Genomic DNA, 56,399 nt, shown 5'->3' on the forward strand with positions numbered 1-56,399 from the left:
GTGCTCAGCGGTGGCGAGGCGCGGGAGACCGGCGTCGATCTGCCGGGCGCACCGCAGGCGTCCCCGGTGGTCGTGGCGCCGACGGCCTTCCACCGGCTGGCGCACCGGGCCGGCGAGCGGGCGACGGCGCGGGCCGCCGCGGCCGAGGGCGCCGTGCTGGTGACGGGAACGGCGGCCACCGTCGCGGTGTCCGATGTCGTCGCGGCGGCGCGCGAAGCGGCCCCGGACCCGGCCGTGTGGTTCCAGCTCTATCTGCATCCCCGCCCGGAGGTGACCGGGGCGCTCGTCCGGCGTGCCGAGGACGCCGGCTGCGCGGCCCTCGTGGTGACCGTCGACTCGCCGGTGTTCGGCCGGCACACCCGGGATCTGCGCAACGGGTTCACCGACCTGCCGCCCGGCTACGCCGCGGAGAACATGCGGGACCTGCCCGGAGCCGGACCCGGCGAGCTCACCGCCATCCCGATGTCCGCCGCGCTCCGCTGGCCCGACTTCGCCGAGGCCGTGCGCGGCACCTCGCTCCCCGTACTGGTCAAGGGGGTCCTCCATCCGGACGACGCGCGCCTCGCCGTCGAGCACGGCGCGGCCGGGGTGATCGTCTCCAACCACGGCGGCCGCCAGTGCGACGCGGTCCCGGCGGCCGTGGACTGCCTGCCGGCGGCCGTCGAGGCGGTCGCGGGCCGGGTCCCGGTCCTCCTGGACGGCGGGGTGCGCCGCGGCAGCGACGTCGCGGTGGCCCTCGCGCTCGGTGCGAGGGCCGTCGGCGTCGGGCGTCCCGTGGTGTGGGGCCTGGCCGCCGACGGGGAGGCGGGCGTGCGGCGGGTCCTCGCGACACTTCGCGACGAGTACGACCACACCCTCGCCCTGTGCGGTGGACGCCGGAACACCGATCTGGGGCCCGGCATGGTGGTCCGGAAGGGCGGGACGTGGTGAGGGCCCGGACGGGAACGGACCCGTGGTGGCTGCCGCGCGCCGTGGTGGCGCTGCGTGTCCGCATCTTCGAGAAGGTCAACGGGGACGGGGCGGTGACCCTCCCGAACGCCATGCACGGTCCGGAGGTGTTCGAGCGGGTCTACGCCCACCCGCACGCGAACGGCCGGAGTGAGGGTGCGGGTCTCTCCGACCTGTTCTGGTACTGGCTGGCGCCGGGGCCCGAGGTGCACCAGGAGCACCTGGAGCCCGGTGCGCGCTACCAGGACGTGGCCGCGACGACGCGGCGCATCGTCGCCGGCAACTCGGCGGATCTCACGGCGGCCGCGGCCCGCGCCGTCGCGGAGGCGCTGGACGCGGTGCCGGACACGCGGATCAGTCTCGTACGGCTGCGGGATCTGGTGATGCCCGCCTGGGCCGCGTTCTGCTACGAGCTGGTCTTCCGGGAGCCGTGCCCGCCACTGGCGCGGAAACTGATCACCGCGCACGCCGATGACGTGATATCCGCGCTGAAATGTACCGGTCTGCGCCATCCGCGCCGCCGGGCCCGGCTCACCGGCTACCTGCGGGACCGGGTCGCGGCCGGCCACGTACCGCACCGGCTGCCGCCCTCCTTGTCGGTGCCGGAGCAGGTGCACTACCTGCAGGGGACCTTCTTCAACACGGCGGTCGTGCAGCTGTCCGAGGCGACCGCGCACGTCCTGCTCGCCGTCGCCCGCCACCCGGAGGTGCAGCGGCGGCTGCGCGCCGATCCGGAGGACGACGGGTATCTGACGCGGGTGCTCGACGAGACGATGCGCCTGTATCCGCTGTTCGGCATCGCCCACCGCATCACCACCGGCGACATAGCCCTGGACGCGGAGACGGTGCTGCCGACCGGTTCGGTGGTGTGCTTCAGCTATCCCGGCTACCACGCCACCGGTTACGAACGGCCCGACGAGTTCGATCCGGACCGCTGGGCGGACCTGGCCGTCAAGGATGCCCACCACATCCCGTACGGCGTGGCGGCCAACCGCCCCTGCCCGGCCTGGCGGCTGTCGCCGCTCGCGCTTCGTGCCGCGGTACGGGAGGTCCTGCACCGGTTCCGGCTGGACTCGACGGCCTCCCACACGCGCTCCATCCCGCACCGGGCACCGTGTCTGCTGATCCCGCACGGGCTGCCGCCGCGACCGCGCCGTCTGGGGGTGCTCCGCGGGTTCGTCCGGCTGCGGGACGGGGTGGAGGACGTCACTCGGGGGGTCCGCCAGCTGGTCCTCGGGACGGTCATGGTCCTGCACGCCCGCAGGCAGCGCCTGGCCACCCGGTATTTCGAAGAGCGGCGGGCCGGAGGGTGCCCTGTCGCCCAGGTGGAGGGAGGAAACGGATGACGCACCGTGAACCGTGCCGGTCCTCGCCCGGCCGGCCACCCTCGCTGATCGCCCGGCCGCTGATGTTCTGGGCGGGGGTGGCCCTCACCTGTGCGGGCGTCGGCCAGCACGTGTGGATGTTCGTGGACTCCCGGTCGATGGGCTTTCACATGGCGATGATGGGGATGTCCGGCGTGATGTGGGCCGCGATGGCCGCCATCGTCGCGGGCGTGGTGATCTCCGGATGCGCGGTCGTGCAGAGCCCCGGTCCGGCTCCGGCCGGGACCTCCGCTGCGGACGGGACACCGCGGGCACACCGGCGCCGTCTCATCGGCGTACTGAGCTTCGCGCTGCTGGTGGACCAGATGAAGCCCGCCACTCTGGCCTTCATCCAGCCGGGCATGCGCGAGGAGTTCCAGCTCAGCGCCGCCGAGATCTCCTGGCTGCCGACCGTAGCGCTGAGCGGCACCGTAGTGGGCTCACTCCTCGGGGGCCGCTCGGCCGACCGGATCGGGCGCAGGGCCACCATCCTCATCGCGTCCCTGCTCTTCCTCGGGACCACGGTGTGCGGGGCGATGCCGACCTTCGGCGGCATCCTGGTGATGTGCGCGCTGATGGGGATGGCGGCCGGAGGCATGCTGCCCGTCGTGTACGCCCTGATGACCGAGAGTCTGCCGCCCGGACGGCGCGCCGCCGTCATGGTGCTGCAGGCCGGGCTCACGACCACCGGCGGTTACATGGCCGCCGCCGGACTGGCCTCGTTGCTGATCCCGTTGACGGGGTGGCGCGTCCTGTGGTTCGCGCAGCTCCCGCTGGTGCTGATCCTCATCGCGCTGAACCGCTGGATTCCCGAGTCGGCGGCCTTCACCACCCAGCGGGCCCGGCGCGAGCAGGTCCGCGCTTCCGCCCTGTTCAAACACCCTCACACGACCAGCACACTGGTCGTCAGCGGTTACGCCCTCGCCTGGGGCCTCGTCTACTGGGGCTTCATCACGTTCCTGCCCAGTCAGCTGGAGGCGTCGAGCGAGGGAGGGATGTCCGCCGCCACCTTGCTGTTCCTGTCCTCGCTGCTGTCCGTCCCGACCTGTGTGGTGGCGGCATGGCTCTACAGGCGCTGGTCGGCGAAGGGCACCATGGTCATCTACGCGGCCCTCACCGTCGCGGCGCTGCTGGTCCTCGCGGCAGTGGGGATGGACGGCAGCGAGCCGGTTCTCCTGACCGCCGTGATATTGCTCTTCGCCGGCACCGCCGGGGTCATCGCGCTCATCGGCCCCTACACGGCGGAGATCTTTCCGCTGGCCATCCGGGGAACCGCCGGCGGTTGGGCGGCGGCCGTCGGCAAGTCCGGCGGCGCCTTCGGGCCCCCGCTGATCGCTCTGGTGCTGTCGGCGCCGGGGGGCATGCGCACCGCCGCGCTGCTCGTCGCGCTGCCGACGGCCGTGGCGGGCGGTGCCGTGGCGCTGCGCGGCAGCAACCCGCGTACGGATGAGGGCTCGCCGGAAGAGGGCGCTCGGCTGGAGGCCGAACTCGACGCGTTGGTGCGCGATGAGGCCGCGGCCGTCGAGCGGGGTGATCCGACGGGGCCCCAAGGGGCCGGCACGGGGGCGCGTCCCCCTGAGTGATGATGGCGGCGCCGGGCCCCGTCCTCGTGGCGAGGGCGGGGCCCGGTCCGTCATCTCCCTTGCGCGAGCCGCCGTTTGTCCGGCTTGCCGGCGGCCGTGAGCGGTACCTCTTCGATGACGGTGAACCGGGCCGGAGCGCATTCCCCGCCCACCCCCGCCGCCACCAGCGCCCGCAGTTCGGCGGGGTCCGGGGTGTGGCCGGACGCGGGCACGACGAACGCGTGGACGGCCTCGCCCGTACGGTCGTCCGGTACGGCCACGACGTATGCCTCGGCCACCGAGGGGTGGCTGGAGAGCAGCCGCTCGACGGGCCCGGCGTAGTACACGTTGGCGTTGACGATGATCACGTCCCGGGTACGTCCCGTGAGCCACAGCCGGCCTGACGCGTCGAGGTGGCCGAGGTCGCGGGTGCGCACCCATCCGTCCGAGAACACCTCGGCGGTCAGGGCGGGTTCCTGCCAGTAGCCATGGCTCTGGGCCGGGGTACGCGCGAAGATCTCGCCGTCGGTGCCGGGGCGGACCGGGTGGCCCGAGGCGTCGCGGATCTCCAGTTCCACGGGCGGCGTCCCGACAGAGCCCGGCGGCTCCTGCGGCGTGGCCATCGAGATCATGCCGGTCTCGGTCTGGCCGTAACCGTGGAAGACGACCGGGCCGAGCACTTCGGCGGCCTCCCGCATGCGCCCCGGTTCCAGCGGCGACCCCGAAACCATCAGGGCGCGCAGCGCACCGAGGTCCACCGGCGCCGCACGCTGCGCCGCCACGAGCCTCGTCAGCCGGGCGACCGTGATCACGCTGGCGGTCGCCCGGTGACGCACCAGGGCGTCCGGGAAGTCCGGAGGGTCGGCGGTGACGAGGGTGCCGCCGGCCGCGAGCGCCAGCAGCCCGTACTCCATCATCACTTGGCTGGCCAGGGTGCCGAACACCAGGAACCGGCCGAGGCGCCCGGCGAGTTCACGAACGGCCGGCGGCCAGGCTTCGGGCCGGTGCGCCCAGCCCGCGGTCATCGCCGCGTACGTCTGGGCGCACGCCTTGGGGAGGCCGGTGCTGCCGCTGGTGTGCAGGAGCCGGGCGGTGTCGCCGGGCCGGGCCAGGACTCGCGGCCGGACGCCGTCGTCCGTCGCCGCCAGCAGGTCGTCGAGCGCGAGGACCAGGCCGTTGCCGTGGTCACCGGCTCCGTGGGGCCGGTCGGTGACGGTCACTTCGACGTCCCGCACGAGGTGTTTGCGCTGCTCCTCGGTCAGGCCGGGCCGCACGCCGACGACCCGTGCGCCGACGACGTGGGCGGCGATGATCGCGGCGAACGCGTCGGGGCCGACGCCCAGGAGCATGGCCACGCCGTCGCCGGGTCCGATGCCGTGGCCGCGCAGGCCGTTCACCGCGCGCCGCACGGTGCCCAGGAGCCGGGTACCGGAGATCTCCGCGCCGGCATGCTCGAACACCGGCCGGTCGCCCGCCGCGTCGAGGATGTCCAGCACGGCGCCGGGAAACTGCTCAGTCAAGGCACTCCTTCACGAATTCGGTGAGCGGCCGGCGGTGGACCTCCGGCAGGTTCCAGTCGTTCTCCAGGTTCTCCGCCAGGTGGTGGGTACCGGCGAGCTGACCGTCCCGGTAGTGGCGGACGACGGGATGGAGGTACGTGGAGTCCATCGCGTGGTCCACGTCGTTCTCGACGACGCGCGGCACGCCCACGTCGAACGGGTCGGTCAGGTCGTGTTCGGCTCCGTACTCGAGGTCGACGACGAACCGGTGCGGGGCGGGTCCCAGACCTCCGTCGGTGACGTAGTCCAGCGGGACCTCCGCCTGGTACACCGCCCGGTCGCCGTCCACACCGACCACATCGCCGAGGAAGCCGAACTGCTGCCAGAGCGCGGACGAGCGGTTGACGCGGTCGATGACGGCGTCCGCGATCGCGTCCGGCGTCGCGGCGAGCGTCCGGGCCGGCCAGGGGGTGTCGAGGTGGCGGGCACGGAGAATGCGGTGCAGTGCTCTCACCGCGTAGCGGAAACCGTGGATGAAGCCGTTGGTGGACTTCTTGAAGTCCCGCTGCTGCATCAGCGTGCCAGCGAAGTAGAGGTCCGGCACGTTGACCGACTCGAATGACGAGGTCTGCTCGGGGAACCGGCCGTTGATGACGAGCGCCGGGCGGCAGGTCTCGTCGAAGACGGACGCGTCGAAGCGGAAGCCGGTGCAGAGGATGATCCGGTCGTAATGGAGCTCGCGCAACGGCTCGACGGTCCGTGCGTAGCGCAGCATGACCCGATAGCCACCGCTCTCCGTCTTCTCGATGCTCTCGACGGTGCCGTCGAGCACCGCGTTCTGCGACTTGAGCTGGTAGGTGTCCAGGAAGTTGTTGTTCACCGCGCGCAGGTGCCCGAGGTAGTGGGTCTTCCAGGCGAGCTTGACCGAGTGCGGACCGGCGACATGGATGACCGCCGCCTTCTCGATGAGGCCGTCGGCGGTTTCGAACGCGGAGTTCCCCTTGCCGATGATCAGCACGCGCTGGTTGGTGAAGGAGGCCGGGTCCGGGTCGAAGGTGTCGTAACGCTCGGCGAGTTCGGCTCCCGGGATGGGCGGCTCGTAGAGCCGGGAGATGCCCGTCGCCATGACGAGCCTCTTGGCCTGCCAGGTCCGTCCGTCACCGCCGCGCACGGTGAAGACGCCCTCCGCCCGGGTGACCCGGACGGCTTCCGCCCCGTACTCGACGCGCACGCCGGTACGGGCCGCGAAGTCGGCCAGGTAGCGCACCAGGTCGTCCGCCGGCGGGAAGTAGCGCTCGCTGTACCGGGTGAAGCGCAGCTCCGGGTCGTCGCTGAGCAGCGAGTTCCAGTCCATGCGCAGGTTGAGCTCCGGGTCGGTGAAGCCCGTGTTCACCTTGTTGGTGGATATCAGCTGGCGATGGCGGGGGTACCGGGTGAAGAAGGTCCCCGGTCCGCTCCCCCGCTCCAGGACGAGGTAGTCGCGCCCGTCGCGTTCGAGCAGAGCGGCGAGCTGAAGTCCGGCCGGTCCGGCCCCGATGATGAGATAGTCGCGCACCATGGGCCGGACGGTAGTGCTGCGAAATCAGAAGGCTCTGAGATTCGGTGGCTTTCTCCGGCGGTGGGGTGAGCCGCCCTCCTACCCGGGCTGCGCGGTGCGGCGGCAACGGGAACATCCGGGGTCGGGAGCTGCTGGTAAGGGTGCCGTCCAAGCCCTCGATGGGGCCGCGGCGGCACTCCTGCGCCGGTTCGCGGCTGTGAGTCGACTGCATCCGGACAGTCGCTCACGCGCCCGTCTGCGGCATCTGAGAAGCGGTGCTGACCTGGTGTTTTCCTGAGATCCATCTAGCCTGGGAGGTTCTGACCGACCTCATCGGAGGGGACGTCGTGAGTGAGGAAGACACCGGGTACGACGCCAGCCACATCCAGGTGTTGCAGGGGTGGGAAGCTGTCCGGCAGCGGCCGGGGATGTACATCGGCTCGACCAGTGAACTCGGCCTGCGGCAGATGGTGTTCGAGGCCGTGGGCCGGGCGGTGGACGAGGTTCTGGCCGGCCCTGCCGCCTCCGTCGACATCACCCTGACACCCGACGGCGGCGTGTGCGTCGCCGACGGCGGGACGGGCGTTCCCGTCTACGAGACGGAGGGCGCCGACGGTCCCGGGCTCGAAGCCCTGCTCACCCACGTGCAGGCCGGAGTGAGCACCAGAAGCCGCCACGAAGTCACGATCGGCTTCTGTAGCGTGGGGCTCGCCGTCGTCAATGCCCTGTCGCGCCGGATGACGGCCGAGGTGCGGCGCGAGGGAGTCCGATGGGTCCAGGAGATCTCGTTCCATGGACTGGAGGAGCGCTTCAGAGAACTGGCCTACCTGAACCGGGGCCTGGAAATCACGCTGACCGACCTGCGCCGCCCGGACGAGTCCCATTCCGTGCGGCTCCACTCCCCGGGCGGGACGCGGGACTTCGTCGACTTCCTCGACGGTCACACAGCGGCGCGCGCACCCGTGGAGACCATCGCCTTCGAACGAGACGACCCTCGGATGGCGGGGGAGATGGACATCGCCTTCCGCTGGTGCAGCTGCCCTGACGAGCGGGTTCGGAGCTTCGCCAACAGCCGGCCCACCATCGGCGGTACGCACATGGCGGGTTTCCGCAACGGGACGGCGGCCGCGGTCACCGCGTACGCGCGGGCGCAGGGGCTGCTGACGCCTACGGACCCCGACATCGGCGCCGATCGGATCGGCGCGGGCCTGACGGCGGTCGTGTCGGTGAAACTGGACCGCCCCGAGTTCGAGGGCGCCACGCGCGGCGTGCTGGGCAACTCCGAAGTGCGCGACCGTGTCGAGCGAGCCGTCCGGGATCACCTCGGCAGGTGGCTGAAGGAGGACCCGGAGCGGGCCGCAGCCGTCATCGACCGGATCGTCCGGGGTGCCCGCCGGGACTGACCGGCAACGAACCGCCCTGCTGGTTCATGAAGACGGGACCGGCAGGGCGTCAACCGCTGTGCCTGTTGCCCAAGGCCGATATCGGCGCAGAGCCTCCCGCCCTCCCGGAACGAAGGGCCATGCATCAGCGACCTGAAGCAGTGCGTCCACCGCCATCCAGTCGAGCCACCCGATCTCACCCGGGTCCGGCACCAGATCCTGTGGCAGAACGGCCTCGTGCACGCCGAACCAGACGGGACCGATCCCCGCCCGGCAGAGGAACTTGAACAGGAACCGCACCGGCACACGAACGCCCAGCTCTTCCGTCAGTTCGCGGACCGCTGCCTGCTCATACGACTCACCCACGTTTACGGCGCCACCGACCATCACGTCGTAGTAGCCGGGAAACCGGGACATCGTCTCGGCCCGTCGCAGCACCAGGATCCGCCCCTCACGATCACGGCAAATCGTCGTGGCAATGCGATGCGGCCGGTTCTCACGCACGGCGTCATCCCGGTCGACGACTCCCAACACGCGGTCGTACTCGTCGACATGCTCAACCATTTCACCCATGGAAGCAGCGTGCCAGGCCAGGCCTCGCTGAGGGGCGCATACGGCTCCGCGCCGCGGGTACCGGTCGGCGGCGCCCTCAGAAAGATGGACCGTCGGCCCCCGGACGGGCCGTCGGCGCGGGCGGTGGCGGGGGGTTTGTGTGCAGGAGGAGGGCCACGGCCTCGTCGACGCGGCCGAGGTCGATGAGGTGGCCGGCGAGTACGTGGCTGTTCCTGCGAGCGTGTCGCTGGAGGACGGCAACGGCTTCCTCTGTGCGCCCGGAATCGGCGAGGAGGCGGGCGATGTGCTCCGCCGCGTACCAGGTGTCGCCTTCCGGGTGGGCCAGCGCCTGTCGAACGGCCTCATCGACGCCGTCGCAGGCGGCGATCAGCGGCAGACGCATCCAGTACACGTCCCAATCCCTCTCGCCCCCGCGCCGGGCGTCGAGAGCGTCGAGATGGGCCAGCCCGTCGGCGGGGCGGCCCTGGTCGAGGTACAGCTCGGAGAGGGCGTGGAGGATCCAGTCGTCGCCGGGGTGGGCATCCGCCTGGCCGCGCATCACGGCGATCGCCTCCGTGCCCCGTCCGTGCCGGGCCAAGAGCCGCGCGAGCTCGTAAGCGGAGTTCGGGTCGTGGGCCGCGGGGCCGTCGGCCTGCCCGTAGACCGCGATCGCGCCCTCCAGCTCACCACCCTCCTCCAGCAGCTCCGCCAGCCGCCGCACGGCCTCTTCGTGTCCGTCCAGCGCGGCGTAGGCGCGCAGTTCCCCGACCCGGTCGTGCCGGGCCAGCAGGTCGGCGAGCTGGTCACGGTTGTTGACCGAGGTGATCTGTCGGCGGCGGAGGAGAGCGATGGCCTCGTCGGTGCGGCCCTGGCGCTCGCGGATCTCAGCGAGCAGGCCCAGCGCCGTATCGGAGTCGAGACCGCGGCAGCACCACGGGCCGTCGCAGCGGTGGCCGGCCCGGACTCGGCCGGCGAGCAGCGCGGCTGTCTCCTCGTCGCGGCCGGCGACAGAGGCGATGTCCACCACGGCAGTGGCGAGCAGCCAGTCGTCCACGTGTGGCACGAGCAGGTCGAACGCCTCGTCGGCGCGGCCGTGCCGGGCGAGCAGCCGTGCGTAGCCCTCCAAAGCGCTCGGGTGTCCGGCTTCCACGCGGGTCCGGGTGATTTCGATTGCCTCGTCGGGGCGACCCCAGCCCTCCAGCAATTCGGCCGTGGCGGCAGCAGCCGTCCACCAGCCCGTCGCCGCGTACGGTGCGAGCACCTGCAGCGCGTCGGCCTGACGTCCCTGGTCACCGAGTGCGCGTGCCCATGCGTGTGCGCAGAACCACTCGCCGCGCGCGGCCTGGTGCTCCACGACGTCGGCATGGCCTCGTTCGAGCAGTCGAGCGGCCAGCTCCGGCGGGATGCAGCCGGACCGCGTCCGGGCCCGATGGTCAAGATCAGCAGCGTCCACGGTCACGCACCATAGCGCCGGCCCTCGGTACGTGAACCGCCGCCCTACGGCCGCTGGTTCCTCCGCCCCCCACCCGTCTCGTCCGGGCCGTTCTCCGGGCGGCGCGTACGGGTGGGGGGTGACGTGCCGGCGGCAGCACGACCGGGCATGCGGCCCGGGCGACCGCGGCTTACCGCGCTCCAGTCCGGCCGGCGCCTGACTCGGTGGAGAGCAAGGCCTGCCGGGGGCGCCCCGGGGACGACCGGCTGCTTGCCCTGGCCGCCTCCGCGGGTCTGCCTCCCGCTCCGCGCGCTCGGCACGCACCGGGGCAGGGGCCGGGCGGCGGGCGGAGAGCCTCGGTCCGGGGCCGCAGGCCGTCGCGGACGCGGTTACGCCCCCTCTGTGAACGCGGTGGCGTGGTCGGCGGCCCACTGACGGAACGTTCGCGGCGCCCTTCCGAGGATGTCGGCCACCGCCGTGGTGACGTACGCGGGCTGTCCGACCGCCGCGCTCCACGCGGCGAGCAGCATGTCGACAACCGAGCCGGGTGCGGTGCCCTCCGACAGCCTTCGGAACTCGCCCGGCGTCGTCTCCTCGAATGTGACCCGGCGCCGGCCCCCCAGGACGTCACCGATGATCTCCACCTGGGCGGCTTGGGTCAGGGACTCGGGACCGGTGAGGACGTAGTCGGATGAGGCGTATCCGTCCTGGTGGAGCGTCCGCGCCGCGACGGCCGCGACGTCCCGGTCGTCGACCGGCGCGGTCTCGGCGGCGCCGTACGGCCACCGGACGGCTTCGGCGGCTCGGATCGCGGGCGCCCACCAGGCCAGCGAGTTCGACGCGAGCATCCCCGGCCGGATGATCGTCGACTCGAGTCCGGCGGCCGTGATGAGTCGCTCGATATCGGCGTGCAGCCCGGCCATGGGATTGGGCTGCTGGAAGAAGGGGTGCGGTGTCCGGTGCGGGGAGGAGAGGAACACGACCCGCCGCACGTGGGCTGCCAGCCGCTCGACGGCTGCCGCGGCGGCCCGGGGCGGGGCGGTCCACACGAGGAATACCGCACCGGCGCCCTTCAGCGCGGGATCGAGCGACTCGGGCACCGTGAGGTCACCGGTGAAGATCTCGACCTTCGACGGCAGTGTCGCCGCCGCTTCGGAACGACGCACGAGGGCCCGCACCGGCACGTCGGCGTCGAGAAGCTGGTCGATGACGAGGCGGCCTATGCGGCCCGTCGCCCCGGTGACGAGCACGGGAGGAATGTTGGTCTGCTGCATGGCACCCATCAAAACGTGACCGGGTTACAAATGCAACCCGGTCACGAATGTTACGCTGGCCGGATGAGCGAGCCGACGGGACTGCGGGCCCGTAAGAAGGAGCGGACGCGCGACGCCATCGGAGCCACGGCCGTCTCCCTGTTCCTGGAACACGGCTTCGACCGGGTTTCCGTCAACGACATCGCCGCGGCAGCCGAGATCTCCAAGCCGACCCTCTTCCGGTATTTCCCCACCAAGGAAGACCTGGTGCTGCACCGGTTCGCGGACCACCAGGGCGAGGCAGCGCGCGTCGTACGCGGCCGTGGGCCCGGCATCGAACCGGTGACGGCGCTGCACCGGCACTTCCGGACCGGCCTCGATCGGTACGACCCCGTCACCGGCCTCAACGACCACCCCGAGGTGGTGGCGTTCCATCGGCTGGTGTTCACCACACCCAGCCTGGCGGGACGGCTCACGCGGTATCAGGTCGAGGATGAGGAGGCGCTGGCGGACGCCCTCGGCGCGGGCATCCGGGCACACCTGCTGGCCGCCCAGGTACTCGCGGTCCAACGGGTACTCGCCCGGGCCAACTGGCAGAAGATCGCCGACGGTCGCACCGCCCATGACGTCCACCCCGAAGCCGTGGCCGATGCCGACCACGCCTACAGCCAACTGCCGTGACGGGCGGCACTGCCGGCCGATGACGAATCGCGCGGCGGCGGCGGCCGAGCGAGCATCGGCCCGCGGCCCGCAATGCCGTCGCGGCCCCAGCGGCCTGTCCCACCACGCACGAAGGGCATCCGAGCATGCGACGGTACGTTCTCACCGGCACACCAGGCGCGGGCAAGACATCGATTCTGCGGTGCCTGGCGGAGCAGGACTACGAGGTTGTCGAGGAAGCCGCCACCGCGGTCATCACACGAGCGCAGGCTCAGGGCGAGGACGAGCCGTGGGCACGGGCGTCCTTCATCGATGAGGTCGTCGATCTGCAGAGGCAACGGCAGTTGGGTGCCGCCACCACCGCCTCTGTCCAGGTGTTCGACCGTTCCCCGATCTGCACACACGCGCTCGCGACCTACCTGGGACGGCCGGTTTCCGATGCGCTGAAGGCAGAGATCCAGCGGATCACCGCCGAGGGGATCTACGAGCGGCAGGTGCTGTTCGTCCGCAATCTGGGGTTCTGTGAGCCCACCGGTGCTCGTCGGATCAGCTTCCGGGAGTCGCTGGAATTCGAGAAGACGCACGAGCAGAGCTACCGCGCCTTCGGCTTCGAACTCATCGACATCCCTGCCGGCGACCTCGCCGCCCGGGTCGCAGCGGTCAGCGCGGTGATCTCTCGGCCCGGCTCGTGAGCCCGGCTAGGGCGCGCGTTGCCGGCCGGAGTCACGTCGCGTAGGCCGTGTGGACGAGAGGCGCCACACGGGCCGGAGCCCGGGCCCAGAGGCCCGGGCTCCCCCGAGCAGCGGGGTGAGGACTCCTTCGAGCCGTTCACGGCTGCGCCCGAGTCATCTCCCTTCGAGTGCGGCCAGCTCCGCACGCAGCTTCTTGATTCCCTCCTCGGCAACCTCGTAGGCGCTCGGCACACCGGGAACCGGCTGATCCTCCTCGGGAATCCAGAATTTCCGCCTCGTCAGCCGCAGCGAATCGAGAAACGCCGGGATGGCGTTGAAGACCTCGATGAGCAGCGGACCCTCGTACGCGGGCAGGACCGGTTCGAGGAACTCCCGCCAGGGAATCCAGCTGTCCGCGACCTCGCCGCGATCGGGCGGGGACACCTGCACGTAGTGCAGGCGCCGCTGGTCGACGGCATCCTTGATGTCGCGCCGGTACGCATTCGGGCCGCTGCTGCCGAGGACTACGTGTGAGCTGTCCACGCACACGCCGATGTGCGGGCTGCTGACGCCGGCGAGGAAGTCCAGTACGTCGCGCACCATGTTCGGCGCCGGGGTCTCCCAGTGGTCGACGGGTTCGATGGCGACCTGGACGCCCCGCTCCGCCGCGTATGCGCCGAGCTGCTCGAAAAGCGGCTGCGCGACCTCGTACCGGGGCCGCAGCCAGTCCTGCAGCGCGTCACTCCACAACGGCTTGCCGTTGAGGGTGGGGAAGACGTTGTACGGGAACAGGACGGGGCCCGCCATGATCCTGCCGCGCAGGGCCGCGGTGATGTCCACCCGTGACTTGAGGTAGACGAGGGCTGCCTCGCGTTCTTCGGCGATCAGCGAGGTGGGGTCGTAGGCCGGCGTGGTGGCGACGTTGGTGGTCAGGCCCACGTCTGCCAGGCCGGCCGCGTCGAGGGCCTCCCTGAGCTTCTTGTAGCGGGGCACGTCCGCTTGGGGATCGCCCGCGTCGTTCGGGAAGACGGGCATGTCGAAGCCCGCGTATCCGAAGCTCTGCAGCTTCTTCATGTGCCGGACGACGACCTTGGTGTACTCGGGGTCGTCCGGGTGCAGGTTGACGGTGAACATGAAGAAGCTGAGGTAGATGTCGCGCGCGCTCATCGCTACCACCCCAGGGTTTCGGTGAGGTAGGCGCGGGCCATCTTGGCGTGCTTCAGCGGGCATGCCTGCGCCGGGTCCTGCTCGGCCTCGACGACCAGCCATCCCTCGAAGCCGGCGTTCCCCAGCGTGGTGAGGATGGGCCTGAAGTCGATCATCCCTTGCGGGTCTCCGGGCACGGTGAAGACGCCCTCCCGGATGCCCTCCTCGAAGGACAGGTTGCCGCTCTTCACCTTCTCGGCCACCGACTGGCGGACGTTCTTGAGGTGGACGTGCTTGATTCGCCCCTTGTGCCTCTCCGCGGTCTCGAGCGGATCATCGCCCGCGAGCTGGAGATGACCGGTGTCGAACAGCAGATGCACGTGCTCCTCGTTGGTACCCGTCATCAACCTGTCGATGTCCTGGGCCGACTGCACACCGGTGCCCATGTGATGGTGGTAGCAGAGCCGCATCCCACCCTCCGCGGCGAGCTTCCCGATTTCGTTGAGCCCGCTGGTCAGGAGATCCCATTCGGCCTCGGTGAAGTGGGGGCGGTGCTTGAAGACGGGGATGGGCTGCAGATGGGAGGACTTCCCGAACTCCGCGACCACGATGTCCTGGCCGCCCACCTCCTTGAGGAACTCCAGCCGCTCCTTGAAATTCGCAATGGTGCGGTCTTTCTCACCGATGGAGAAATAGGTGCTCACCCAGGGCTCGGACACCTTCAGGCCGCGCAGGTCGAGCGCTTCCTTCAGGGCTACGGCACTCTTCGGGTACTTGTGCCCGATGCTGCAGCCCTGGAAGCCCGCGAGCGCCATCTCACTCACGCATTGCTCGAACGGGACTCCGATGTCGATCAGCGGAAAGTCGTCGTTCCACCACAGGGTCGGCGTCACGCCGAGTGAAACCTTGTCGGGGCCCAGGTTCGGGACGGTGCTGGTCATTGCATTTCCTTCGCTCAGTGGTTTTCGAACGTGGGCGGATTGGCCCAGGACCCGTAGCCCGGCGCCTTCGCGCCGGCCGGATGGGCGCCGATCGCCCGCCACAGCAGGCCCTCGGTGTAGGCGTCGGGGGAGACGACGAACAGGGGTGTGCGGTCGTCGCTGTCCCCCGCGCGGACTCCCCCGGCGTTCCGCGGTCCGTTCGCGCCCTGCCGGGGCAGGCTGTCCTCCGGCTGGCTGTCGTCCGGAACGGCGGGCTTCGCTCCGCTCCGTCCCGGCGCCGTCCACGCCGCCACGTCCACGCGTCCCGTCAGTTCCGGGCCGTACCAGACGCCGACGTACCAGAGTTTGATGATGCTCTTCACCACCGGATCGGTGGGGGCGGAGGGATCGGACGAGATCGCTTTCCGGAGCGCCTCCAGCCCTTCTTGATCCACGACCGTTTCGTAGTACGCCTCCGCCTGACCTGTCCCCCACAGGTCGAACTCGCTGAATCCGGTGACAGCGGCAGAGAACTTCACGAATGCGCGCAGTTCCTCTTCTTCGGTCGCTGTTTGCGTCATGATGTTTCCTCCTTCGGCGGTCTAGATCTCGAATGTCGGGCCGGCGTGCACGCCCGGATCGCCGGTGAGTGGGTTGCGGATGAGCCGGTTCATGCTGTCGCGAATACGGAACATCTCCCAGACCGCCTTGAGCAGCAGGTCGGGCTGACCGTTGTACGCCAGGTTGATACTGGTCAGGAAGTTGCCGTAGGAGTGGTTGAATTCCTCGGCCGCCGCCCGGATTTCCGGGTCGCCTGCGAGATCCGCCAGCTTGACGTCCGGCTTCACCGGATAGACGGCACTCCAGTCGACGTTCAGTTCCGGGCCGGTGGGCTCGTCCGGCTCGTCGCCCTTCTGGTAATACCGCCCTTTCTTCAGTTGCTGGAACCTGTAGTAGTGGGCGATTTCGTCCTGACTGTCGTAGATGCCGCCGTGCAGCCCTTCGCCCTGCTCCGCGACGAGGGTGAGCGCCGCGACCGCACTGTCTCGCCCCGTCACCACGACCACGTCCCCGCCACCCGAGTAGAAGTACTCGGGGGTCACCTGACGCGCGGGATCGCCGGTGAAAATGGTGCTCCCCGCCTGACGGGCCTGGTCCTCCAGGTGGTTGATGCCCCGGATGATCTCCTCGTAGAACTCACCGATGCTCAGGAAGCGCTGGGTGGGTTCTCCGGGGACGAGGCCGAGGACCGTGCCGGACTCCTCGAGCTCCGCCAGCCTTTCCGACGACGGCGGCGCGCCGTTGGGGGCGAGTCCGAGGGCGGCCCAGTCCATCGGGACGAACCTCTCGTCCTCCCTGGCCGCCTGGGCGGGCCTCTCGATGTTCAGAAACGTGTCGAGAGCATCGGGTGAGAACGGCAGCAGATGCACCTCGAAGTAGTTGGGACCGCATGGGAGCCGCGTCGGATAGTTCGGCACGAAGCCGGACTTGGTGAGGTCCGGGGTGCCGCCCACCGCGTTCAGAACGTTGGCGACCAGGGTGAGGTGCAGCATCTCCTCGACGGCCACGACCCTGATGACGTGCCAGGCGTCCGAGTTCTTCCCCGGCTGCAACGAGTAGAGGGCGGTCAGGTAGGGCGGGAGCGTCGCGTGCTCCAACTGAAGCCCCTTGTAGAGGTATTCGCGCAGCTCTTCAATGGTCTGGATCTTGGATGTCTGGGACTGTTCCGGTACTGAAACGGACATGTTCCCCCAATCGTGGGCGGTGGCGGGTGGAGAAGGTGGCGCGTTCGGGCCGTCGGCCGGCTAGCTCCGGATGGTGGCCGGCGCCTTGGCGGCGCGGAGGTACCTGGCGATGTGGGTCGAGCTGCGAAAGGCGAGCGCCGCCATGGTCAAGCTGATGTTGGACGTGCCGATCGAGGGCAGGCTGCCCGGCCCGACGAGGTAGAGGTTGTCGTGGTCCCACGACTGCTGGGTGTGGTCCACCACCGAGTTCGCCGGGTCGGTGCCCATGATGTGGGTGCCCGCGAGGTGGTTGCCGCCCACGATGTTGTACCACTGGCCGTCATGTTCGACGGCGCTGTAGCGGTTCTTGTCGTACGCGGTCCGGTCTTCGGCTCCGAGCCTTTCGAAGATGTCGGTCGCGAGCTTCCGGGCGAACGCGGCACCCCGCATGGTGTAGGGCGGGATCTTGAGCGACACGACCGGCTTCAGGTTGCCGATGGCATCCCTGTAACGGTCGTCCACGGTCACCGCGTTGCTCGTGTCGGGCAGCAGGTCGATCATGAAGGCCAGCAGAAGCTGCCGCGAGACCTCGTTGCCGAGCGTCCGTCGCAGGTTGGCCCCGCTGAGGCCGCGCTTGTCGACGAGTTCGACCAGGTCCGTGTACGGGGAGCCGGTCGCCCATCCCCAGCCGTCGTTGTGGATGTCCACACCGAATCCCGCCTGGGTGCTGCGGAACCGTCCGCCGCGCAGGTCGGTGATTCCGCTGGTGCAGGACGTGCCGCGCATCGTGCCGGCGGGCTCGGGCAGCAGACCCCACGTCAGCAGGTACGCGTGGTCCATCAGGTTGCGGCCGATGAGCTTGCTGCGGCTCATCCGCTGCATGTCGGAAGCCAGCATGAGACGGGCGTTCTCGATGGCGTGCGCGCAGAGGACGTAGACGGCGCCCTTCACCGTGTACGTCTCGTAACTGTCCGAGTCGAGTGACTGGTAGTTCTTGATGGTGATCCCGGTCACCCGTTGGTTCGACTCGTTGACCTCGACCTTGGACGCGACCGCTTGCGTCACGATCTTGACGTTGCCCCTCCGCAGCGCCTTGGTCAGCGTCTTGCCCGCGTGGTACTTGGCCTGCACGGGGCAGATCGGGACGCAGTTGGTGTTGCCCTGGCAGCGCTCGCCCTCTTCCACCTGGTTCGTGCTCACCGCGCCGACCGGGACGAACCCCTTGCCACCGTCGTACGCGGCGTTCGGCACGCCGTTGCGGGCCTGAGGGAAGCTCCGCACCTGGAGGGTGTAATCGTCGTCCGCCAGGTTGACCCGCATGCCGTTTACGCCCTGGGCGACCGTCTGGTCGAGGTAGGACGGCGGCATGCGGTGCATCGGGAACACGTATCCCTCGGGGAAATGCATTCCCAGATATGCCTGGTCCTCGACTTCGGCCGCGACACCCAGTTCGGCCTCGGCCTGTCGGTAGTACGGTTCCAGATCGTCGTAGCCGAGCGGCCAGTTCAGCCCCTGGCCGTACTTGGTCCGGAGATCGAAGTCCTCAGGAAGCATGCGCAGCGCTTTTCCCTCCCAATGCATGGAGGTGCCGCCGAGGACTCGGGTAAAGGTGGTGTCCGTGCAGTACTTGTCCTGTTGCACGAGGTAGAAGTCGTCCCGGGGGGTGTCCGGCTGCACCGGCATGGTGTCGGTGCTCCTGGGCATCCGGGCATTCGGGTTGAACGGATACGGTGACTGATTGTCTTTGATCACCGCGCCGTAGAACCGCGACAGGTACGACTCGTACTCGGCGAGGTCCAGGTCCTTGCCCGGGCCGGCTTCGACGATCAGCACCTGGTAGCCCGCCTGGCTCAGCTGCTCGGCAACGATGGAGCCTGCCATACCGCCGCCGACGATCACGGCGTCCCACTCACCTCTCGCGGCCTCTGCGGCGCTGGTCTCCGTCGCCGCACCCGCTGGAAATACCACCGGGCCCCTGTCGTCGAAAGACGTCATCGATATCCCTTGTCGTGTCTGGGGGTGACCTCACCCCGATTTCGGGCCGAACAGCCCGGTGGCACATCCCGCCAGTCGCGTATCTCGCCATACGGGGGAGCCATCCTGCGATTCGCGATGGACCGCACCCGACGCCGCTCGCTGATCCGCCGAGGGCCACGGCAACGGCCTCGGCACGAGGCTTGCATATGACGTCGTCATTCGCTCCACCACGGCTGGGATCTCCCAGGCAAACCCATCGATCGGGCGTAATCAGTGTTTCGAAGACAACTCCGCTGGTTGACAAGTCAGTTGAACCTAAGAGCTCTCAGCCGGGGGCCTTGTGCGCTTGTCCATCCTTCGGCCCGCCCACGAAGGCCGCGTCCGCGCCGCGACGGTGGGAGCGCGCCCCCTCTACATCACCGAAACATTGATGTACCGTCCACTCACATGCGCACCCGACTTGTTCTCGCGTGGGCCTCAGCCGTGACGGCCGCCTTCTCGGCCGCGGTCGCGGCCGGCCCCGTGGCAGCTGCGCCGGCCGGTCGCGCGTCCCTGGCGCCGACGGCCCGCTGCCCGCGGCTCTCCGGCGGACTTCCCTGGTACGGCGACAACCGGGCCCGGCTGCAGCGCGTGATCGACGAGCGCGGCACCTGCCACGGCAGGGGCGGTCCGCGTCCGGTCGCGGCGTTCGACTGGGACAACACCATCACCAAGAACGACGTCACCGATGCCACCATCAGCTGGTCCCTGCGGCACGACAAGATCCTTCGGCCCGCCAGCTGGAAGGACACCAGCAAGTGGCTGACCGGCACCGCGGACAAGGCTCTCACCGATGCCTGCGGCACCGGGGTGGCGGTGGGAGCACCCCTGCCCACGTCCACCAACGCCCGCTGCGCCGACGAGATCCTGCAGATCCGTGAAGACGGCAGGACGATGAGCGGCGAGGCCGCCTTCGCCGGACAGTGGGACCACCGGCGTACCGTGCCCCAGTACGCGTGGGTGCCACAGCTGTTCGCCGGACACACCGTCCCGGAACTCCGCGCCTACACCGAGGCCGCCCGCGCGGAGGCCCTCGCCGCGCCCGTCGGTGCGACCCGAACCGTCGGCACCCATGTGCTGCCCGCCTACGTGCGGTACTACGAACAGCAGCGCGACCTGGTCCGTACGCTCCAGAAGGCCGGGTTCGACGTGTGGATCGTCTCGGCGGGTTCCGAGCCGGTGACCGAGGTGTGGTCGCGCGGCATCGGAATCGACCGCGCGCACACCGTCGCCATCCGGTCCGTACTCGACGGCGAGGGCCGCATCACGACCAGCAACGCGGGCTGCGGCGGCGTGGGCGCCACCCGGGGCGAGGTGATCCCGTACATCGACGGCAAGCGGTGCTGGATCAACCAGGAGATCTACGGAATCAAGGGCCGGGCTGCCTGGGACCGGCAGGCTCCCCCTCGGCGGATCGCGCTCGGCGGGGGTGACGCCGACACCGATGTGACATTCGTCGGCGATGCCACGGGAGCGCATCTGGTGCTCAACCGCAACAAGGGCGAGGTGATGTGCCGCGCCTACGACAACGCCGACGGCCGCTGGGTCGTGAACCCCATGTTCATCGAGCCGCTGCCCCGAAGGACCACGGCCTATCCCTGTGCGACGGCCGCCTACACCGAGCCCGACGGCACCCCCGGCCCCGTGCGGCGCGGCGACGGCGGTGTCGTACCGGACCAGTGGGACACCGTGTACTGACGCGACTCGGAAGTATGCCGCGCGCCGAAAGCCCCGCCGGAGCAGGGTGTTCCCTGCTCCGGCGGGGTCCGGCCGTCCGGGCCGTGCCTCAGCGGCGCTCGGCCGGGACCGGTGCCGTGCGCAACGCCTTGGGGATCAGGCGAAGTTCACGTCGCTGCACCACATGTACGCCTGGTCGAGGTGGGATGCCTGCCAGATCACGAACATGATGTGATGTCCGGAGTATCCGGAGGTCTGAACGGGGAACGTGATGTCCTGCGCCGGCGCGTAGCTGCCGGTCTGCGTGATGAAGTCGAGGTTGCCCCAGCCCAGGGTCTGGGTCTTGGGGTCGAAGCCCTGCTTGCTCACGTAGACCTTGAAGTAGTCGGCACCGTGGGACGCCTGATCGCGCAGGTGGACCGAGAAGTTGTCGCCGACCGTGGTGGTCTTCCACGCCCCCGGCTTGTCCAGGCTGGCGTTCCGGGACAGGTTGTTGCTGCAGAGCGTGCCGTCGGGGGTCTTGGCCTGGAACTGGCCGCCGAGGCCGTCGCGCAGAGCGCTCATCCAGTTCCACATGGTGTCACTGTTGGCCTGCCACGCCTGCCAGCACATGGGGTCCTGCGTCTGCATGGCCGGGTCCATGTGGTGGCTGCCCCAGGTCTGCCAGCACTGGTACGCGCGGCTGGCGGGGTCGACGATCGTGCCGTGCGCCTGGGCGGGGGCCGACCAGGTCAGCGCGCCGGCGACGACGGCGAACAGCATGGCGAGCGTCTGGAGAGGGCGGCGAAGGTACGACCTCGAACGCCCGGTTAACCGAAACTTGTTGGACATGTGGGGGGAACTCCTTCCAGTGGCAAGGCTGTGATGGGAGCGCTCCCAACGGTACGACTTTCGCCGGACATGTCAATGAAACAATCAAGTCGATCACTCGGCACCGCGTCGGTTCGCGCTCTTGCGAATCCGGAGCAGCACGGGAGACTGCCTTCACTGCCCAGCCGTCCGGGCCCCGGTAGCACCACGCCGGACCGGTCGGTGCGGGCCGTATCAGATCGGTCCACCGTCACTCCCCCGAGATGAGGTCTCATGAACCGGAACCGAGCCGCCGTCCGCGCCGTCGCCACGATCGCTTTATCCGCCGGTCTCGTCGCCGGCCCTGTGGCCGCCGCTTCCGCCGCCGCCCCCGCCGTCGAGGCGAAGGCGCGCGTCGGGGCCGACTGGGAGACGCAGTCGATCGTCTTCACGGCCGCTGCGGGGCAGACCAACGACCTCAGCATCTACCCGATGTACACGAGCGACGGAATCCGCCGGATCGGCTTCAGGGACGTGGTCCCGCTGGAACCCGGCGAACACTGCGCGCACGCCGGCGCCGAGGACACCACCGCCGTCGTCTGCGAACTGCCCGCCGACAGCGCGCGGCCCGACAGGATCGACGTCTTCCTCGGCGACGGCGACGACACGATCGCCGCCTTCACGCCCGGAATGAACATCGTCAGCGGCGGCGCGGGCGACGACGAACTGCACGCCCACACCGCCCGCACGGTCCTGGGCGGCACCGGGGACGACATGGTCATGGGGCCCGGCACGCTGCTCGGCGGCGACGGCATGGACCACCTGATGGGTGACGCCGGGAACCAGCGGATGTGGGGCGGCCGGGGCGACGACATGATCGAGGGCTACGGCGGTGACGACACCGTGTACGCCGGCCCCGGCGACGACCATGTCATGGGCGGGGACGGCCGGGACACCCTCCTCGGCGGCTCCGGCGACGACACGGTGCACGGTGAAGGCGGCGACGACTTCGTCTGGGGCGGCACCGGGAAGGACGTCCTCGACGGCGGGGACGGCCGCGACGTCGTCCTTCCGTAACCGCCGCTCCCCTGAAGAGATCAGCTCTCGGAAAAGGGCGCGGGGGCGCATGCCCGCTGGGGAGGGGCGGAACCGGAGTTCCTTCCCCTCCCCAGCGGCTGTTGCGCAACCGATCCGCGGTTCGGCGGAGCGGGCGCGTGCGGCGGTCGGGCCGCCGCCGGCCGATCAGACCTGGAACCCCGTGGCCTTCACGTCCTCGACCTTGCGGACCTTGATCTCCATGCGATTCACCTCCTCGTGGCTGGATGACGTCCCCCGGGCCGGCGGTGCGCCGCGCCGGGGTGGACCGGTACCCGCGGGGTCTCAGCTCCTCGTCGTGAGGCGCCGTGCGCGCTCACGGACCGAGAGGACCGCGGGAAGAACAAAGGGGGCCAGACAGACGGCGGTGCACAGCAGCGCCCACCAGAACTGTCCGGTGGCCGGTCCCGCGGTGAGCCGGTCGGCGGCCCAGCGCAGCACCTCCCAGGCGGAGGGCGCCAGGAACAGCCCCGCCCAGACCAGGGTCAGCGCGGCCCCGAAGAACCGCACCCAGCGGAACCAGCGCCCCGCCCGGACGTCGGCCGGATGCGCGTCGGCCAGCTCGGCCGCCCCCGCGGCGTCCAGGCGGCCGACGGCTCTTCGGAGCATCAGGGTCGACACCCGCCACAGGTTGCGGCAGCCCAGTGCGTTGACCAGCACCGCGTACAGGTCGGTGCGCAGGAACACCATGCACTGCCAGAGCATCGCGGTGAGCTTCACGTAGATCCAGGTGGCGAGGACCGCGTCGAGCTGATCCGGCGCCGCCCACGCTCCGGTGTCGATGAGCAGGCGCGCCGTCAGCGGCACGGCGAGCAGCACCGTGTCAAGGGCGAGACCGGCCAGCAGCGGCCCGTACCGCTTGCGTTTCGGCACGGTCCACAGCTGGGTCAGGTCGGTCTCGAAGACCAGCAGGAACCCCATGCGCCGGTCCATGCCGAACCTGGCCCCCAGGCCGAGGGCGCGGGCGGCGAACCAGTGCCCGAGCTCGTGGATCGCCGTCGCGGCCGTGGCCAGCGGGATGAGGATCAGGCTGCCGAGGCCGATGTCGTCCACGACGAACGCGTCGGTGGCCGGATCGGGGAAGAGGCCGGGCCGGGACGCGAACACGACCAGGGCCAGCACCGCGCACGCGGCGTAGCAGCTCCACGCCACCCGGCCGAAGAAGGGCCGCGCGATCTCCTGGCGGACGCCGTCCAGCCACCGCCCGCCCTGGACCGGCGCCGAGCGGACCGGTGTGCCCTGCTGTCCCTCGTCGAGGAAGCCGAGCTCGCGCAGGGTTTCCACGAAGGACGGCACGTCGACCGGCTGACCGGCGAACTCCTCGGCCTCGGCAGCGGCCTCGGCGATCGTGGCCCCGCGCAGCAGCGCCTCGATGACCACACCGCCGACCTTCGGAATGGCGACGAACTGTCCCGTGCCCGGGTCGCCCACCAGGACCTCGTCCTCCCCCTCGGGCACCAGGCTCAGCGGTCGCAGCCGCACGGTCGTCCGCGGCGATCCGTCCACCCCGGTCATATGGCGGCCACCCGTGCCGGGGCCAGCGCGCACACCGGGCAGTCCGGCACGTCGGGGAACGGCACCCGGCTCGCCGCCAGGCCCTCCCGCAGATCGAGCCGGACCCGGGCGCCGGCGGCCAGCGGCTCCTGGAAGCCGGTGAGATAGCGCAGGCCCTCCAGAGCGATCAGCGAGCCGATCTGCATGGCCACCGGGCCGATGAGCGGGTTCGTCGTCCGCATGCCGTGCACGAGGTCCTCGGCGGCCGCCGCGCCGGTGCCCTCCTCCGGTTGCCGCGCGAACTCGCACGCCAGGCAGGCGCTCTCCCCCGGATCGACGGACATGTACGAGAGCAGTGTGCGGGTCGCGCCGCCGACGACCAGGGGCACACCGGCCCGGACGGCGGCCTCGTTCACCCACAGGCCGGCGTCGGGATGGCCGTCCAGGCCGCCCACGATCAGATCGGTCCCGTCGGTGAGATCGGCGAGGTCGTCGGGGCCCGCGACCCAGCGGTCGACGGTGCGCACCTCGATGTCCGGGTCGTACGCCCGCACCCAGGCGGCGGCCCGCTCGACCTTCGAGCGGCCGATGTCCTCGTGCTTGTACAGGAACTGCCGGGCGAAGTTGCGGGTCTCGACGCGGTCGTGGTCCAGCAGGGTCAGCCGGCCGACGCCGAGACCCGCCAGGCACTGCACCAGCGAGGAACCGCCGCCGCCCACGCCGAGCACCAGGACGTGCGCCTCGCGGACCCGGCGCAGATAGTCGGTGCGGTGCCGGTCGAGGTCCGAGAAGGTGCCGAAGAACGTCAGGTTGGAGAAGTGCCGTTCGTCCACCGCCGGATCGCCGGTGAACCGGCCCTCGGCCCGTTCGACCAGCCCCAGCGCCGCGAGCCCCTTCAGTCCCCCGTCGAGTTCCTGGCCGGTCACCTCGACGCCCCGGGCGCCGAGCGCCGCGCGCAGCGCGCCGACGTCGCGGGGCCCCTCGCGCAGGACGGAGAGAAGTGCCTCGACCTTTCCCTCGGGGTCCTCCAGAGTGATCGACTCACGGGGGTCGAAGACGACGATCAGGTCCTCCCCCACCGTTTGCCAGGAGCACTCCTTGAGCGCGACACGCATCAACCCACTCGCTTTCGGCCTCAGCGGACCCCGGACCCCCCAGGGCATGGCCGCAACTTAACTGTCCGCGGCTGAACTTCCGCTTTGACGGCGCTTTGGGGCATGCCGGAGGCAGGCCCGTACGGCCCGGTGCCGGTGGCTCAGTCCGTCGCCCGGAGCAGCTCGCGCACGGCGTCCGCGTCCGGGTGCTCGAGTTCCTCGAACAGGGCGAGGGAGGACCGCCACGCCTCGCGCGCCCCCGGAAGGTCGCCGACGGTGCGCATGACCTCGCCGAGGCCGCGCAGTGCGACCGCCTCGCCGTACCGGTTGCCGAGCCGGTGGAAGCCCTCCTGGCACCGGCGGTAGCAGTCGAGCGCTTCGGTGTACTGGCCCATGGCGCGGCGGATGACGGCGAAGGTCTCCCAGGTGTACGCCTCACCGAGCGGACTGCCCTCCTCCCGGTGCAGTCGCAGCGCCTCCTCGCAGCAGGCGAGCGCCTTCTCGTGGTCGCCCAGATGGGTGTGGCACCAGCCGATGTTGTTCAGCGCGCCGCCCCAGCCGGCCCGGTTGCCGGCCGCGCGCTCCAGTTCCAGCACCTGCTCGACGCAGCGGAGCGTGGCACGGTAGTCGCCCTGCTGCTCGTAGGACCAGCCGATCGCCCGCAACGTGTGGGCCTGCGCCGGCAGGTCGTGCAGCTCGCGTTGCAGCTCCAGGGCCCGCGACAGCTCGTCCCGGGCCTGCTCGTAACGTCCCAGCCGGATGGCGGCCCGGCCCGACTCGCAGTGGCACAGTGCCGTCCCGGCCCGGTCCTCCTGCCGCCGGGCCGCGGCGATGGCCGTGCGCTGGGTGGCCGCCCAGTCGTGCCAACGACCGCTGAGGTGGAGGAAGTCCCCCATGGCGAGCGGCAGTTGCCAGGCGTGGTCGTCGAAGCCGGCCGGGCCCGCCGCTTCCGTGACGGCGAGCAGCGCGGTGTGCTCCGTCTCGAACCACGCCAACGCCTCCTCGTACCCCTCCGGGTGGTGGGGCACGGAGCCGGGCACCGGCGGCGAGAGCGGCAGTTCGGCGCGGACCGGGGCGAGCCGCCGGCCCGCCGCGTGCGCGGTGTGCAGGAAGTGGTCGAACAGGCGGTGCAGTGCCCGGGTGCGTTCCGCCTCGGAGTCCTCGGTCGCCGCCAGTTCCGCGGCGTAGGTGCGCAGCAGGTCGTGGAAGGAGTACCGGCCGGGGCGGTGCTCGTCGATCAGGTGGACCCGGGCCAGGGCGGTCAGCGCCGCCGCGGCCTGCCGGACGGTCAGCCCGGCCAGCGCCGCCACGGCGGGCGCGGCGGCGTCCCGGCCGGGGTACAGCCCGAGCAGCCGGAAGACCTTGGCCGTGGCGGCGTCGAGCCGGAGGTACGACCAGGAGAACACCGTCCGTACGCTGCTCACTCCCTCGCCCGCGTCCAGGGCGTCCAGCCTCCCTATCGTGTCGCGCAGTTCGGCGGCGACCGCGCTCAGTGCGAAGCCTGGGCGGCCGACGGCGCGGGCGGCGGTCACGGCGAGTGCCAGCGGCAGCCGGGCGCACAGCTCGATCAGCTCGGCCACCGCCTCCGGCTCCGCGGCGACCCGGTCGGCGCCGAGCCGGGCGGCGAGCAGTTCGTGCGCCTCCTCCCGCGACAGCACGTCGAGGGAGACCAGCCGGGCGCCATCGGTGACGGCGAGACCGGCCAGCCGGCCGCGACCGGTGACGACCACGGCGCAACCGGGACCGCCCGGCAGCAGGGGCCGTACCTGGGCGGCGTCGGTGGCGTTGTCGAGGACGAACAGGAGACGGCGGCCGGCGGTCTCGGTGCGCAGCAGCGCCGCTCGCGCCTCCAGCGAATCCGGGATGCGCTCCGGCGGCACCGACAGGGCCTCCAGGAAGCCGCGGATGGCCTCGCCCGGCGGGACGGGCCCGGCCGCGGAGTCGAAGCCGCGCAGATTGACGTACAGCTGGCCGTCCGGAAAGTCCGGTGCCGCGCGGTGGGCCCAGTGCAGCGCGAGCGCCGTCTTCCCGGCGCCCGCCGTGCCGGTGACGGCGCGTACGACCGGGCCGGTGCCGGTGGCCGCGTCACCGGGCGGTCCGTCCAGCAACCGCAGTTCGGCCCGGCGGCCGGCGAACCCACCTACGGCCGCCGGGAGTTGGCGCGGCGGCGCCTCGGCGCGTCCGGGGCGGGCCGGTCCCTTGGGCGGCCGTGGGCCGGGTCCGGCGGTGGCGAGCCGCGGGTCGCCGCGCAGCATGCGCAGTTGCAACTCGCGCAGCGGGGCGGACGGTTCGACGCTCAGCTCGTCGGCCAGCAGCCGGCGCACCTCCCGGTAGGAGTCGAGCGCCTCCGCCTGCCGCCCCGACCGGTACAGCGCCAGCATCAGCTGCTGCCACAGCCCTTCCCGCAGCGGGTGCTCGCGCACGGACTGCCTCAGCTCCGGCACCAGTTCGGCGTGGCGCCCGCAGGCGAGGTCCGCCTCGACACGTGCCTGGAGGACGTCGAGCCGCTGCTCGTCCAGCCGTGCAGCCTCCGCCTCCACCACGGGCCCGGCCGGTACGTCGGCGAGTGCGGGGCCGCGCCAGAGCGCGAGCGCCTGGGCGAGCAGTCTCGCCGCGTGCTCCGCCTCGCCGGCCGCCAGCGCGGCCCGGCCGGATTCGCCGAGCCGGACGAAGGCGGTGGCGTCCAGCCCGTCCTCGCCGTCGGGCACCACCTGGTAGCCCGGTGGCCGGGTGACGATCAGCCGGCCCTGCCGGTCGTCGAGTTCACGGCGCAGCCGCAGCACGTACTGCTGGATGAGATTGGCGGCCGCCCTGGGTTCGCGCTCGCCCCACAGCTCCGTGACCAGCCGGTCCGTCGGTACGGGTGTGTCGCGCCGCACCAGTAAGGCGGCGAGCAGCGCGCGCGGCTTGGCGGCGGAGATCCCCCGCCAGTCGGCTCCGTCGAATATCTCGAGCGGGCCGAGGATACGAAAACGCATCGGCCTCCCCCGTTCTCCGTTGCGTCCGCATGTGATCTTGCCATCGGCCGACGTGATCCGCTACGTCGTGGCCGGCCGCGGGCGGGCAGGCCGCCGTGCCGCGGAACACCCTTGACACCACGCGCCGCTGATCACATAGTTCTCACCGCTGAGCGCAACGCCGTTGCGCTCAGCGCACCAGGAACAGTGAGGAAGGGGACGAGGCCATGAACGAGGTGAACGGCGCGTCCGCCGACGGCGCCGCGCACGAGACCGGCCGGCCCGACGACGCGGAGGCCCTGCCCCCGGCTCAGCCCGGCGTTCTGCAGGGCGCGGACCGCGCCTTGCTCGCCCTGCTGTCGTTCACCGAGCGGCGCCCCGAGTGGGGGGTGAGCGAGATGGCGCGCAGGCACGGCTGGGACAAGGCCGTGGCCCAGCGCATCCTCACGACGCTCGCCTCCCGCTCCTTCCTGACCTGCGACACCACCACCCGCCGCTACCGGCTGGGCCCCGCCGTGTCCCGGCTGGCGCGCGCCGGGGAGCACAGCGGTGTGCTGCCGTCGCTGATCCGGCCGGTCCTCGCTGGGCTGCTGCGGGAGACCGGCGAGAGCGTGGTACTGAATGTGCCGCAGGGCGCCGGATACCGGTGCGCCGCCGCCGTCGACGGCACCGGGCCGGTCCGCTACACGGCGATCGTCGGTGCCGTGATGCCCGGGCACGCCGGCGCCTCCGGTCACGCCATCTTCGCGCACTACTCCGAGGCGGAGATCCGGCGCCTGTTCGGGGCCACCCCGCTCCAGCGCTTCAACGACCACACGGTCACCGGCCTGGACACCCTTCTGGCCCGGTACGCGGACGTGCGCTCCCGGGGGTACAGCGTGAGTCACGGGGAGTACGACGAAGCCGTCGCGGCCGTGGCCGCCCCCGTGTTCCAGGCCGGCAGCATCGCCGCCTCGCTCACCGTCATCGGGCCCGCGCACCGCGTGACGCGCGCCGTCGACCGCATCACCGAGCTCGTTCTGGCCGGAGCCGAGGAGGCCACGGCCGCCTTCGGCTCCTGACCCGCCCGGCCCCGGCGGCGCCGTCCGCCGGGGCCGCACCCCGTACGACTCATCGTGCCGGAGTACGCGGATCACCACCGCCTGCCCGAAAAGTCCCTCCCTGTCCCGGGGCAGGGCCCACCCACCAAGGGGTGTTCCGTGTCGCATCACACCTCGCCGTCGGCCACCGCGCCGCCGCCCTCCGACCCCGGCCCCGCGTCGTCCGGCGCCGGCCACCCCCGCGTACGCGAACCCGTCGTGTTCGTCGTCCTCGCCGTGCTGTCCGTCGTCGGCGCCGTCATCGGCGCGGACCTCGTCGCCAAGCTGGGGATCTCCGCCAACACCTCGGTCGTCGGCGCGCTGATCGCCATGCTCATCGGCCGCATCCCGCTCGCCGGACTGCGCTCGATGCGCTCCGTGCACCGGCAGAACCTCGCCCAGAGCGCCATCTCCGCCGCCACCTTCGCCTCTGCCAACGCGCTGCTCACCTCGATCGCGGTGCCGTACGTCTTCGGACGCGAGGACCTGGTGTGGCCGATGCTGGCCGGTTCCTTCGCGGGCCTGCTCATCGACACCTGGGTGCTCTACCGCTCCTTCGGCTCCCGGCTGCTGCCCGCCGACGCGGCCTGGCCGCCCGGGCAGGCCGCCGCCGAGACGATCAAGGCCGGTGACAAGGGCGGCAAGCGGGCCCTGGTGCTCGGCGCGGGTACGCTCGTCGGGCTCGGCGGCACCCTGTTCAGCCTGCCGCTGTCCGCCGCCGGTGTCGCCTTCCTCGGAAACGTCTGGGCGCTGCTCATGTTCGGCGTGGGGCTCGGGCTGCGCGAGTTCAGCCCCGATCTGTTCCACACCGACCTCGGCGCCGGTTACGTCCCGCACGGCGTCATGGTCGGCGCGGGCGTCGTCGCCCTGGGCCAGGCGGTCGTGCTGCTGGTCCGCCGTCGCTCGGAGCGGCAGCCCGCTGCCGCGGCGACCCTCGCCGGACACGACGAGACGACCTCGTACACCGTGGACGAGCAGGCGCTGCGCCGCTCGCTCGTACGCGGCTACGCCCTCTTCGTCGCCGGAGCCGTGCTGCTCGCCGTCCTCGGTGGCCTGATCGGTGACATGAGTCCGCTGGGCCTGCTCGGCTGGGTGCTGTTCGCCGCGTTCGCCGCGCTCGTGCACGAGCTGATCGTCGGGCTCGCGGCGATGCAGTCCGGCTGGTTCCCGTCGTTCGCCGTCACTCTGATCTTCCTGGTCCTGGGGCTGCTCATCGGCATCCCGTCGGTACCGCTCGCGCTGCTGGTCGGTTACGTCTCGGCCACCGGTCCCGCCTTCGCCGACATGGGCTACGACCTCAAGGCCGGCTGGCTGCTGCGCCGCGAGCACCGCCCCTGGGACCCGTACGAGCGTGAGGGGCGCCGCGAGCAGTTCCGTGCCGCCCTCATCGGCTTCGCCGCGGCCCTCGCCGTGGTGGCCGTCCTGTGGCAGTCGTACTTCAGGCAGGGGCTGATCCCGCCCGTCGCCAAGGTCTACGCCGACACCGTCAAGAACGGTCTGGGCGAGCCCGGTGTCCTGCGCACCCTGCTGCTGTGGGCCATCCCCGGCGCCGTGATCCAGCTGGTCGGCGGCACCAAGCGGCAGATGGGCGTCATGCTCGCCACCGGCCTGCTGATCCTCACCCCGAACGCCTGCTGGATGGTCCTCGCCGCGCTCGCCGTGCGCGTCGGCTACCGCAAGTGGCGCGGTCCCGCCGCCGACGAGGAACTCAACCTGGTCGGCGCCGGGCTCATCGCGGGCAGCTCCCTGGGCGACTCCGCCCAGATCATCAAGGCCAGCTGACCCCGCCCCCCCATACCACCTTCACTCACACGCACCACCGCAAGGAGAAGATCCATGGAGATGTTCAGCCGGCTCGAACCCCGGTCCGAGTACCTGAGCTACGAACTCGCCCTCGCCGCTCGCAAGCTCGTCGAGCAGGTCATGCTCGTCAAGCCCGGCGAGCACGTCGTCCTCACCGGCGACACCAGCAGCGACCGCCGGGTCGTGGACGCCACCGCCCAGGCCGTCGCGGCGGCCGGGGCGCACCCCGTCGTCGTCTGGTACGAGACGCTGCCGAGCTCGTCCATGGAGCCGCCGCGCCCCGTCGCCGGCGCCATAGCCGACGCCGACGTGTGGATCGAGTTCGCGGTCTCGTACGTGATGCACTCCGACGCGTTCCGCCGCGCGATGGCGAACGGCTGCCGTTACACCAACCTCACGGCCATGGACGTGCACATGCTCGTCGCCACGGTCGGCCGCCCCGACTTCGAGGGTGTGATCAAGCTCGGCAAGGCGCTGGTCCGTCTCCTGGAGCAGGCGGACGAGGTGCGCATCACCTCCGCCAACGGCACCGACATCACCGGCCGCAACGGTGACCGCCCGATCAACCTGCGGGGCAAGCCCGCCGAGAATCCCGGCGAGACCGTCATGCTCTCCGGCCAGATCTCCTGGAACCCGCTGGAGGAGACCCAGGACGGCGTCCTCGTCTTCGACGGCGCCCTGTGGCCGCCGGACCAGCTCGGTCTGCTGCGCACCCCGGTCCGCTGCACCGTCGAGAAGGGCGTCGTCACGAAGATCGACGGCGAGGGCCAGGACGCGGAGATCTTCCGCCGCTGGATGGAGTCCTGGGACGACCCGAACATGTTCCGCGTCGCCCACTGGTCCCTGGGGTTCAACCCGGGTGTGCCCGCGCCGACCGGCCGCATCGTCGAGGACGAGCGCGTCTTCGGCTGCGTGGAGCTCGGCATCGGCACCAAGGGCGCCTGGATCGGTGGCGAACCGTGGGTGTCCGCCGCGCACACCGACGGCTCGATCCTCGGCCCCTCGATCTACCTCGACGGCGAGTGCATCGAGAAGGACGGCGTGTACGTGCACCCCGAGCTGGTCGAGATCTGCCGCGAACTGGGCGTCGCCGGCTACTGACCGCCGACCGCGCGCCCGCCCGCCCTCGTTCACCCCGTCCCAGGAGCCGGACTTGACCGACGACCAGATCACGTACCGACACAGCGGCCTCGTCTGCACCGACCACACCCTCGACGTACCGCTCGACCACGCCCGCCCGGACGGGCCGGGCATCTCCGTCTTCGCGCGCGAGGTCGTCGCCGAGGGGATGGAGGGCCGTGAGCTGCCGCGGCTGCTCTGGCTCCAGGGCGGGCCGGGCGGGCGGGCGGAACGTCCGAACGCGGCGGGCGCCTGGCTGCGCCGCGCCCTGAAGGAGTTCCGCGTCGTCCTCCTCGACCAGCGCGGCACCGGCCGGTCCACCCCGGCGGACCGCACCACACTGGCCGGCCGTGCCGATGCCGCGCAGTACCTCACCCACTTCCGGGCCGATTCGATCGTCCGCGACGCGGAGCTGGTGCGCCGCCGGCTGCAGGGCGACCGGCCCTGGACGGTCCTGGGCCAGAGCTTCGGCGGCTTCGCCACCCTCACCTATCTCGGCCTCGCCCCCGAGGGCCTGGACCGGGCCCTGATCACCGGTGGCCTGCCCACCCTCACCGGTCACGCCGACGACGTCTACCGCGCGGCGTACCGGCGTACGCTCGCCGCCAACACCCGGTACTTCGAGCGATACCCCCATGACCGTGCCCTGGCCGAACGTGTCGCCGCCCATCTGGCCGACCACAACGTCCGTATGCCGACGGGCGAGCGCCTGTCGGTACGGCGGTTCCAGACGCTGGGGATCACCTTCGGCACGGCGTCGGCCTTCGACTCCCTGCACTACCTGCTGGAGTGCGCCTTCGTGCCCGGGCGGGGCGGTCCGGTCCTCTCCGACACGTTCCTGCGCGGCGTCGACTCCGTCGTCTCCCTCGCGCCGCGTCCGCTGTACGCGGTCCTGCACGAGGCGATATACGCGCAGGGCGGCCGTCCCACGGCGTGGTCCGCCGACCGGGTGCGGGCGGAGTTCCCGGAGTTCGACGCCTCCTCGGGCGGTCCGCTGCATTTCACGGGCGAGATGATGTACCCCTGGATGTTCGACGAGGACCCGGCCCTCGTCCCCCTGAAGGCGACGGCGGACGCGCTCGCCCACCGCACCGACTGGCCCGCCCTCTACGACCTCGGCCGTCTCGCGGCCAACACGGTGCCGGTCGCCGCGGCGGTGTACCGGCAGGACATGTACGTCGACCACGATCACGCCCTGAACACGGCGTCCCTGGTCCGCGGTCTGCGCCCGTGGGTCTCCGAGACCCATCTGCACGACGGCGTGAAGGCCGACGCCGGGGTGCTGGACCGCCTGCTGTCCCTGTCCTAGGCGGACGCCGGAGGTGAGACGCGCTGTCGACCGTCGGCGTCGAGGCCGGTTATACCCCTGCCCCAGCTCCGTGTCCTTGTCTATCGTGGATGAGGACCACGGGGGCGTGCTGGTCGCGGAGGCCGCCTCAACTCACGGGGGAGGCCGGCGTGAACGAGTCGGGCAACGACGACAGCACAGGCATCCTGATCGTACTCGGCATGACGGTCGGCCTGTCCCTGGTCTGGGCGTTCATCATCAAGGACCAGACGGAGCTGATGACTTGGGGCGCCCTGGTGATGGGCGGAGTTACCGGCCTCGTCGCCGGCAGCCATAGCAACAACAGCCAGTCGGTGGCCGTCACCTGCGCCGTCGCGACGCCGCTGGGCACCTACCTGGGCACGCTCCTGGGCCTCTGTCTCATCGCCGTCGCCCCCTACGGAGGCGATTTCAGCGACGCCTGGGACCTCTTCGCCGGTGACATCGACCGGGCGGCGCACGTGTTCAAAGCGGAGGCCCAGGACCGCGACTGGCTCTTTCTGCTCCTCTCCGCGCCGGTGGGATACGGGGCGGCCATGCTCGACGGCTGACCCTCGGGCGGGCGGCCTTCCGGGCGCGGGGGCAGCCCGCCCGCCCCGAGACGGCCACCGGCCGTGGCGAGCCGGCACGCTCCAGCGGCGACCGGCGCACTCGGCTAGGTGAGCTTGAAGAAGAGGGTGTCCTGGGTGTACCAGTCGATCTTCTTCGTGGCGTACTCCCACTCTTCGTGCTCCGTATCGAGCTTCTCGATCAGCTCCTGCACGTCGTACCGGAAGTCGGCGGGTATCTCGTCGAGGACGGCGCGATACGCCTCGGCCGCGGGCTTGGCCTTGGCGAGCGGCAGATGACCGATGGCGGGACAGCCGTCGACCGAGTGCGGAAGAAGCGGGAAGCCGTCGGGCAGCCCGCCGTAGAGGAAGCCGTGGGGCAGCAGGTCGGCGGGGACGCCGAGGCGCCGCATGCGGTCGTCGACCAGCCCGAAGAACGTCGAGGGTTTTGAGTAGGTGCCCAGGTGCATCGAGTCGGACGCGTTGTGGTCGATGATGTGCTGCAACGCGCTGGTGTAGGCGTTGCCCGCGTACGCGGCGTCCGAGTCGGCGCGTCCGGCGATGAGGTGATCGAGGGCGTGGACGACGGACAAGCCCCAGTCGACGCCTTGGTCGTCGAGGTCGTCCTGGTGGGCCCGCGCGGCCTTGCGTATCGCGTCGAGGCGGCGGCGCCGGTCTGCGTTCAGATCGTCGCCGGCGCCGAGAAAGGCGAGGACGTCGGCCTTGTCGGCAGTGGAATAGGCGATGTTGTGACTCATGACCGCCATCTTGCCAACCGGCACTGACAGTTCCTGGCGCGCAGGTCGCGGGCCGGGCGTTCCGTCAGGGACGAGCACCCGGCCCGCGAGCTCGGCAACGGGTGGTCAGCTGGTCCAGAGGACCGGGCTGTCGCTGTACGCGTCCCCCTCCTCGAACGAGGCGACCGCGATGGGATCGGTCTTCGTGGCGCTGAGCGAGCAGGTCTCGTAGGAGGCGCCCTTGGTGGTGAACTCGCGGGGCGCCGTCTCGCTGTCGCACTTGCCCGGGAGGTCACCGATGAGAATGATGCCCGTGGGGGCGCCGCCCGCCAGCTTGCCGCGCAGCCGCAGCGACGAGTAGGAGAGGTCGGTGCCGCCGACGTTCTCCACCTTCATGCGGATGTAGTAAGGCGTCATGCCCTTCGCCTTGTCACCGAAGGGGGCCATGTCGGCCTCGGTGCCCTTCTCGATCGCCGTGACGGTCACGGCGACCGTGCCCTTCTTTGAAGTCCCGTACGTGAACGGCAGGACCGCCCGGTCACCGACCTTGAACTTCGTGCCCGGTGCGGCGACGTCACCGCTGGGCGCGGTGGAGGCGTCGTCGCTCGGCTCCGCGGACGGGCTGTCGCTGCTCGGGGCGGGCGAGGCCGGGGCGGAGGCCGAGGCCGAGGGCGATTCCTGCCCGACTGCCTCGTCCTCGCCGTCGTTGCAGGCCGTGAGCCCGAGGCCCAGGGTGGTGAGGGCGACTGCGAAGACGATGCGTCCCTTGCGTATCATTTTGACCTAACTCGCGGTAAGGGCTGCGCTGTACGACAGCCGGAACGTTCGACAACTGGACCATGCGGCCGGGCCTGCCCGGCGACATCGGCGACGGCAGTGCGTCCAGGGGGCGCGCCGCGACGCGCCACTCACACTGGTCCAGGAATGACACAGACTCGTCCCAGGGACGGCACAGCCGCGCGACGGCTGTTCACCGTCGACGCGGGCCTTCGTCCCGGCCCGGCGCACACCTGGGCGTGCACTTCCGGGAGCCCGGCGCCGCTCAGGGCCGGCACGTCGTCGTCCTGGAGGACTGAGAGGCGAGTGCCCGGGGGCGCACTCCGCTCACGGACCAGTGGTGGCGGCGCCGGCCGCGAACGCGGCCGGCGTGAGACCGGTGCGGTCGCGGAAGAAGCGGCCGAAGTTCGCGGGATCGGAGAAGCCGAGGTGGGCGGCCACAGCCCGGGCCGGCCACTGGGCGTTTCCCAGCAAGCGCCGGGCTTCGAGCAGGCGCCGCTCGTCGATGAGGTCACGCACCCCTTTGCCGGTGGCGTCCCGCGCGGCGCGGCTGAGGGTGCGCACCGAGCAGCCGAGCAGCTCGGCGTAGTCCGCGGCTCGATGCAGTTCACGGAAGTGCAGCTCCAGGGCGTCCACGAACCGGCCGTAGGCGTCACCCCGTCCCGCTCCGGCCGGCGCCGGGCCCTTGGGGGTGACGCCGGGGGCGTCGGCCAGGCGCAGCAGCAGTGCTTCGAGCAGGCTGCGCCGCAGGGCGTGGTGGACATCGAGGGGGCGGCGTCCGAGCGCCCGGTGTTCGGCGAGGAGCTGCAGTGCCGTCCGGTGGAGCCAGGGGGCGTCGTCGGGGTGCGGGCTCAGCACGGCGGGGGCGTCGTGCGCGGTGAGCGGGGCCAGGAGGCGGGCGGTGGCGGGAGTCAGTACGTCCGGTTCGAACAGGATGAACGGGCCGCGGGCGGTGTCGGGCGGGTGCCAGCACTGCGTGTGCCCGGGCCGCACCCACAGCCACTGGCCGGGAGCGACGGTCCGTGTGAGGTGGTCGACGTCGTGGAGCAGCTCGCCCTCGGTGACCGCGATGAGGTAGTGGAAGGTGGCGCGCCCCGGGCGCGGCGGGTTCCACGGCCAGTCGTCGTGCTCGGCGAAGAAGTCCTCGACGGTGCTCACCTCCAGCCCGAAGGGCGTGCCGACCGGTGGCTGGAAGCCGTACAGCGGGACCTCCGCCGCTCCGGCCTGGCCCCCCGGGGCTGGGTGTCGCTTGCCGACCATCATGTGTCCGCAGTCTACTGCCCGTTTTCGGTGGTTTCCGGGCAAGGATGGAGATGCGCCGCCGCGACTGCGGGGGACGTACTCGGCGGTCTTCAGCGCCGCGACCCGCCGTCACGTCAAGGAGGACAACGCCCCATGACTCTGCACAGGACCGCCGCCGGCTTCGCGCAGGAGCTTCCCGGAGCCGAGCTGGGGCATCCCTTCGGGGACGACTGGGAGGTCTTCAAGGTGCGCGGCAAGGTGTTCATGCTGATGACCGAGGTGCCCGGGCGGCCCGTCGTGATCCTCAAGTCGGAGCCCGGCGAGGCGCTCGCCCTGCGGGAACACAACAGCCACATCACCCCCGGCTACCACATGAACAAGAAGCACTGGATCACGCTGGAGGACGGGGAGGGCATCGACGAGAGGCTGGTCCGGGAGCTCGTCACCGAGTCCTACCGGCTCGTCGTCGCCCACCTGCCCCGGGCCGAGCAGCCCGTCGACCCGCACACCTACGCCGGCGGCACGCGGGCGTCCCGGTGAGCGCGCCCGGCGACCGGCTCCAGGACACCGCTCGCGAGGCGGCACTCGCCCTGCCCGGCGTCGGCCACTCACGGCCCTTCACCCCCCTGCTCGACGTGTACAAGGTCGGGGGCAAGGTGTTCCTCATCGTCACCGACGACCCGGACGAGCAGATCATCACCGTCAAATGCGAACCCGAACACGCTTCCGCCCACATGCACGCCCACGCCTCGATCACGCCGGGCCGCTACCTCGACAGACGCCACTGGATCACGCTCGGGCCGGGACCCGGCATCACCGAGCGTCTCGTCACCGAGGTGGTCGAGGACTCCTACGACCTGGTCGTCGAGCGACTGCCGCGACGCGATCGCCCCCGCCCACGATGAGCACCCTCAGCGCGCCCGCCAACGGCTGAACCGACACCTGCCGGCGCTCCGTACCCGCTCGCAGCCGACCGAGAGATCCATGGAACCGACCCTGCCGCTCTTCGACGAGGAGCCCGCGCGTCCGCTCGCCGACCGTCTGCGCCCCACCCGACTGGACGAGGTGGTCGGGCAGGACCACCTCCTCACCCGAGACGCCCCGCTGGGCCGCATGGTCGCCCGGCAGCGCCTCAGCTCCGCCATCCTGTGGGGGCCGCCCGGCGTGGGGAAGACGACCATCGCCCGGCTCCTCGCCCACGCCGGCGGCCTGGCCTTCGAACCGGTCTCGGCCACCTTCTCCGGCGTGGCCGACCTGCGCAAAGTCTTCGCCGCCGCGCAACACCGGCGCGGCATCGGCCAGGGCACCCTGCTGTTCGTCGACGAGATCCACCGCTTCAACCGCGCCCAGCAGGACAGCTTCCTCCCCTACGTCGAGGACGGCACGATCATCCTGATCGGCGCCACCACGGAGAACCCCAGCTTCGAACTCAACGGCGCCCTCCTCTCCCGCACCCAGGTCCTCGTCCTCAAACGCCTCGACGAAGCCGCCCTGTCCACCCTCCTCGACCGCGCCGAACAGCTCACCGGCCACCCGCTCCGTATCGACGCCGACGCCCGCCGAGCCCTGATCGCCATGGCCGACGGCGACGGCCGCTACCTCCTCAACATGGCCGAGCAGCTCCAGACCCTCCCCGGCACCGGGGAGAATGTGGACACCGCCGCGCTCGCCCACCACGTCCAGCAGCGCGCCCCGCTCTACGACAAGGCACAGGAGGGCCACTACAACCTGATCTCCGCACTCCACAAGTCGATGCGCGGCTCCGACCCGGACGCCGCCCTGTACTGGCTCGCCCGCATGCTCGACGGCGGCGAGGACCCCCTGTTCGTCGCCCGCCGCCTGGTCCGCTTCGCCAGCGAGGACGTCGGCATCGCCGACCCTCAGGCCCTCCAGCAGACCCTCGCCGCCTGGGACGTCTACGAGCGGCTCGGCTCCCCCGAGGGCGAGCTGGCGATCGCCCAGGCCGTGGTCTACCTCGCCACCGCTCCCAAGTCCATCGCGGTCCACCGCGCCTTCAACGCCGCGCACCGTGCCGCCCGCCGCACCGGCTCCCTCATGCCACCGGCCCACATCCTCAACGCCCCGACCCGGCTGATGAAGGACCTCGGCTACGGCAAGGAGTACCAGTACGACCCGGACACCGCCGACGGCTTCTCCGGCGCCGACTACTTCCCCGACGGCATGGACCGCGAGACGTACTACCAGCCCACCCGCAACGGCTACGAAGCCCAGATCACCGAGCGCCTGCGCCACTGGGCCGCCCTGCGTGCTCGCAGAAATGAGTAACGCCCGCCTCCCGGCCCGACTTGAGGGTCGGCTTCGGCGGGGACGGCCTCCCCCGCCCCGGGCGCCGGGGCGGGGGAGGTGCCGGGTTCAGCAGGGGCGGACGTAGAAGACGGGGGTCCAGGAGGCGGTGCCGGTGCCCTTGGCCACGTGGGACCAGCGTTCGCTGCCGTCGCTGTTGTAGAAGCGGGCGCGGGTGCCCGAGGTCTGGTTGTTGTTGAAGGTGCCGTCGCCGACGCCGTCGAACTCGTAGTAGCCGCAGTAGTAGTAGTCGTAGGTGTAGCCGCGCCCGTCCGTGATGCACAGGTGCCCGTTGGCGCAGGCCAGGGCCGTACCGGGCGAGGCCAGGTTGCGGGTTTCGGCCTGTCCGGGGGCCGGGATCGTGACGGTGCCGGCGGGGACGGCGAGGGTGTTCGCGGAGGTCTGGCGGGCCCGGGGCTCCTGGGCGCGGACCGCGTCGACCCGCTGCTGGAGTTCCCCGGCCTGCTGGTCGGTGAGGCCGGCGGCCCGCGCCTGCGCGGCGTAGGTCTGCTGCCCGCCCGGGGCGGCGGGGGTCGTGGCGTGAGCGGACAGGGCGGGGCCGGCGATCAGGGCCGCGGCGGCGGCCATCAGTCCGGCGGAACGGCGGAACGGGACTCGCTTCAAGGTCTTCTCCTCGGGTTGGCCGTGCGCCTCTTTGAGGCGCACGGCGAGCCTTTCCAACTGGGCCCCGCTTCAAGGGACATAGCAGCAAGGTTCACCACTAAGTGGTGCAGATGCCTTTCTTCGCACGCGCAAGGATCCACCGAGCGTCTGTGTCAGTCCCGGGGCGACGGACTACGCGAGGACCCACCGGGGCGCGTGTCCGGACTCCACCGGGCAGACGAAGACGTGCAGATCGCGGTCCCGGCCGAAGCGGAGCCGCGTGGGCCGCACGACTGAGACGCCGCCCCGGATCGATGCCCTGCCCTTCAGCAGAGGGTCCCGGTCCTCCAGTGGCGTCCAGCTGTGCGAGCCGCCGTCCATCTCGCAGCTGTCAGCCGTCAGCAGCAGCCGCATGGGCGTGTCGCAGGACGCGCAGCCGATGGCCATCGGGCCCGTCGACGCCCAGCTGGGGTACCCGCCGACACGCCAGCCGGGAGGGATCGACAGGTCGTACTGGTAGCTCGGGGCATCCGGTCCGTGTTCCGCCACTTGTGCGTCGTCCCATGCGTCGATGCGTGCGATCAAGGAGGCGGGCAGCGTGTCGCCCTCCGCCCAGGGGTAGGTGTCCACCTCTTCCGGGTGCAGGACGCATGGTTCGGGGAGTTCGTCCTCCCACCGCAGCAGGGGCGCCCGGGGCGGTACGGCGAGGAGGCGTTCCGCCCGCTCGGTCCGAGCGGCCCGTCGTCGGCGCAGATGGTAGCGGCGTTCCAGGTACGGGCCGTGGGTGAACGGGCAGCGGAAGAGCTGCACCAGGTCCGTGCCGCCGGGCCCGCAGCCGAGGCCCGGGATGTCGCGGCGGAAGAACTGGGCCAGCCCCACGAGGGGTGCCGGGCCGTGGTCCGCGGCGGATCGCGCGCGGGACCGCGGCCGGCCCGGCGGCCCCACCCCGGCGGCCCGGGCGCCGCGGATCTCCTCCGGGTCGTACCCCTGGATCTCGGCCGGGTGCGGCTCGTGGCACAGCGGCCACGGTTCGTCCGCCGGCCACAGCATCGGCCCGCCGATGTGACTGTCGCGTACGCCGGGGCGCCCCGGCCGGGGGTGCAACCGGGTCGTCCGGGCCCGGTACGGCGCCAGCTCCGGGAACACGGCTTCCACGGACACCGGTCTGGCCGGCGTGGTCCTGGTCATGCCCGGTCCGCTCCGCTCAGGAATGCGCGGGCGCCCCGGAGCCTGGTTTCGAGCCTCCGCTGCGTGGCACGGCAGTCCAGTCGTACGTCGATCCCGCCGGGCAGTCCCGTATCGCACCGGCGGGCGGACGGCAGCCGCGCGGGGTCGAGGCCGTCGCGGCGCGCGATGAGCTCGCCCAGCCGGTGGCGGCTGACGGCGTCCGGGCCGGCGAGGTGGAAGACCCCGGCGGCGTCGGAGCGGGTGATCTCCCACAGGGCGGCGGCCAGGTCCGACACGTGTACCGGACAGCGGACGTCGTCGGTGAACAGGGCGCCCTCCCGGGTGCCGTCGGCCAGGGCGTGCACCAACTCCTCGTGCGCCGAGCGGCCGTTGCCGATGATCAGCGAGGTTCGGGCGACGGCCGCGTCGGGGGCGATGACGCGTACGGCCGTCTCGGCGGCGGCCTTGGCGGCCCCGTACGGGGTGAGCGGGTCCGGGAGGCAGGACTCGTCGTACGGGTCGCGGGACGCGCCGGAGAACACCGCGTCGCTGGAGACGTGCACCAGGCGGATGCCGCGCTCGGCGGCGGCCAGGGCGAGCCGGGCGGCGCCTTCGGCGGTGACCGCCCAGTCCGCCCCGCCGCTCGTCGCGTTGATCACCGCGGCCGGGGCCACGGTGTCGAGGAGCTCTTCCAGGCGACGCGGGGCCCGGAGGTCGAGGTGGTGCCAGAGCGCCCGGGCCGGGTCGCCGGGGCGGGAATGGTAGGTGGCAGCCGGGGGCCCGTCCGAGGAGCCGGCCCGGCGCACCAGCTCGGAGCCCAGCAGGCCGCTGCCGCCGATGATCAGCACTGTCATGCCGCCCCACGCTACGGGGCCCCGCGGGTGCTTCGGGGCCGCTACCGCGGTCTGTGGCGGGGCCGGCAACGGCCTGGGCTTCGCCCTGGGGAGCCCGCACACGGCGGACTCCCCCTAGCGGGCGGTGAGTCACCGGTCCGCCCCGTCCGCCGAAGGGTCAGCCGGCGGCCGGCCAGGCGGCGCCGGCCGGCGTCGGCGGAACGGGGGCACGCCACCGCGCACAGCGACAGCGCACGCCGGGCGGAGCCTGGCGACGCACCGGCGGCACGAAGGGCGAGTGCGGGCCCGGCCTGGGCCCGAGCCGCCATGAGGCGATGGCCTGCCGTGGCCGCCGGGCCCCTCATGGGCCTCGCTGCTGAGCCCCACACGTCGACGCACTCAGCCGCGTCCCGCGCCGCGTCCCCGTTCAGCCGGTCGGCAGCGTCGGCAGGTATCGGGGCGCGCGCCGGCCGTCCAGCCGGTGTTCCACCGCCGCGCCCAGGGACAGCAGGCCGGCGTCCTGGTTCCTGCCCGCCATGAGCAGCAGCCCGACCGGCAGTTCGCCCACGAAGCCGGCGGGCACCGACAGCGAGGGATAGCCGGCGACTGCGGCGGGCGTCGACGACGGGATCACGTCGTTGTCGCCCCGGCCGCAGTCGGTGGTCCACGCGGGCGGGTTCGCCGGTGAGGCGATCGCGTCCAGGCGGTGTCCGGCCATGACCTCGTCGATGGACCGGCGGGACAGATCCGTCAACTCGGCGCGCATCGCCAGGTATTCGGGATGGGTGGTGGGCGGTGCGGTGAGGGCCTGCTCGAAGAGCTCCTGTCCGGCGAAGCAGGTCTGCTCCCGCGGGTGGGCCCGGTTGAACGCGATGAGCTCGGCCAGGTCGCGCGGCCCCTTCCTGGTCGCGAGGTAGGCGTCGATGTCCCGGTGGAACTCGCTGAGCAGGGCCGGGAATTCGAGTTCGGCCAGGCGTTCCTGGTACGGCAGGTCCACCTCCACGACCTCGGCGCCCGCGGCCCGCAGCCGCTCGGCGGTGCGGGTCATGAGGGCGTCGACCTCGGGTCCGAGCACCGGCAGCCGCCACAGGCCGATCCGCTTGCCGCGCAGCGCACCGGGGCGGGCCGCCGCGTCCCCGAGGCCGGGGGCGGGGTCGCCGCCGCTGAGGACCGACAGGGTGAGCGCGGTGTCGGTCACGTTCCGGGCCATGGGGCCGGCGGTGTCCTGTTCGGCGGAGATCGGGACGACGCCCGACTGGCTGACCACGCCGAGGCTCGGCTTGAGGCCGACGACGGCGTTCATCCCGGCGGGGCAGACGATGGAGCCGTCCGTCTCGGTGCCGATCGCCACCTGTGCCAGCGACGCGGCGAGCGCGGCGGCCGATCCGGCGGACGAGCCGCAGGGGTTGCGGTCCAGGACGTACGGGTTGTGGGTCTGGCCGCCCACCGCCGACCAGCCCGACGTGGGCTTCGCCGCACGGAAGTTGGCCCACTCGGAGAGATTGGCCTTGCCCAGGATCACCGCGCCGCCCGCCCGCAGCTTCGCGACCAGGTCCGCGTCGGCCGCCGGCGGCTTCCCGGCCAGGGCGAGGGAGCCGGCGGTCGTCGGCATGTCGCGGGTGTTCACGTTGTCCTTGAGCAGGACGGGGATGCCGTCCAGCGGACCGCGCGTCCGGCCGAGGCGGTGCCTGATGTCGCTGGCCGCCGCCTGCCCCAGGGCGGTGGGACTGGTGTGCAGGACCGCGTTGATCCTCGGGTCGACGGCCTCGATCCGCCGCAGGTAGGCGAGGGTGAGCCGGACCGAGGACAGCGATCCGCGGGCCATGCGGGCCTGCAGTTCGGGGATGGTGACCGTGTCGAGGTCGATGCCGCCGACCAGCGTGGATTCGGCGGATGGCGCCGAGCCGCCGGGGCGGGACTGAGCGGCGGCCCGCGGACCGGGCGCCACCGCGACTAACGGGGCCACGACCAGGATCGCGGTCAGGGCCGCCATGCTTCTCATCTTCATGGCGGACACCCCACTACACGCCGACCGTGCGGCACAAGAGGCCCTCACCCCCTTCCCCGGCAAAGACCCCACCCCACTATTCAAATTTGGCTAGTCTGGAGGCATGAGCGAAAAGACGATCCCGATCCTGCCGTGCCGGACCATCCGGCCCGTGCTCGACTTCTACGCCGCACTGGGTTTTGAGACGACCTTCCAGCAGGTGAGCCCCAACCCGTACGCGGTGGTGGAGCGCGGCGACATCCAGTTGCACTTCTTCGGCCTGAAGCGGTACGACCCTGCCGCGTCGTACAGCACGTGCTACATCCGGACCGATGACGTCGACGGGTTGTACGCGTCCTTCCGGAGCGGCCTCAAAGCCGCGTACGGCAAAATTCCGACGCGGGGGCTGCCCCGCGTGGGGCCGCTGAAGGACACCTCGTACGGCGCGAGGCAGTTCCTCGTCACCGATCCGGCCGGCAACTGCCTGCGCATAGGCCGGCAGACCAGCCGGGACCAGCACCACCGGCCCGCTCCCGAGGAGACCTTCGCCCGGGCCCTGCATCACGCGTCGCTCTTCGCGGACTCGAAGAACGATCCCGCGAGTGCCGCGAAGATCATCGACCGGGTGCTGGGCCTGGGGGACGAATCGCCCACGCCCGTGCAGCTGCTGCGCCTTCTGGTGCTGCGTGCGGATGCCGCCGGGCGCCTCGGTGACGACGCGACCGCGGCGTCCGCGCTCGCCCGGGCCGCCGCCGTCCCGCTCAGCGCACAGGAGCGCGAGACGGCGCGCGACGACCTCGAACGCCTTCGGGAGCTACGGGGGTGAGCCGGGGCCCGGAAGCCGCCGCGGAGCACGGACAGCACCGGCCCCCACGGCGGCCCCGGAGGGGACCATCACCCACTTACCTACCTTGACATAGGTATCTCTGGATACCTACGCTCGCCGGCGTGAGTCAGAACAGCGCGTCCGCGCAGAGCATCAACCAGGTGGCCTCCGGCCTCGTGGCGTGCCTGCCCGCGCTGTCGCGCGCCCTGGAACGGCGCGTGGGGCAGGAATTCGCGGCCCCCAAGCCGCCGGAGGCCCAGCTCGCCCTGTTGCGGCACGTCGAGGCGCACGAGGGTGTCACGGTGCGCAAGGCCGCCGAGTCGTTGCTCATGAAGCCCAACAACGTCAGTGCGCTCGTCACGCAGCTCACCGAGCAAGGGCTTCTGGAGCGGCGTCAGGACCCCGCCGACAAGCGGGTCGCGCATCTGCATCTCACCGCGAAGGCGCGGCGTGAGCTGGCCGAGGTGCACCGGCTGATGGGCGCGCACATCGCGGGCGCGCTGCGGACCATGACCGACGGCGATCTGAAGGCTCTCGGCGCGGCGCTCGGAACGCTGAACTCACTCGCCGAGCGGCTGCACTCCGACCAGTAGGCCGTCCGTACGGCCCCGGTCCCAGGGGTGCGCTGCCTCGTTCGCACCTCCTCTTTCGCGCCGCCGTCGCTCATGACGGCGGCCGTCACCTCTCTCCGCGCGTGTGTGTCGGCACACGTCCCTCCGAAGGACTGAACCGCCTTGCCCTCCGAAGTTCTGAGCTCCCCCGCGCCCCTGGCCGGCTCCCCCGCCGGGTCACGTCCGGGCGGTGTGCGCGCCAACCCGTGGCTGACCTTGATCGCTGTCGCCTTCGGGCTGTTCATGGTCGGTCTCGACGGCTCGGTCGTCTCCATCGCCAATCCCGAGATCGGCCGGGACCTCGGCGCCACCACCGCCGATCTGCAGTGGGTGACCAATTCCTATCTGCTGGCCCTGGCCGCCGCGCTGATCCTCGGCGGCAAGCTGGGCGACCGGTTCGGACGCCGTACCTTCTACCTGATCGGCGTCGCCGGCTTCACCGCCGCGTCCGTCGCCATCGGCCTCGCGGGCTCCATCGAGGGGGTCATCGCCTTCCGCGCCGTGCAGGGGTTCTTCGGCGCGCTGCTGATGCCCAACACGCTCGGGATGCTGCGCGCCGTCTTCCCGCCGCGGAAGTTCGGCATCGCGGTCGGCATCTGGGCCATGGTCTCCTCCGTCTCCACGGCGCTCGGGCCGATCGTGGGCGGCTTGCTGGTCGAGCATGTGAACTGGGAGTCGGTCTTCTACATCAACGCCCCGATCGGCGTGCTGGCCCTGGTCTTCAGCGTCGCCGTCCTGCCGCAGACCCGCAACGCCGCCGCGGCGCGCGAGAAGTTCGACCTGCCGGGCGTGGTGCTGCTGGCCATCGGCCTGCTCGCCATGGTGTTCGGTGTCGTCAAGGGCGAGACGTGGGGCTGGGCGTCGGGCAGCACGCTCGGGGCCATCGGAGCCGGGGTCGCGGTGCTGCTGCTGTTCGGCTGGTACGAGACGCGGGCGGCGCAACCGCTGCTGCCGATGCGTCTGTTCCGCAACCCGGCGCTGTCCATCGGGACCGTCATCACCGCGCTGAACTTCTTCATCCTGCTCGGCGTGATCTTCTTCGTCATGCTGTACCTGCAGAACGTGCGCGGCTTCACGCCGGTCGAGGCCGGCGTACGGACCCTGCCGCTCAGCCTCGCCTCCGTCGTCGCCTCTCCCCTGGGCGCCGTGCTCACCCAGCGGTTCGGCCCGCGCCTGACGATGCCGCTCGGCATGGCGTTGCAGGCCGCCGCCTGCTTCGTGATGCTCGGCTGGAGCGCCACGTCCTCGTACTCCGCGCTGTGGCCTCCGTTCGTCGCGCTGGGTCTGGGCGTCGGCATGGTCATGGCCTCCTCCTCGGACGCCATCGTCGGCAACGCGCCGGTGGAAGACGGCGGCGTCGCGGGCGGCCTGCAGGCCACCGCCCTGCAGATCGGCGGCGCCCTGGGCACGTCGGTCCTGGTGTCGCTCATCAGCAGCCGCGTCGGTTCCACCCTCACCGGCGAACTCACCGCGGCCGGCGTACCCGCGGCCGGGGCCGAGGGCTTCGCCGAGGCCAAGGACGCGGTCTCCATGGGCGTCGCCCCGGTCTCGGCGCACATGCCGGACCAGCTCAGGGACGCGGTGGCCGAGGGCAGCCACCAAGCGTTCATGAACGGCGTGCACGCCGCCGCGCTCGTCTCCGCCGTACTGGCCGTCATCGGCATGCTCCTGGCGGTCGCGGGCGTACGGCGAGCCCCTGAGGCGGCCCGGGACCTGGAGGCGGCCGACGGATGACGGCATGAGGTCATGAGCCGATGAGCGACTGGACCCCGCCCCGCCCGACCAGGGTGGCGGTGGGGCTCGGGCGGCCATATACCTCCGTGCCGTCACTGGTCCGGACGCGCTCGACGGGGCGGCCGGGGCCGGCGCGGCCATCATGAGGAGGGCGGTGTGACCCAGCTGTGAGGGAGAGGCATGAAGGAGACCGACGCGGACGTGGTGCGGGCAGGGCTGTCCGGGGCTGTGGATCTGCGGTGCGTCGGCGCTGATCCGGATCACTGGTACCCGGTGGCGCTGACCCGGGACGTACGGCTCGGGAAGGTGGTCGCCGCCGTGTTCGCCGGTGAGCGTCTCGCGCTCTACCGGGGCAGGAGCGGGGCGGTCCACGCGCTGGAGGACCGGTGTGCGCACCGGCAGGTGCCGCTGAGCATGGGCGTCGTGGAGGGTGACGTGCTGCGGTGCCGGTACCACGCGTGGGCCTACCGCGGTGACGGGCGCATCTCGCAGATCCCGTATCTGACGAAGGACGACCGCAGGCCGCCCCGGGGTGTGCGCAGCTTCCCCGTGCGCGAGGCGTACGGCCTGGTGTTCGTCTTCCCCGGCGATCCGGACAAGGCACGGGCGACGGCGCTGCCGGATCTGCCCGCCTTCAGCTCGCGGCAGTACAAGACGCTGACGTACTCGCGGACCGTGCGCTGCCACTACTCGTTCATGCACGAGAACCTGCTGGACATGAACCACCAGTTCCTGCACCAGGGGGTCGTCGGCCGGCTCCGCCCCGAGCTCATCGGTCACCACAGCGACGCACGGTCGGTGGAGGCCAGGTATCTGTTCACGCATGCCGGAGGCAAACGCAACGCCGGCGCGAGCGTGCTGGCGGCCGAGGGGATCGCGGGCGGCTCGCGCGACGTGATGACCATTCGCACGGAGTACCCGTACCAGACCCTCGATCTGGTGCCGGAGGGGGCCGACGAGCCGGTCTTCAGCCTCTGGGCGGTGTACGTGCCGGTGGGCGCCGACCAGCGCGCCTGCCACGTCTACGGGCTGCTCATGATCAAGAAGCCCCGGGTGCCGGCCGTGCTCACTGTGGCCGCGCCCCTCATCAGGCGCTTCACCGAGCGCATCTTCGCGCAGGACCGCATGGCGGTCGAGGCGGAACAGCGGGCGTGGGACGAGCAGGGCGAGGACCGCAACCACGAGGTGTTCTCGCTGATCCTGGACGTACGCGAGGCGCTGCGGGCCAACGGGGTCCCGCTGGCCGTCTCCGCGGGGCCGCGCGGGGCGGGGCCCTGCGGCGGCGGGGCCGGGATCTGCGGGAGCGCGGACGCGGAGCCGCTGCGGACGGACGCGACGCCCGCGCGCTGACCCCGGGCGCGTGGCGGGCGGGCCCCTGCCCGCGCCGGTCTCCGTGGCCGCCCGGTACTTCGGGCCCGGCCGGGTGAGCGGCGCGGCCGTGAGCTGAACCGCCCGGTGTCACCGCGGCCCCGCACCCGAGCCGGAGGTTCGGTTGCGGGGCCGCGGGGTGGCCGGGTCCTCAGACTCCGGTCAGGTTGTACGTGCCCGTTCCGTCCTGCCTGCCGCTGGAGTACTGGCGGACGAACTCGCCGTCCGCGTAGCGGTCGTGGCCCATCATGGAGCCGGTGTACTTGTTCTGCACGCCGATCGACGTGCTGCCGGGTACGTCGCGGTAGATGTAGAACCGCTGGAGGTCGTCCTCCGCGCAGGAGGCCGTCGTCAGGATCGCGCGTTCGGTGGAGGCGTCCGGTGCGGCGACGGTCGCGCAGCCGCCGTTGCCCCAGTTCCACAGGGTCGCTTCGAGGACGCCGTTGCTCTCCGTCACGTCGCACAGCCGCCAGTTGTCCAGGTGGGCGCTGAAGATCGTGGAGGGCCGCAGGCGGACGCCGTCGTTCGCGAGGAGCGGTGCGCCCCAGGACAGGGGCTTGCCGGGTACCTCGATCTTGTACACGGTGGGCTGGCAGTTCAGTGCGGCACGCGCGACGGCCCCGGGCCGCTCGGCGGACGGGCCGTCCGCGGGAGCCGCGTGCGCCGCGAGGCGCTCTGCGGCCTGCTTCGCCGCCGGTTCCACCGCGCCCGCCGGGTGTGCGGCCTTCGCGGTGGGCGAGCCGCAGTCGAGGAGGGACTGCGCCTTGGCCATGACGCTCCCGGCGGGAACCTGGTCCTGGCAGCGGACGGCGCCCTCCTCGAGGGTGGTGTACGTGGTGAAGCCGCCGCTGCCGGGGCCCTCGGTCCACCGCAGTGCCCAGCTGCCGTCGGACTGCTGGGCGCGGTTGCAGTTGAGGCTTCCGTAGGTGCCGGTGACCTTCTTGGTGCCCTTGTAGACACCGTAGTAGCCGGGCTGGTTGAAGTTCCAGGTCACCGCGTTCGACTCGGTGCTCGTGGTGGAGGACTCCAGCTTCACGCTCAGGCCCACGGTCACGCCGGCCTTGTTGAGGGTGTCGACGGCGAAGCTCGCCTCGATCGTGTCGTCGAGGCCGACGGAGACCGTGATGGTCGTCTCGGTGGTGGTCGTGACGGCTTGTTCGCCGGTGGTGCCCTCGGTGACGTACCAGCCCTTGAAGTGGGTGATCGCCGGGGACACTTCGGTGCTCGTGATGTACGGGTGGCGGGTGCCGAGATCGGCCCTCGTGCAGGCGTCTCCGGGCTGCGGCGAGGTCGCTTCGGCGGGTGCCGCGGAAGCCGGTGCGGCGGCGGGGCCGATCGCGGTGGCCGCCAGGGCCGTCGCCGTGGCGGTCACCGCGACGAGTAATCCGGCCAAGCGGCTGCCGGAGCGTAAGCGCATGGGTCGCATCGTTGCGTTCTCCCCCTCAGGTGTACGGGTCCGGACCGGTCAATGTATCGGCCACCGGAGTCGCGGCGTGAGGGCGTAACTGGCCAGGGATGTGCCGTGAGCGGCCGGAACCCCGGGGCCGGGCCGTCTCGCCCCGGGGCTACCGAGCCTTCCGGGCGTCGTGGCGGCCGCTCACCACGGCGCGCACGGCCCGGTCGCCGCGGGGGTCGGCCATCAGGCGGGCGATGTCCCACCAGCGCAGCAGCAGCGCGGGAAAGTGCGGCGGGATCGCGTTCAGCAGGTCCTGGTCGAAGCGCGCGCGGACGCTCTCGTGGCGCAGGGCGTCCCGGATGTCGTCGAAGGCCGGCGGCCTGTGGCGCAGCGCGGGCGGCAGCGCGGCCTCGTGCTGCGGAGCCAGATCGCGGCCGGGCTGGGCCATGACGTTCCCGCGCAGGGCGGAGGCGACGTCGTCCTCCAGCTTCTCCTGGGCCGCCACGGCGTGCCCCCACCAGTGGTCCAGGAAGGCGGCGACGGCGTCCGGATCGGCCAGGTCGAGCGCGTCGCGCCGCTCGTCGAACCCGTCGCGCTCGTCGCGGGGCAGGGCTTCGCGGATCGCGCCGAGGGTCTTGGCGGGATGGCGCGGCGGGGCCTGGCCGAGGTGGCGTGTCCACCGCTCGCCGCTCTCGCCGTCCGGCGGTCCCCAGACCAGGGCGCCGTGCAGGGTGCCGGGCTTCTCCGGGCCCGCCGCCGTCAGGGGGGCTTCCAGGCTGACGGCCATGAGTTCGAGGTAGGCGGGCAGCGACTCGTACCGCCGGTCGCGTTCCCCGTTTCCGCTCCAGCGGTACACCTCGCCGGTGCGGCCGTCGAGGTAGAGGCCGGAGACGGTGTCGGCGGGGTCGCGGGAGCAGAACGGGATCCACGAGGGCTCCCAGGGCGCCGGCCCGTCCGCGCCTAGCTCCTCCCGGAGCGCCATCTGCCGCCGGTGGACCTCGGCCACGGCGTCGAGCGGCATCAGGGCCCAGTCGCCCAGCATGAGTCCCGAGCCGTTCACACCGTCCTCGCCGGCCGCGAGCCGCCACAACGCCTTCAGCTCTTCCGGGACGTCCGCGCCCAGGAGCACTTCCAGCTCGGCCGTCTCGTCGTCGGACGCGCCGGGCCGGAGGGCCGCGTACGACGGCGGGGTGTAATCGGCGAGCCATTCCAGGATCCGGGCCCATGCCCGGGTGACCCGGGCCGGCGGCGCGTCGGCGGTCATGGTCCTACGCTCGCATCACACCCCGGACCGGCGGACGGCGGGGGGCAACATCCCTGGAGGGGTGGGCCATTCGCCCGGGGAGAATCGATTCGACGGCCCCCGATCGGGGGAATCCGTGTTGGCTTCCCGGCGGCGGGGGCATCCCTGGCACCGACCCGAAGGACAACAAGAAAGAGGTCGATTCCCGGTGTCCCTCCGCTCTCTCACCAAGGCTCTCGGCGCGGCGGCCGGCGCGGCCGTGCTTCTCGTGGCCGTGCCCGGCTCCGCTTCGGCCGCGACCGGCCAGTTCCGGTACTCGTACACCACGGCGGACGGGTACGAGGCCGTCGGCTTCCTCAACAACCCCGCAAGCGGCCGGTGCGTCAATCTGGACGCCCCCGCGTCCGTGCCCGGTGCCCCCTCGCGGGCGCCCAGGAACCTCACGGACGCGACCGCCGTCGTCTTCCTGGACGCGGACTGCGAGGGCGACACCTACTACGTCCTGCCGCCGGGCAGGGGCGCCTCCGACCGGCTGCTCCTGAGGTCCGTCATGTTCTCCTGACCCAGCAGGCGAGGGGCTGTGCCCGGGTGTCACGGGCACAGCCCCTCGCGCGTGGCGAGGCCTTGAGGGCACCGCGCGGACGGGCGGCCGTCGCCACGGGTGAATCCGGCGCGTCGTGTGCATGACGATCAGCTGGGCACGGGGACGGTTACGTCACCCGGCCGCACCGCGGACGTTCCGGGGGCCGATCCCCGAGGAGAACACCATGCGCACCATCGCCGCGTCCCTGGCGGGCGCCCTCGCCCTCGCCGGTGCCCTCGTCACCGCCGCCCCGGCCTCGGCCGACGACACGAGCCTGCTGTCGTGCACGGGCTCCGTCACGGTCGACTACTCCCCGCCGCTCGGCCCGCTCCCCCGAGCCACCTCGCAGAGCGTCACCGAGAAGCTGGGCACGGCCGGCGGCGGCAGCTGCGCCGGTCCCTTCACCTCCGGCACCGCCCACACCGTCTTCGACCAGCAAGTCAGCTGCCTCGCCCAGGGGCTCGGTGACACGCTCGTGCAGAACGTCGTGACCTACCACTGGTCCGACGGGCAGACGAGCACCATCACCTACCCCGTCACCACCGTGGTCCACGCGGCGAACCAGGAGATCGTCACCTCCACGGGCACCGTCACCGCCGGCTACGGCGTGGGCTCGGTCTCCGAACGCATCGCCGTCTACCCGAGCCTCGGGCTTCTGGACTGCCTCAACTCCACCATCACCCAGCAGACCGGGCTGCTCACCGTCACCCTTCTCTGAGGGACGTGCCCCGCCCGCCGGCCCGGGCCCGCGCGTCTGCCGGTGCGGGCCGGGCGGGTGCGGTGTAGAGAGGAGTCATGCCGCAGCACGCCGAAAGACGCCGCCGGCCGCTGCGAGCAGGCCGGGCACTGCTCGCTGTCCCCATCGCCTGGATCGTCGCGGTCTTCCTGGTCGACGTCCTCGCGCCGCCCGACATCCATCTGGGCCCGCTGCTCGTGGCCGCCCCGGCGATCACCCCCTCGATCGGCGGCCCCCGGGCGGTCGGGCTGGTGGCCGCGCTGGCGGTGATCGCGCAGACGGCGGTCGGGGTGCTGCGCGATCCGGACGAACTGCTCTCGGCCAACCACGAGGCGCAGATCGCGGCTCTGGCGCTGGTCGGGATCTGCCTCGTGGTCTTCTGCGTGGTACGGGAGCGCCGCGCCCGGGAGCTGGAGCAGGTGCGGTACGTCTCCGAGGCGGTCCAGCGGGTCGTCCTGCCCCCGCTCCCCCGGCGTCTCGGGCCGTTGCGCACGGCCTCGCTCTACCTCGCGGCGGAGGCGGAGGCGCAGATCGGCGGGGACCTGTACGCGGCGGCGCGCACCGGCACGGGGACGCGGCTGATCATCGGTGACGTACGGGGCAAGGGGATGAGCGCGGTCAGCGACGCGGCGCTGCTGCTCGGCGCGTTCCACGCCGCGGCCCGGGACGGGGCGAGCCTCGGCGAGCTGGTCGCCCATCTGGACGAGAGCGTGTCCTGGGGGCTGCCCGAGTCGGACGGGGCCGGCCCCGGCGAGTCGTTCATCACGGCCACCGTCCTGGAGATCCCCGACCGGCACGACCGGGTGCACATGGTCTCCTGCGGGCATCCCCCGCCGGTCGTGCTGCGCGACGGCCGGCCGCTGACGATGGACGCCGCCTCACCCGCTCCCCCGCTGGGGCTGGGCGGCCTGTCGCGTCCGCGCTACCACATCGACAGCTTCCGGTTCGTCCCCGGCGACCTTCTGCTGCTGTACACCGACGGTGTCACCGAGGCCCGCGACGCCTCCCGCGCCTTCTACCCGCTCGCGGAGCGCGTCACCGGCTGGGCCGAGGGCGACCCGGACTCCTTCATCGAGCGCTTCCGCGACGATCTGCTGCGCTTTGCCGGCGGGTCCCTGGACGACGACGCGGCCATGATCGCGATCGGGTACGCCGCCGCTCCCTCGGCCCCGCTCCGCGGGCCGGGGCCGGCTCGCCCCTGAGGTCACCGGCTACGCCTCGTCGGACTGCCCCGCCACGGTCTCGGACAGCCGGGGGGCGGGCGGCACCGGGCCGGCCGGCCCGGGCGCCCCCGTCACCCGGCCGTCGCCGGCGGGCCGCCAGGGCGCGCCGGGCACCACGAGGGGGCTGCCGGTGACCGGGTCGGGGACGACGGTCGCGTCCAGGCCGAAGACCTCTCGGACCAGGCCGGCGGTGACGATGCCGGACGGCGGCCCCTGGGCGATGACCCGCCCCTCGCGCATGGCGATGAGGTGGTCGGCGTAGCGCGCGGCCTGGTTGAGGTCGTGGAGCACGGCGACGACGGTGCGACCGCGCTCGTGGTTGAGGCGGCGCACCAGGTCGAGCACCTCCACCTGATGGGCGATGTCGAGGTACGTGGTCGGCTCGTCCAGCAGGAGTATCTCGGTCTCCTGCGCCAGGGCCATCGCGATCCACACCCGCTGCCGCTGGCCTCCCGAGAGCTCGTCCACCGACCGGTCGGCGAGCGCGGCGGTGCCGGTGTGCTCCAGGGCCTGCGTGACGGCGCGTTCATCGGCCTCGGACCACTGCTGCCACCACTTCTGGTACGGCTGGCGGCCACGCGCCACGAGGTCCGCGACCGTGATGCCGTCGGGTGGGACGGGGCTCTGCGGAAGCACACCCACCGTCCGGGCGATCCGGCGCCCGGGCAGCCCGGCGAGCTCCGCGCCGTCGAGCAGTACGGACCCGCCGCTCGGCTTGAGCAGCCTGCCCAGGGCGCGCAGCAGCGTGGACTTGCCGCAGGCGTTCGGGCCGACGATGACCGTGACCTGCCCGTCGGGGATGTCCAGGTCCAGCCCGTCGACGACGGTGCGGTCCTCGTACGCCAGCGTCAGGGACCGGGCGGCGAGTCGGCTGCGGGTCATGAGGTGCCTCCGGAACGGCTGCGGCCGCGGGCGATCAGCCACATCAGGTAAGGGGCGCCCACCGCTGCGGTCAGGACGCCGACGGGGAGTTCGACGGGGGAGAACAGGCGCCGGGCCAGCAGGTCCGCGACCACGACCACCAGGGCGCCGGTGAGCGCCGAGGACAGCAGCGGGGTCTGCGGCGTACGGGAGAGGCGGCGGGCGATCTGCGGTGCGAGCAGGGCGACGAAGTCGACGGGCCCGCACGCCCCGGTGGCCACGGAGGCCAGCACGACGCCGAGGGCGGTCAGCCCGAGCCGCACCCGGTCGAGCCGGATGCCCAGCGACGCCGCCGTGTCGTCGTCCAGGGACGCCCCCCGCTGGGCCCTGGCGGCCCACAGCGCTGCGGGAATCGCGAGGAGCAGGACCGTCGCGAGCGGTGCGGCGTCCTCGTAGCCCCGGCTGTTGAGCGAACCGGTGAGCCAGACCTTCGCCTGCTGGGCGACGAGGAAGTCGCCCTTGGTGAGGAACAGCTGGGTGAGCGAGCCGAGCGCGACGGAGACCCCGATGCCGATGAGCACGAAGCGCGAGGCGTGCATGCCCCGGCGCCAGGCGAAGGCGTACACCAGCAGCGCCGCCGCCAGGCCGCCGGCGACGGACACGTAGGGCAGTGCGGTGTAGCCGGCCAGGCCGAAACTCATCGCCGCGACCGTCGCGGCTCCCGCCCCGTGGGTCACCCCGATGATGTCGGGGCTGGCCAGGGGGTTGCGGGCCACGGTCTGGATGAGGGCGCCGGCCACCCCGAAGGCGAGTCCGGCCAGCAGTCCGACCGTCAGGCGCGGCAGCCGCAGCGTGCCGACGACGAACGTGTCCGGGCTCGGCCTGCCGAGCAGGACGTCCACCACCGAGCCGGGCGGCACGAAGGACTCGCCGACGCACAGGTAGGCGACCACGGCGGCCAGCAGCGCGGCGGCGAGCGCGACGGCCACGAGCGCCGCCCTGCGGTGCACGAGGAAGCTGGCGCGTCCCGGGCGCAGCACGGCGTGCCCGGCCGGCCTGACCCGGGGCGGGGCCACTGCGGTGCGGTTCATGCGGCGACCACCGCCCTGCGCCGTACGAGGGCGATGAGGAACGGGACACCGAGCAGCGCGGTCATCACGGCGACCGGCACCTCCGAGGGCGGGAACACGATGCGGCCGAGCACGTCGGAGAGCAGGATCATCACCGGTCCGAGCACGGCCGCGACCGGCAGCACCCACCGGTGCGCCGTGCCCACCAGGGCCCTCGCGATGTGCGGGACGGCCAGTCCGGTGAAGGCGATCGGTCCGGCGGCGGCGACCGCGGCGCCGGTCAGCACGGTCGCCGCGGCAGCGCCGCCCACGCGCAGCAGGCCCACGTTGTGCCCGAGGCCCTTGGCGGCCTCGTCGCCGAGGGCGAGCGCGTCCAGGCCGCGGGCCAGCACCGCGCTCAGCACCAGCCCGGCCAGGACGAACGGCCAGATCTGGGCGATGACGTCGGGGCCCCGGCCGTCGATGGAGCCGACCTGCCAGAACCGGAACTCGTCCAGGGCGCGGGCGTCCGTGGTGACGACGGCGGAGACCACCGCGCCCAGCAGGGCGTTCATCGCGGCGCCGGAGAGCGCGAGCTTCACGGGCGAGGCGCCGCGGTAGCCGCCGGCCGCGACGGCGTAGACCGCGACGGCGGCCAGGGCGGCACCGGCGAACGCGAACCAGATGTACCCCGTCAGGGTGTGCACCCCGCAGAAGGTGATGGCGCACACCACGCCGACCGAGGCTCCCTGGCTGACGCCGAGGATGCCGGGTTCGGCGATCGGGTTGCGGGTGATGCCCTGCATCACCGTTCCCGCCACCGCGAGCGCGGTGCCCGCGAGCACCCCGATGACGGTGCGCGGGACCCTCATGGCCCTGACCACTTGGGCGTTGTCACTGGTGCCGCCGTGCAGGAGTGCCGAGACGGCCTCGCCGGGCGGGACCGCCCGGCTGCCCACCGCGAGGCTCAGCAGCGCGGCGACGAGCAGCAGTGCCAGACACAGCGTCAGGTGGACGAGGCGGCGCCGATCGGTTCGCGCCATGTGCCGCACTCACTTTCCTTCCTCGCGGGTGCTTCTGCGGACGGGAGAGCGCGGCGCCCGGGCGGGCGCCGCGACGTCTCAGCTGGTGAGGTACTTCTCCAGGTCGTCCAGGACGGTGTCGGCCGCGGTGACACCGAGCCCGAGGTACCAGGTCTCGTCCGGCACGTCGAAGGCGTGGCCCTTCTTGACGGCGTTCAGGTTCTTCCAGAGCGGGTTGCGCTGGACCTCGCTCTTCTGCGTGGCCTTGGGGTTTCCGTACACGCCGGTGAAGATGTAGTCGGCGTCGGCCTGGTCGATGTTCTCGGCGCTGATCTCGGCCGCGAGGTCGGCGATGTCCTGGTTCTCGGGCCGCGGAATGCCGACGTCCTTGAGGATGGTGCCGATGAAGGAGTCGTTGGCGTAGAGGCGGATGCGTCCCTCGGCCATGA

General features: G+C 71.8%; 50 protein-coding genes (2 of these 50 running past the window's edge). 23 read left to right on the forward strand and 27 right to left on the reverse strand.

The window, feature by feature from the left end:
• The 3 genes in view from FKN01_RS04420 to FKN01_RS04430 are tightly spaced (each overlapping or abutting the next) and all read left to right on the forward strand, a layout consistent with a single transcriptional unit that may run on beyond the window.
• A protein-coding gene (locus FKN01_RS04420) for an alpha-hydroxy acid oxidase (RefSeq protein WP_143616561.1) crosses the window boundary here: on the forward strand, positions 1-930 show its 3' portion. The gene continues 141 nt to the left of window position 1, outside the view; 930 of the gene's 1,071 nt are visible here — the last part of the coding sequence; its start codon lies off the left edge, out of view; it ends in the stop codon at positions 928-930.
• Positions 924-2,294: a cytochrome P450 gene (locus FKN01_RS04425; RefSeq protein ID WP_143616563.1), complete on the forward strand. Its 1,371-nt coding sequence runs from the start codon at positions 924-926 to the stop codon at positions 2,292-2,294. Before FKN01_RS04420 ends, FKN01_RS04425 begins: the two co-directional genes overlap by 7 nt.
• Positions 2,291-3,895 (forward strand): MFS transporter, encoded by a 1,605-nt coding sequence (locus FKN01_RS04430; RefSeq protein WP_143616566.1) that lies wholly within the window; start codon positions 2,291-2,293, stop codon positions 3,893-3,895. The genes FKN01_RS04425 and FKN01_RS04430 overlap by 4 nt, the downstream gene beginning before the upstream one ends.
• 50 nt (positions 3,896-3,945) lie before the next feature.
• Here FKN01_RS04430 and FKN01_RS04435 read toward each other — a convergent pair whose 3' ends face one another.
• Positions 3,946-5,394 (reverse strand): class I adenylate-forming enzyme family protein, encoded by a 1,449-nt coding sequence (locus FKN01_RS04435; protein ID WP_143616568.1) that lies wholly within the window; start codon positions 5,392-5,394, stop codon positions 3,946-3,948.
• Complete coding sequence (locus FKN01_RS04440; protein WP_143616570.1) at positions 5,387-6,931, reverse strand: NAD(P)-binding domain-containing protein; 1,545 nt, start codon at positions 6,929-6,931, stop codon at positions 5,387-5,389. Before FKN01_RS04440 ends, FKN01_RS04435 begins: the two co-directional genes overlap by 8 nt.
• A 326-nt stretch (positions 6,932-7,257) precedes the next feature.
• Between FKN01_RS04440 and FKN01_RS04445 the strand changes: the two genes are divergently transcribed.
• The gene (locus FKN01_RS04445) at positions 7,258-8,313 is read left to right on the forward strand and encodes an ATP-binding protein (protein WP_185992740.1); all 1,056 of its coding nucleotides are present in this window, start codon (positions 7,258-7,260) and stop codon (positions 8,311-8,313) included.
• Between the two features lie 24 nt (positions 8,314-8,337).
• On the opposite strand, the gene FKN01_RS04450 is transcribed toward FKN01_RS04445, so the two are convergent.
• From FKN01_RS04450 to FKN01_RS04460, 3 genes are all read right to left on the reverse strand, one after another.
• Complete coding sequence (locus FKN01_RS04450) at positions 8,338-8,865, reverse strand: NUDIX hydrolase (protein WP_143616572.1); 528 nt, start codon at positions 8,863-8,865, stop codon at positions 8,338-8,340.
• A 76-nt stretch (positions 8,866-8,941) separates the two neighbouring features.
• Positions 8,942-10,297, reverse strand: a complete 1,356-nt coding sequence (locus FKN01_RS04455; RefSeq protein ID WP_143616574.1) for a lipopolysaccharide assembly protein LapB — start codon at positions 10,295-10,297, stop codon at positions 8,942-8,944.
• Positions 10,298-10,665: 368 nt separating this feature from the next.
• On the reverse strand, positions 10,666-11,550 hold the full coding sequence (locus tag FKN01_RS04460) for an NAD(P)H-binding protein (protein ID WP_260696764.1): 885 nt from the start codon (positions 11,548-11,550) through the stop codon (positions 10,666-10,668).
• 63 nt (positions 11,551-11,613) lie between these two features.
• On the opposite strand from FKN01_RS04460, the gene FKN01_RS04465 reads away from it, so the two are divergent.
• Together FKN01_RS04465 and FKN01_RS04470 are read left to right on the forward strand one after the other, a co-directional pair.
• Positions 11,614-12,210, forward strand: a complete 597-nt coding sequence (locus FKN01_RS04465; RefSeq protein ID WP_143616576.1) for a TetR/AcrR family transcriptional regulator — start codon at positions 11,614-11,616, stop codon at positions 12,208-12,210.
• 125 nt (positions 12,211-12,335) lie between these two features.
• Positions 12,336-12,881 (forward strand): ATP-binding protein, encoded by a 546-nt coding sequence (locus tag FKN01_RS04470; RefSeq protein WP_143616578.1) that lies wholly within the window; start codon positions 12,336-12,338, stop codon positions 12,879-12,881.
• A gap of 153 nt (positions 12,882-13,034) precedes the next feature.
• Here the strand turns inward: FKN01_RS04470 and FKN01_RS04475 are convergent, their stop codons facing one another.
• The 5 genes from FKN01_RS04475 to FKN01_RS04495 are packed head-to-tail and all read right to left on the reverse strand — an operon-like array spanning position 13,035 to position 18,645.
• A complete protein-coding gene (locus FKN01_RS04475; RefSeq protein ID WP_221939351.1) occupies positions 13,035-14,027 on the reverse strand; it encodes a sugar phosphate isomerase/epimerase in 993 nt (330 codons plus the stop codon).
• A gap of 2 nt (positions 14,028-14,029) precedes the next feature.
• Positions 14,030-14,947 (reverse strand): myo-inosose-2 dehydratase, encoded by a 918-nt coding sequence (iolE, locus tag FKN01_RS04480; RefSeq protein WP_143616580.1) that lies wholly within the window; start codon positions 14,945-14,947, stop codon positions 14,030-14,032.
• 14 nt (positions 14,948-14,961) lie between these two features.
• On the reverse strand, positions 14,962-15,507 hold the full coding sequence (locus tag FKN01_RS04485) for a hypothetical protein (RefSeq protein WP_143616582.1): 546 nt from the start codon (positions 15,505-15,507) through the stop codon (positions 14,962-14,964).
• Positions 15,508-15,528: 21 nt separating this feature from the next.
• Complete coding sequence (locus FKN01_RS04490) at positions 15,529-16,671, reverse strand: ferritin-like protein (protein WP_143616584.1); 1,143 nt, start codon at positions 16,669-16,671, stop codon at positions 15,529-15,531.
• A gap of 60 nt (positions 16,672-16,731) precedes the next feature.
• Positions 16,732-18,645 carry a GMC family oxidoreductase gene (locus tag FKN01_RS04495; RefSeq protein WP_143616586.1) on the reverse strand — a complete coding sequence of 638 codons (1,914 nt, stop codon included), beginning with the start codon at positions 18,643-18,645 and terminating at the stop codon, positions 16,732-16,734.
• A 429-nt stretch (positions 18,646-19,074) separates the two neighbouring features.
• Between FKN01_RS04495 and FKN01_RS04500 the strand changes: the two genes are divergently transcribed.
• Positions 19,075-20,364, forward strand: a complete 1,290-nt coding sequence (locus FKN01_RS04500; RefSeq protein ID WP_398931005.1) for a haloacid dehalogenase-like hydrolase — start codon at positions 19,075-19,077, stop codon at positions 20,362-20,364.
• A gap of 135 nt (positions 20,365-20,499) precedes the next feature.
• On the opposite strand, the gene FKN01_RS04505 is transcribed toward FKN01_RS04500, so the two are convergent.
• Positions 20,500-21,105, reverse strand: a complete 606-nt coding sequence (locus tag FKN01_RS04505) for a lytic polysaccharide monooxygenase (RefSeq protein ID WP_143616816.1) — start codon at positions 21,103-21,105, stop codon at positions 20,500-20,502.
• Positions 21,106-21,426: 321 nt separating this feature from the next.
• Between FKN01_RS04505 and FKN01_RS04510 the strand changes: the two genes are divergently transcribed.
• Positions 21,427-22,209, forward strand: a complete 783-nt coding sequence (locus FKN01_RS04510; protein WP_143616588.1) for a calcium-binding protein — start codon at positions 21,427-21,429, stop codon at positions 22,207-22,209.
• 303 nt (positions 22,210-22,512) lie between these two features.
• Here FKN01_RS04510 and FKN01_RS04515 read toward each other — a convergent pair whose 3' ends face one another.
• The 3 genes from FKN01_RS04515 to FKN01_RS04525 form a co-directional block, all read right to left on the reverse strand.
• The gene (locus FKN01_RS04515) at positions 22,513-23,742 is read right to left on the reverse strand and encodes a hypothetical protein (RefSeq protein ID WP_143616590.1); all 1,230 of its coding nucleotides are present in this window, start codon (positions 23,740-23,742) and stop codon (positions 22,513-22,515) included.
• Complete coding sequence (locus FKN01_RS04520; protein WP_143616592.1) at positions 23,739-24,836, reverse strand: ThiF family adenylyltransferase; 1,098 nt, start codon at positions 24,834-24,836, stop codon at positions 23,739-23,741. The genes FKN01_RS04515 and FKN01_RS04520 overlap by 4 nt, the downstream gene beginning before the upstream one ends.
• Before the next feature lie 140 nt (positions 24,837-24,976).
• On the reverse strand, positions 24,977-27,793 hold the full coding sequence (locus tag FKN01_RS04525; RefSeq protein ID WP_143616594.1) for a BTAD domain-containing putative transcriptional regulator: 2,817 nt from the start codon (positions 27,791-27,793) through the stop codon (positions 24,977-24,979).
• A gap of 206 nt (positions 27,794-27,999) precedes the next feature.
• Between FKN01_RS04525 and FKN01_RS04530 the strand changes: the two genes are divergently transcribed.
• From FKN01_RS04530 to FKN01_RS04550, 5 genes are all read left to right on the forward strand, one after another.
• The gene (locus FKN01_RS04530) at positions 28,000-28,833 is read left to right on the forward strand and encodes an IclR family transcriptional regulator (RefSeq protein WP_143616596.1); all 834 of its coding nucleotides are present in this window, start codon (positions 28,000-28,002) and stop codon (positions 28,831-28,833) included.
• A gap of 138 nt (positions 28,834-28,971) precedes the next feature.
• A complete protein-coding gene (locus FKN01_RS04535; protein ID WP_143616598.1) occupies positions 28,972-30,633 on the forward strand; it encodes an OPT/YSL family transporter in 1,662 nt (553 codons plus the stop codon).
• A gap of 54 nt (positions 30,634-30,687) precedes the next feature.
• Positions 30,688-31,755 carry a hypothetical protein gene (locus tag FKN01_RS04540; RefSeq protein ID WP_143616600.1) on the forward strand — a complete coding sequence of 356 codons (1,068 nt, stop codon included), beginning with the start codon at positions 30,688-30,690 and terminating at the stop codon, positions 31,753-31,755.
• 52 nt (positions 31,756-31,807) lie between these two features.
• Entirely contained in the window at positions 31,808-33,082 is a 1,275-nt protein-coding gene (locus FKN01_RS04545) for an alpha/beta fold hydrolase (protein WP_143616602.1), read from the forward strand.
• 149 nt (positions 33,083-33,231) lie between these two features.
• Entirely contained in the window at positions 33,232-33,651 is a 420-nt protein-coding gene (locus tag FKN01_RS04550; RefSeq protein WP_143616604.1) for a hypothetical protein, read from the forward strand.
• 104 nt (positions 33,652-33,755) lie between these two features.
• On the opposite strand, the gene FKN01_RS04555 is transcribed toward FKN01_RS04550, so the two are convergent.
• The 3 genes from FKN01_RS04555 to FKN01_RS04565 all read right to left on the reverse strand — a co-directional run bounded on the left by FKN01_RS04555 (position 33,756) and on the right by FKN01_RS04565 (position 36,425).
• Positions 33,756-34,406: a hypothetical protein gene (locus FKN01_RS04555; RefSeq protein WP_143616605.1), complete on the reverse strand. Its 651-nt coding sequence runs from the start codon at positions 34,404-34,406 to the stop codon at positions 33,756-33,758.
• A 105-nt stretch (positions 34,407-34,511) separates the two neighbouring features.
• Positions 34,512-35,162: a hypothetical protein gene (locus tag FKN01_RS04560; protein WP_143616607.1), complete on the reverse strand. Its 651-nt coding sequence runs from the start codon at positions 35,160-35,162 to the stop codon at positions 34,512-34,514.
• 327 nt (positions 35,163-35,489) lie between these two features.
• On the reverse strand, positions 35,490-36,425 hold the full coding sequence (locus FKN01_RS04565) for an AraC family transcriptional regulator (protein WP_143616609.1): 936 nt from the start codon (positions 36,423-36,425) through the stop codon (positions 35,490-35,492).
• 132 nt (positions 36,426-36,557) lie between these two features.
• Between FKN01_RS04565 and FKN01_RS04570 the strand changes: the two genes are divergently transcribed.
• The 3 genes from FKN01_RS04570 to FKN01_RS04580 all read left to right on the forward strand — a co-directional run bounded on the left by FKN01_RS04570 (position 36,558) and on the right by FKN01_RS04580 (position 38,690).
• Positions 36,558-36,944: an MmcQ/YjbR family DNA-binding protein gene (locus FKN01_RS04570; protein ID WP_143616611.1), complete on the forward strand. Its 387-nt coding sequence runs from the start codon at positions 36,558-36,560 to the stop codon at positions 36,942-36,944.
• Positions 36,941-37,309, forward strand: coding sequence for an MmcQ/YjbR family DNA-binding protein (locus FKN01_RS04575; protein WP_143616613.1), 369 nt, complete (start codon positions 36,941-36,943; stop codon positions 37,307-37,309). The genes FKN01_RS04570 and FKN01_RS04575 overlap by 4 nt, the downstream gene beginning before the upstream one ends.
• Positions 37,310-37,388: 79 nt before the next feature.
• A complete protein-coding gene (locus FKN01_RS04580; RefSeq protein ID WP_143616615.1) occupies positions 37,389-38,690 on the forward strand; it encodes a replication-associated recombination protein A in 1,302 nt (433 codons plus the stop codon).
• Positions 38,691-38,777: 87 nt separating this feature from the next.
• Here the strand turns inward: FKN01_RS04580 and FKN01_RS04585 are convergent, their stop codons facing one another.
• From FKN01_RS04585 to FKN01_RS04600, 4 genes are all read right to left on the reverse strand, one after another.
• On the reverse strand, positions 38,778-39,332 hold the full coding sequence (locus FKN01_RS04585; RefSeq protein ID WP_260696765.1) for a hypothetical protein: 555 nt from the start codon (positions 39,330-39,332) through the stop codon (positions 38,778-38,780).
• 171 nt (positions 39,333-39,503) lie between these two features.
• Positions 39,504-40,499, reverse strand: coding sequence for a hypothetical protein (locus FKN01_RS04590; protein WP_398931018.1), 996 nt, complete (start codon positions 40,497-40,499; stop codon positions 39,504-39,506).
• Positions 40,496-41,332: a sugar nucleotide-binding protein gene (locus FKN01_RS04595; RefSeq protein ID WP_143616619.1), complete on the reverse strand. Its 837-nt coding sequence runs from the start codon at positions 41,330-41,332 to the stop codon at positions 40,496-40,498. Before FKN01_RS04595 ends, FKN01_RS04590 begins: the two co-directional genes overlap by 4 nt.
• 406 nt (positions 41,333-41,738) lie before the next feature.
• Positions 41,739-43,319 carry an amidase family protein gene (locus FKN01_RS04600; protein ID WP_143616621.1) on the reverse strand — a complete coding sequence of 527 codons (1,581 nt, stop codon included), beginning with the start codon at positions 43,317-43,319 and terminating at the stop codon, positions 41,739-41,741.
• A gap of 103 nt (positions 43,320-43,422) precedes the next feature.
• Between FKN01_RS04600 and FKN01_RS04605 the strand changes: the two genes are divergently transcribed.
• From FKN01_RS04605 to FKN01_RS04620, 4 genes are all read left to right on the forward strand, one after another.
• Complete coding sequence (locus FKN01_RS04605; protein ID WP_143616623.1) at positions 43,423-44,124, forward strand: VOC family protein; 702 nt, start codon at positions 43,423-43,425, stop codon at positions 44,122-44,124.
• A gap of 122 nt (positions 44,125-44,246) precedes the next feature.
• On the forward strand, positions 44,247-44,717 hold the full coding sequence (locus FKN01_RS04610; protein WP_143616625.1) for a MarR family winged helix-turn-helix transcriptional regulator: 471 nt from the start codon (positions 44,247-44,249) through the stop codon (positions 44,715-44,717).
• Between the two features lie 141 nt (positions 44,718-44,858).
• Positions 44,859-46,469: an MFS transporter gene (locus FKN01_RS04615; protein WP_143616628.1), complete on the forward strand. Its 1,611-nt coding sequence runs from the start codon at positions 44,859-44,861 to the stop codon at positions 46,467-46,469.
• 180 nt (positions 46,470-46,649) lie between these two features.
• The gene (locus tag FKN01_RS04620) at positions 46,650-47,819 is read left to right on the forward strand and encodes an aromatic ring-hydroxylating dioxygenase subunit alpha (RefSeq protein ID WP_143616630.1); all 1,170 of its coding nucleotides are present in this window, start codon (positions 46,650-46,652) and stop codon (positions 47,817-47,819) included.
• A 169-nt stretch (positions 47,820-47,988) separates the two neighbouring features.
• Here the strand turns inward: FKN01_RS04620 and FKN01_RS04625 are convergent, their stop codons facing one another.
• A complete protein-coding gene (locus FKN01_RS04625) occupies positions 47,989-49,263 on the reverse strand; it encodes a hypothetical protein (protein WP_143616632.1) in 1,275 nt (424 codons plus the stop codon).
• A 139-nt stretch (positions 49,264-49,402) separates the two neighbouring features.
• Positions 49,403-50,497, reverse strand: coding sequence for an SMI1/KNR4 family protein (locus tag FKN01_RS04630; protein WP_143616634.1), 1,095 nt, complete (start codon positions 50,495-50,497; stop codon positions 49,403-49,405).
• Between the two features lie 187 nt (positions 50,498-50,684).
• Here FKN01_RS04630 and FKN01_RS04635 point away from each other — a divergent pair, with 187 nt between their 5' ends.
• From FKN01_RS04635 to FKN01_RS04645, 3 genes are all read left to right on the forward strand, one after another.
• On the forward strand, positions 50,685-51,038 hold the full coding sequence (locus FKN01_RS04635) for a hypothetical protein (RefSeq protein WP_185992741.1): 354 nt from the start codon (positions 50,685-50,687) through the stop codon (positions 51,036-51,038).
• A 205-nt stretch (positions 51,039-51,243) separates the two neighbouring features.
• On the forward strand, positions 51,244-51,777 hold the full coding sequence (locus tag FKN01_RS04640) for a hypothetical protein (RefSeq protein WP_143616636.1): 534 nt from the start codon (positions 51,244-51,246) through the stop codon (positions 51,775-51,777).
• A gap of 77 nt (positions 51,778-51,854) precedes the next feature.
• Positions 51,855-52,997: a PP2C family protein-serine/threonine phosphatase gene (locus FKN01_RS04645; protein WP_143616638.1), complete on the forward strand. Its 1,143-nt coding sequence runs from the start codon at positions 51,855-51,857 to the stop codon at positions 52,995-52,997.
• 9 nt (positions 52,998-53,006) lie between these two features.
• Here FKN01_RS04645 and FKN01_RS04650 read toward each other — a convergent pair whose 3' ends face one another.
• From FKN01_RS04650 to FKN01_RS04665, 4 genes are all read right to left on the reverse strand, one after another.
• Positions 53,007-53,900, reverse strand: coding sequence for an ABC transporter ATP-binding protein (locus FKN01_RS04650; RefSeq protein WP_143616640.1), 894 nt, complete (start codon positions 53,898-53,900; stop codon positions 53,007-53,009).
• Complete coding sequence (locus FKN01_RS04655) at positions 53,897-54,970, reverse strand: iron chelate uptake ABC transporter family permease subunit (protein WP_143616642.1); 1,074 nt, start codon at positions 54,968-54,970, stop codon at positions 53,897-53,899. The genes FKN01_RS04650 and FKN01_RS04655 overlap by 4 nt, the downstream gene beginning before the upstream one ends.
• A complete protein-coding gene (locus FKN01_RS04660; RefSeq protein WP_143616644.1) occupies positions 54,967-55,971 on the reverse strand; it encodes an iron ABC transporter permease in 1,005 nt (334 codons plus the stop codon). Before FKN01_RS04660 ends, FKN01_RS04655 begins: the two co-directional genes overlap by 4 nt.
• A gap of 78 nt (positions 55,972-56,049) precedes the next feature.
• A protein-coding gene (locus FKN01_RS04665) for an ABC transporter substrate-binding protein (RefSeq protein WP_143616646.1) crosses the window boundary here: on the reverse strand, positions 56,050-56,399 show its 3' portion. The gene runs 694 nt beyond the window's last position; 350 of the gene's 1,044 nt are visible here — the last part of the coding sequence; its start codon lies beyond the right edge, outside the window — the gene reads right to left on this strand; its stop codon occupies positions 56,050-56,052.

Source organism: Streptomyces sp. 130, assembly GCF_007096885.1.
Lineage (GTDB): Bacteria > Actinomycetota > Actinomycetes > Streptomycetales > Streptomycetaceae > Streptomyces.

Bases quoted from the DNA above. Each gene is read 5' to 3' on its own strand.
- FKN01_RS04430 (WP_143616566.1), top strand. From the start codon at position 2,291: ATGACGCACCGTGAACCGTGCCGGTCCTCGCCCGGCCGGCCACCCTCG.
- FKN01_RS04440 (WP_143616570.1), bottom strand. From the start codon at position 6,931: ATGGTGCGCGACTATCTCATCATCGGGGCCGGACCGGCCGGACTTCAG.
- FKN01_RS04450 (WP_143616572.1), bottom strand. From the start codon at position 8,865: ATGGGTGAAATGGTTGAGCATGTCGACGAGTACGACCGCGTGTTGGGA.
- FKN01_RS04460 (WP_260696764.1), bottom strand. From the start codon at position 11,550: ATGCAGCAGACCAACATTCCTCCCGTGCTCGTCACCGGGGCGACGGGC.
- FKN01_RS04465 (WP_143616576.1), top strand. From the start codon at position 11,614: ATGAGCGAGCCGACGGGACTGCGGGCCCGTAAGAAGGAGCGGACGCGC.
- FKN01_RS04470 (WP_143616578.1), top strand. From the start codon at position 12,336: ATGCGACGGTACGTTCTCACCGGCACACCAGGCGCGGGCAAGACATCG.
- FKN01_RS04475 (WP_221939351.1), bottom strand. From the start codon at position 14,027: ATGAGCGCGCGCGACATCTACCTCAGCTTCTTCATGTTCACCGTCAAC.
- iolE (WP_143616580.1), bottom strand. From the start codon at position 14,947: ATGACCAGCACCGTCCCGAACCTGGGCCCCGACAAGGTTTCACTCGGC.
- FKN01_RS04485 (WP_143616582.1), bottom strand. From the start codon at position 15,507: ATGACGCAAACAGCGACCGAAGAAGAGGAACTGCGCGCATTCGTGAAG.
- FKN01_RS04490 (WP_143616584.1), bottom strand. From the start codon at position 16,671: ATGTCCGTTTCAGTACCGGAACAGTCCCAGACATCCAAGATCCAGACC.
- FKN01_RS04495 (WP_143616586.1), bottom strand. From the start codon at position 18,645: ATGACGTCTTTCGACGACAGGGGCCCGGTGGTATTTCCAGCGGGTGCG.
- FKN01_RS04500 (WP_398931005.1), top strand. From the start codon at position 19,075: ATGCGCACCCGACTTGTTCTCGCGTGGGCCTCAGCCGTGACGGCCGCC.
- FKN01_RS04505 (WP_143616816.1), bottom strand. From the start codon at position 21,105: ATGCTGTTCGCCGTCGTCGCCGGCGCGCTGACCTGGTCGGCCCCCGCC.
- FKN01_RS04510 (WP_143616588.1), top strand. From the start codon at position 21,427: ATGAACCGGAACCGAGCCGCCGTCCGCGCCGTCGCCACGATCGCTTTA.
- FKN01_RS04515 (WP_143616590.1), bottom strand. From the start codon at position 23,742: ATGACCGGGGTGGACGGATCGCCGCGGACGACCGTGCGGCTGCGACCG.
- FKN01_RS04520 (WP_143616592.1), bottom strand. From the start codon at position 24,836: ATGCGTGTCGCGCTCAAGGAGTGCTCCTGGCAAACGGTGGGGGAGGAC.
- FKN01_RS04525 (WP_143616594.1), bottom strand. From the start codon at position 27,793: ATGCGTTTTCGTATCCTCGGCCCGCTCGAGATATTCGACGGAGCCGAC.
- FKN01_RS04530 (WP_143616596.1), top strand. From the start codon at position 28,000: ATGAACGAGGTGAACGGCGCGTCCGCCGACGGCGCCGCGCACGAGACC.
- FKN01_RS04540 (WP_143616600.1), top strand. From the start codon at position 30,688: ATGGAGATGTTCAGCCGGCTCGAACCCCGGTCCGAGTACCTGAGCTAC.
- FKN01_RS04555 (WP_143616605.1), bottom strand. From the start codon at position 34,406: ATGAGTCACAACATCGCCTATTCCACTGCCGACAAGGCCGACGTCCTC.
- FKN01_RS04560 (WP_143616607.1), bottom strand. From the start codon at position 35,162: ATGATACGCAAGGGACGCATCGTCTTCGCAGTCGCCCTCACCACCCTG.
- FKN01_RS04565 (WP_143616609.1), bottom strand. From the start codon at position 36,425: ATGATGGTCGGCAAGCGACACCCAGCCCCGGGGGGCCAGGCCGGAGCG.
- FKN01_RS04570 (WP_143616611.1), top strand. From the start codon at position 36,558: ATGACTCTGCACAGGACCGCCGCCGGCTTCGCGCAGGAGCTTCCCGGA.
- FKN01_RS04580 (WP_143616615.1), top strand. From the start codon at position 37,389: ATGGAACCGACCCTGCCGCTCTTCGACGAGGAGCCCGCGCGTCCGCTC.
- FKN01_RS04590 (WP_398931018.1), bottom strand. From the start codon at position 40,499: ATGACCAGGACCACGCCGGCCAGACCGGTGTCCGTGGAAGCCGTGTTC.
- FKN01_RS04595 (WP_143616619.1), bottom strand. From the start codon at position 41,332: ATGACAGTGCTGATCATCGGCGGCAGCGGCCTGCTGGGCTCCGAGCTG.
- FKN01_RS04600 (WP_143616621.1), bottom strand. From the start codon at position 43,319: ATGAAGATGAGAAGCATGGCGGCCCTGACCGCGATCCTGGTCGTGGCC.
- FKN01_RS04605 (WP_143616623.1), top strand. From the start codon at position 43,423: ATGAGCGAAAAGACGATCCCGATCCTGCCGTGCCGGACCATCCGGCCC.
- FKN01_RS04620 (WP_143616630.1), top strand. From the start codon at position 46,650: ATGAAGGAGACCGACGCGGACGTGGTGCGGGCAGGGCTGTCCGGGGCT.
- FKN01_RS04625 (WP_143616632.1), bottom strand. From the start codon at position 49,263: ATGCGACCCATGCGCTTACGCTCCGGCAGCCGCTTGGCCGGATTACTC.
- FKN01_RS04630 (WP_143616634.1), bottom strand. From the start codon at position 50,497: ATGACCGCCGACGCGCCGCCGGCCCGGGTCACCCGGGCATGGGCCCGG.
- FKN01_RS04640 (WP_143616636.1), top strand. From the start codon at position 51,244: ATGCGCACCATCGCCGCGTCCCTGGCGGGCGCCCTCGCCCTCGCCGGT.
- FKN01_RS04645 (WP_143616638.1), top strand. From the start codon at position 51,855: ATGCCGCAGCACGCCGAAAGACGCCGCCGGCCGCTGCGAGCAGGCCGG.
- FKN01_RS04650 (WP_143616640.1), bottom strand. From the start codon at position 53,900: ATGACCCGCAGCCGACTCGCCGCCCGGTCCCTGACGCTGGCGTACGAG.
- FKN01_RS04655 (WP_143616642.1), bottom strand. From the start codon at position 54,970: ATGAACCGCACCGCAGTGGCCCCGCCCCGGGTCAGGCCGGCCGGGCAC.
- FKN01_RS04660 (WP_143616644.1), bottom strand. From the start codon at position 55,971: ATGGCGCGAACCGATCGGCGCCGCCTCGTCCACCTGACGCTGTGTCTG.